Origin of the sequence: Geojedonia litorea (genome assembly GCF_042654525.1) — a bacterium.
GTDB lineage: Bacteria > Bacteroidota > Bacteroidia > Flavobacteriales > Flavobacteriaceae > Geojedonia > Geojedonia litorea.
Genome location: NZ_JBHSGP010000013.1, coordinates 115,344 through 167,580, shown reverse-complemented (window position 1 = coordinate 167,580; position 52,237 = coordinate 115,344). Strand labels below are relative to the sequence as shown.

The 52,237-nt window shown below is 35.7% G+C and carries 28 protein-coding genes and 1 pseudogene (1 of these 29 running past the window's edge); 26 read left to right on the top strand and 3 right to left on the bottom strand.

Going from position 1 to position 52,237, the window contains the following annotated elements; all coding sequences use genetic code 11:
- Window positions 1–345 precede the first annotated feature (345 nt).
- Window positions 346–681: a glycosyl hydrolase gene (locus tag ACFO5O_RS08115; RefSeq protein WP_387962662.1), complete on the top strand. Its 336-nt coding sequence runs from the start codon at window positions 346–348 to the stop codon at window positions 679–681.
- Window positions 682–1,027: 346 nt separating this feature from the next.
- Here ACFO5O_RS08115 and ACFO5O_RS08110 read toward each other — a convergent pair whose 3' ends face one another.
- Window positions 1,028–1,975, bottom strand: a complete 948-nt coding sequence (locus ACFO5O_RS08110; RefSeq protein ID WP_387962658.1) for a hypothetical protein — start codon at window positions 1,973–1,975, stop codon at window positions 1,028–1,030.
- Window positions 1,976–2,307: 332 nt separating this feature from the next.
- Between ACFO5O_RS08110 and ACFO5O_RS08105 the strand changes: the two genes are divergently transcribed.
- The 12 genes and pseudogenes from ACFO5O_RS08105 to ACFO5O_RS08050 all read left to right on the top strand — a co-directional run bounded on the left by ACFO5O_RS08105 (window position 2,308) and on the right by ACFO5O_RS08050 (window position 23,725).
- Window positions 2,308–2,682 carry an aldose epimerase family protein gene (locus ACFO5O_RS08105; protein WP_387962656.1) on the top strand — a complete coding sequence of 125 codons (375 nt, stop codon included), beginning with the start codon at window positions 2,308–2,310 and terminating at the stop codon, window positions 2,680–2,682.
- Window positions 2,683–2,795: 113 nt separating this feature from the next.
- Window positions 2,796–3,376 (top strand): annotated as a pseudogene (locus ACFO5O_RS08100) (aldose epimerase family protein).
- Between the two features lie 136 nt (window positions 3,377–3,512).
- Window positions 3,513–6,965: a glycosyl hydrolase gene (locus ACFO5O_RS08095; protein WP_387962654.1), complete on the top strand. Its 3,453-nt coding sequence runs from the start codon at window positions 3,513–3,515 to the stop codon at window positions 6,963–6,965.
- 161 nt (window positions 6,966–7,126) lie between these two features.
- The gene (locus ACFO5O_RS08090) at window positions 7,127–8,692 is read left to right on the top strand and encodes a T9SS type A sorting domain-containing protein (RefSeq protein ID WP_387962653.1); all 1,566 of its coding nucleotides are present in this window, start codon (window positions 7,127–7,129) and stop codon (window positions 8,690–8,692) included.
- 229 nt (window positions 8,693–8,921) lie between these two features.
- The gene (locus tag ACFO5O_RS08085) at window positions 8,922–10,838 is read left to right on the top strand and encodes a hypothetical protein (protein ID WP_387962651.1); all 1,917 of its coding nucleotides are present in this window, start codon (window positions 8,922–8,924) and stop codon (window positions 10,836–10,838) included.
- Window positions 10,839–10,902: 64 nt separating this feature from the next.
- A complete protein-coding gene (locus tag ACFO5O_RS08080) occupies window positions 10,903–13,737 on the top strand; it encodes a DUF1549 domain-containing protein (RefSeq protein WP_387962649.1) in 2,835 nt (944 codons plus the stop codon).
- 16 nt (window positions 13,738–13,753) lie between these two features.
- Window positions 13,754–15,208, top strand: a complete 1,455-nt coding sequence (locus tag ACFO5O_RS08075; protein WP_387962647.1) for a DUF1501 domain-containing protein — start codon at window positions 13,754–13,756, stop codon at window positions 15,206–15,208.
- Between the two features lie 9 nt (window positions 15,209–15,217).
- Window positions 15,218–16,300, top strand: a complete 1,083-nt coding sequence (locus ACFO5O_RS08070) for a 6-bladed beta-propeller (RefSeq protein WP_387962645.1) — start codon at window positions 15,218–15,220, stop codon at window positions 16,298–16,300.
- 94 nt (window positions 16,301–16,394) lie between these two features.
- Window positions 16,395–19,262 carry an alpha-L-rhamnosidase gene (locus tag ACFO5O_RS08065; protein WP_387962644.1) on the top strand — a complete coding sequence of 956 codons (2,868 nt, stop codon included), beginning with the start codon at window positions 16,395–16,397 and terminating at the stop codon, window positions 19,260–19,262.
- A gap of 53 nt (window positions 19,263–19,315) precedes the next feature.
- The gene (locus ACFO5O_RS08060) at window positions 19,316–20,314 is read left to right on the top strand and encodes a T9SS type A sorting domain-containing protein (RefSeq protein WP_387962642.1); all 999 of its coding nucleotides are present in this window, start codon (window positions 19,316–19,318) and stop codon (window positions 20,312–20,314) included.
- Between the two features lie 11 nt (window positions 20,315–20,325).
- Window positions 20,326–22,116, top strand: a complete 1,791-nt coding sequence (locus tag ACFO5O_RS08055) for a glycoside hydrolase family 43 protein (protein ID WP_387962640.1) — start codon at window positions 20,326–20,328, stop codon at window positions 22,114–22,116.
- Window positions 22,117–22,162: 46 nt separating this feature from the next.
- On the top strand, window positions 22,163–23,725 hold the full coding sequence (locus ACFO5O_RS08050; protein ID WP_387962638.1) for a sulfatase: 1,563 nt from the start codon (window positions 22,163–22,165) through the stop codon (window positions 23,723–23,725).
- 233 nt (window positions 23,726–23,958) lie between these two features.
- On the opposite strand, the gene ACFO5O_RS08045 is transcribed toward ACFO5O_RS08050, so the two are convergent.
- Both ACFO5O_RS08045 and ACFO5O_RS08040 read right to left on the bottom strand, forming a co-directional pair.
- Window positions 23,959–24,828 carry a hypothetical protein gene (locus ACFO5O_RS08045; protein ID WP_387962637.1) on the bottom strand — a complete coding sequence of 290 codons (870 nt, stop codon included), beginning with the start codon at window positions 24,826–24,828 and terminating at the stop codon, window positions 23,959–23,961.
- 58 nt (window positions 24,829–24,886) lie between these two features.
- Complete coding sequence (locus ACFO5O_RS08040; protein ID WP_387962635.1) at window positions 24,887–26,128, bottom strand: hypothetical protein; 1,242 nt, start codon at window positions 26,126–26,128, stop codon at window positions 24,887–24,889.
- A gap of 319 nt (window positions 26,129–26,447) precedes the next feature.
- Between ACFO5O_RS08040 and ACFO5O_RS08035 the strand changes: the two genes are divergently transcribed.
- The 13 genes from ACFO5O_RS08035 to ACFO5O_RS07975 form a co-directional block, all read left to right on the top strand.
- The gene (locus ACFO5O_RS08035) at window positions 26,448–29,492 is read left to right on the top strand and encodes a SusC/RagA family TonB-linked outer membrane protein (RefSeq protein WP_387962633.1); all 3,045 of its coding nucleotides are present in this window, start codon (window positions 26,448–26,450) and stop codon (window positions 29,490–29,492) included.
- 10 nt (window positions 29,493–29,502) lie between these two features.
- A complete protein-coding gene (locus ACFO5O_RS08030) occupies window positions 29,503–31,077 on the top strand; it encodes a RagB/SusD family nutrient uptake outer membrane protein (RefSeq protein ID WP_387962631.1) in 1,575 nt (524 codons plus the stop codon).
- A 211-nt stretch (window positions 31,078–31,288) separates the two neighbouring features.
- Window positions 31,289–32,638, top strand: coding sequence for a cellulase family glycosylhydrolase (locus ACFO5O_RS08025; RefSeq protein ID WP_387962629.1), 1,350 nt, complete (start codon window positions 31,289–31,291; stop codon window positions 32,636–32,638).
- A gap of 17 nt (window positions 32,639–32,655) precedes the next feature.
- The gene (locus ACFO5O_RS08020) at window positions 32,656–34,812 is read left to right on the top strand and encodes a beta-xylosidase (protein WP_387962627.1); all 2,157 of its coding nucleotides are present in this window, start codon (window positions 32,656–32,658) and stop codon (window positions 34,810–34,812) included.
- 164 nt (window positions 34,813–34,976) lie between these two features.
- Entirely contained in the window at window positions 34,977–35,837 is an 861-nt protein-coding gene (locus tag ACFO5O_RS08015) for a T9SS type A sorting domain-containing protein (protein ID WP_387962625.1), read from the top strand.
- 92 nt (window positions 35,838–35,929) lie between these two features.
- On the top strand, window positions 35,930–36,274 hold the full coding sequence (rhaM, locus tag ACFO5O_RS08010) for an L-rhamnose mutarotase (RefSeq protein ID WP_387962623.1): 345 nt from the start codon (window positions 35,930–35,932) through the stop codon (window positions 36,272–36,274).
- A 120-nt stretch (window positions 36,275–36,394) separates the two neighbouring features.
- Window positions 36,395–38,869, top strand: coding sequence for a T9SS type A sorting domain-containing protein (locus tag ACFO5O_RS08005; protein ID WP_387962621.1), 2,475 nt, complete (start codon window positions 36,395–36,397; stop codon window positions 38,867–38,869).
- A 138-nt stretch (window positions 38,870–39,007) separates the two neighbouring features.
- Window positions 39,008–41,782 (top strand): family 78 glycoside hydrolase catalytic domain, encoded by a 2,775-nt coding sequence (locus ACFO5O_RS08000; RefSeq protein WP_387962619.1) that lies wholly within the window; start codon window positions 39,008–39,010, stop codon window positions 41,780–41,782.
- 14 nt (window positions 41,783–41,796) lie between these two features.
- On the top strand, window positions 41,797–43,269 hold the full coding sequence (locus tag ACFO5O_RS07995; protein ID WP_387962618.1) for a sulfatase: 1,473 nt from the start codon (window positions 41,797–41,799) through the stop codon (window positions 43,267–43,269).
- Window positions 43,270–43,280: 11 nt separating this feature from the next.
- On the top strand, window positions 43,281–46,334 hold the full coding sequence (locus ACFO5O_RS07990; RefSeq protein ID WP_387962617.1) for a glycoside hydrolase family 2 TIM barrel-domain containing protein: 3,054 nt from the start codon (window positions 43,281–43,283) through the stop codon (window positions 46,332–46,334).
- Window positions 46,335–46,514: 180 nt separating this feature from the next.
- Window positions 46,515–50,006 carry a glycosyl hydrolase gene (locus ACFO5O_RS07985; RefSeq protein WP_387962615.1) on the top strand — a complete coding sequence of 1,164 codons (3,492 nt, stop codon included), beginning with the start codon at window positions 46,515–46,517 and terminating at the stop codon, window positions 50,004–50,006.
- 2 nt (window positions 50,007–50,008) lie between these two features.
- Entirely contained in the window at window positions 50,009–51,436 is a 1,428-nt protein-coding gene (locus ACFO5O_RS07980; RefSeq protein WP_387962614.1) for a BNR-4 repeat-containing protein, read from the top strand.
- A gap of 39 nt (window positions 51,437–51,475) precedes the next feature.
- On the top strand, window positions 51,476–52,237 hold the 5' portion of the coding sequence (locus tag ACFO5O_RS07975) for a sulfatase-like hydrolase/transferase (RefSeq protein WP_387962612.1). The gene runs 576 nt beyond the window's last position; the window shows 762 of its 1,338 coding nt (coding positions 1–762); it begins with the start codon at window positions 51,476–51,478; its stop codon lies beyond the right edge, outside the window.

The window sequence follows — 52,237 nt, the reverse complement described above, 5'->3', positions numbered from 1 at the left end:
TGGTGAAGGTATAACAATAAATATATCAGGTTTTTCTAAAGGGATGTATATTTTAAAAACAGATTTAGGGATAACCAAAAGGTTATTGTATAAGTAGTAAGAACTTGTTTGTTTAATATTATGGTATCAGTATCAGTTACTGGCTATTTATAGGATTGAACAGCATACTTTATTCATTTGATTATTGTTATTATAGTAAAGATTTCTAATTAATGCGACGTATAGTTCCGCTAATTCTTGCTATAAACTTATTTTTAGGATGCCAGCCCAAAAACAACAAGTAGTCATATGGTTCAGATTCTTTGACTTTAAATGAACTAAGTAAAAATTTAAAAAACCCTTCATCTGTATCGTCTGGTAACCTGGTTTCATAGGATTGGAAACAACATTAGCAAAGAAGGCTTAACCCCAGATTTAGAATCCATAAAACAAGCAGGTTTACAAGACATTCATTTGTGCAATAAATCAGGTCAACCTTATCCCAAGGCAGAACAAGTGACTATTTTATTACCAAAATGGGAGGATATAATTCGTCATGTGGCAGATGAATGCATGATTTTAGGCTTGAAATTTAATATGCAAAATTGCCCAGGGTGGTCAATGACTGGTGGCCCTTGGGTTCCTGTAGTAGAAGCACATCGTATAGGGTTTATACCAAGTAAAACAGTTGAGTTTGATTAATAATCTGTGAGTTATATGTATTAAAAAAACTATATACACTAACTAATTACTTATAATTTTTATTCAAATCTTTTTTCATAAAAAATAAAACTATTCATTCAAGATTTTAACTCACCGACTAAAATGGGTTAGATTATATAAGTTCTACTTCAGTTGTAGATTTCTGCTTAAATAAAGGCAGAATTTAATCAAAAAACCCCGATGCTCAAGCATCAGGGTTTTCATTAAAATTGTTTTTTTGCCAAACGTATGAATCTAAATAAAGAATTTTGATTTTTTCCAAAATGAAGTCACAAAATAGCATTAAAATTCTACCTCAAGGGTAGTTGGCCTAAAAGTATTTTGTTTAATTTTCTACTTTTTCATAAATAGTATTCGCCCATCTAGTTTGTGCTCTACCTCCTTTTACTCGGTATGCACCATATCTAATACCAGATTCTGTTCCTCTATCCGGTTCAGGGATATTCCAGTTAAAGGATTCACCACCAATTACAGCATTGCAATAATGTATTTTTTTTGTTGCATCATTTGGATCTTGAGCAAAACCTACCTCTAGAACAAAGTCAACTTTCTCATTTTTATCAACTTGCTTTAGGAAAGCTATTTCTCTACCATCACTTCCTTCTCCACCACGAGTTAAAATACGCTCAGCATAAATATCGAATGCTATTTGTTTGTCTGCATTAACACCTGTGCCATAAACTGGCTTAGCTAAATATAGGCAAATAGCAGGATCTGGAGAACCACCACCACCTGTGTGTTTTCCTTTGGCTTGTGCTATGTATGTTCCATCTTGATTTGTTCCGTCTGTGTCACCTACTTCTAGAATTCTAAATGTTCCTGAAAATTTTGCATAACTTCCTACTACTGTGCTTCCAGATCTGCTTAATGATCTTTCTATTCTGGGTTGTAAGGTGTTTGGTGCATCCCAGTGGTTGGACCCATCAGTAATATTATATATTCCCCAAGTAGTACCATCAATAATACTTTCTGAGTAATCGGAGTAGCAACTTCTATCATCAACTTCACCTACATTAGCAGGGTTTGGCACATCTACATTTCTGGTACTGTTGTTTTGGAATTCAGGAGAACAGCTTAAGTCTGAACCCGTATCTTCATCCTGAGCTATAACTACAGGATCTGGGTCCGGTTCTGGGTCAGGATCTGGGACGTATTCAAATACGATAACGTCTTCAGAGAACCCAAGCCCATCTTTTGTACATGAAAAGAATGCTGTAAAAACAAATAATGCAGTAATTGGTATGAGTCTGTAAATGAATTTTGATTTTTTCATAATATTTAACAATTTTATTCAAAGATAATAAGATAACAGAATCTAGTTATCCTGTGGTATCCTGATTGAAAATAATTATTAACTTAAAGGAGCCTTATTTTTTAGTTTTCACAAACAAATTTAAATCAATTAGAATTGATGTTAGGATTGCTTTTTCTGCTTTATTTTATATGAATGTGCAGGATAATCTTAAACTTAAAAGACTATTTTTTTTGTTAATAAGGCTCATTAAATGAAAAGTAAATTTTTTAGCATTTTTATGTTAGTCGCAATTTTAAATTGCCAACAAAAAAAGTCGGAAACTTTAGATGCCATAACTTTTATAATATAGAATGCTACGTCAAAAACGAAACTGTTGTAGTTTAAAACCCGAGAATTTTCAATCCATCATAGATGGTAAAACGGTTCGCATTTATTTTCTAAAAAATGCTAATATCACAATGGCCGTGACCAATTATGGCGGACGTATGGTTAGTTTATGTACACCCGATAAAAATGGGAAAATAGGAGACATCGTACTAGGCTTTAAAAGTATTAAGGAATATATTGAAGCCAAAGAACCTTATCATGGAACAATAATCGGACGTGTTGCAAATCGGATTGCAAAGGGACAGTTTAGTTTAGAAAGTAATACATATGAATTACCTATAAATAATGATACCTTCATGGAGGTCCTAAAGGATTTCATAACCAAGTTTGGAGCGTGAAATTTATGAGTGATTTTTCAATTGTTCTAACGTATATGTCGAAAGATGGAGAAATGGGGTATCCCGGGAATTTAAATGTATAGGTACAATATGAATTAACCGATAGAAATGAAGTGATAATAACTTATAAAGCTAGCACGGATAAAAAAACGCCTGTAAATCTTACAAATCACGCTTATTTTAACCTTGGCGGTGAGGGAAGTGGTACAATAAACAATCATATTTTAACAATTAATACCGACAAATTTACAGCGATAGATGAGACATTAATCCCTTTAGGAGATAACCTGAATGTTGAAAAACTCCTTTCGATTTTAGAAAACCGAAAAAAATTGGTCATGACTTAAACCAACAAAAAAGTAATCAACAACTTAAAAATGGTTTAGGTTATGATCATAATTTTGTTCTGAATAAAAAAAATAATAAGATTATTCCAGCAGCGACAGTTATAGACCCTCAAAGTGGACGTCAAATGGAAATATTTACCGAAGAACCAGGAATTCAGTTTTACGGAGGGATTTTTTTTGATGGCTCCGATATCGGAAAATCGGAAAAAACACTTAGATATCGCGAAGCATTTGCTATGGAAACTCAACATTTTCCTGATGCACCAAATCAGAAATTATGCTCTTCAATTATTTTGAGTCCAAGCGAAACTTATAGAACAAAAACCATTTTTAGGTTTTCGGTTTAATGAACAAGTAGTTGCTATTGGTAATTAAACCTATATAAAAATCTAGCGCGGTGGTTGACTGTTTTTCGTGCAGGATACTACAGGTTACATTGATGAAATATTATCTCTTTATTTATAATAATAAAAAGTTGCTTTCATGAAATATATTTATTTTCTATTGTTGTCATTTTTATGTTTGGCTTGTAAATCGCAAGTAGAAACCACAAATATTACACCTTTAATGACTTTTGAAGAATTAAGCCAAAATTTTAAAAACCCTGCTTGTAACTTTCGTCCGGAAACCTGGTTTCACATCATTGGAAACAATATTAGCAAAGAAGGCTTAACCTTAGATCTAGAAGCTATAAAAGAAGCAGGTCTGCAAGGCATCCACTTATTTAATAAAGACGGAAGACCATTCCCTAATGTAAAACCAATAAAAATTTTATCTCCTGAATGGGAAGACATGATTCGTCATGCCGCAGATGAAAGCAAACGATTAGGATTAAAATTTACCATGCAAAATTGCCCTGGTTGGTCAATGACTGGAGGGCCTTGGGTGCCAGTTGAAGAAGCACAACGCGAAGTGGTAGAAACTATATATCATATTACAGGAAACAAAAAATTTAATGAAGTTTTAGAATTAGATTCCTTATATCATACTCCAGATTATAATTATAAGGACATTCAACTATTGGCATTTCCAACACCTGAAGGGGATGATATAGAGCCTTTAAATCCTTCAAAGATTGAAACAAATAATACCCTAGTGCCTTGGAAAGACATCTTCAATCCCAGTTCAAAACTTACGGTGACACGAACCACAACCCGATTGAGCAAACCTTTAGAAGACTATAGAGCCATAGGCATATCAAAGGTAAACGAACATCATACTTGGGTGAAAGCAACATTTAATAACCCTGTCACAATACGCTCAATTACTTTTCCTCAAACAAGGCATATGATAGTGGGTACAGAATACCCACAAATAAAGGTGAACATTAAAGTTGAGGCGTTAGTAAATAACGAATTAAAAGCTATAACAACAATTAAAGTTCCAGATGCCAATTGGAACGACAGGCGCAAGCACTTAACGCTCAGTATCCCAGAAACGAAATCTAAAGAATTTATATTTACGTTTGAAGGCGAACATAGTATAGCACCAGAGTTTATTAGGTTAAGTTCAAAACCCTTACTGCACAACCATGAAGCGAAAGCAGCAAAAGTTTTGCGACGTTTGGAAAAAGATGTGGACATTAATTATTCAGAAAATACGATTATAAAAGCAAATTCAATTGTAAATCTTACAAACAAAATGAATGCCGCTGGCCAATTAATTTGGGATGTACCTAATGGTAATTGGACCATAGTACGTTTTGGTCACATTAATATGCGATTAACCAATAAACCAGCAGTTCCAGAAGCTACAGGTTGGGAGTCGAGCAAATTAGATAAAATGGCCATAGAAAACCATTTACGAAATGGTATGATTGGAAATTTAATTAAGCCTGGTGGCCCTATAGGCGATGGAAAATTACACGGGTTATTAATAGATAGTTGGGAAAGTCATGTGCCTACTTGGACCATAAATTCTGAGGATATGTTCAATGAATTTGAACAGCGAAGGGGTTATAGCATGAAGTTGTATTTACCTGCCACTATGGGTTATATTGTGGAAAGTCCTGAAATTACGACTAAATTCTTGAGAGATTTGAGGCATACTATGGATGAAGTGTATATCGACAATTTCTTCAAACATTTTGCAACTGTGGCACACGACATGGGCGCCGAAGTATATACCGAAGGAGCCGGAGGCGAAGTCTTGCCAATAGACCCAATGCGGTACTATGGCGTAAGCGATATTCCAATGACCGAGTTTTGGTACCCATCAGCACCATCTGCCCAAAATGAATATGCTAAACCTATATACAATGCTGCATCTGCATCACATTTGTATAATAAGCCCATACTGGCTGCAGAGGCCTGCACACAAGTTGGTGTAAAATGGAATGAGCATCCATTTAGTGTAAAATATTTAATCGATTATAATTTTACTAAAGGAGTTAATCACTTGGTGTTTCACACATTTTCGCACACACCACAAAAAGAAGTATCTCCAGGTTCAAGTTTTGGAGGAAATATTGGATTTCCGTTAGTAAGAAACCAAACATGGTGGAAATATATGTCCGATTGGACAGATTATATAACTAGAAACCAATATATGCTACAGCAAGGAGAATATGTTGCAGATGTGCTATGGTATTATGGAGATCATTTTGATCGTCCCCCTTTTGATTTAGATTATTTTCCTAAAGGCTATCGATTTGATTATTTAAATGCAGAGATTTTACAGGAAAATTTAAGCATAGTTGATAGTAAAATCCGTGTGAAAGATGGGGGAGATTATCGTGTTATCGTATTACGGGATTCTAAAGAAATGTTACTCTCTACGGCTAAAAAATTGAAAACGTTGGTTAAAGCAGGTGCTGTAATTCTTGGTGAAAAACCTGTTGATTCTCCAAGTTTAATGGACGATGATAATGATTTAAAAGAACTATCAGGGATCGCGAATCTTTTGTGGGGCAATACAGAAAGTGGTGTTAAGCAGGTTGGAAAAGGTAAGGTGTATTGGGGTAAAACGCTGGATGAGGTTTTAAAAGCGGAAGATATTGCCAAAGATGTTATTGTTCCAGAAGGTTTGGATATCAACTGGATTCATCGAAAAACAAATGATGCAGACATATATTTTGTGGCTTCAAAGATGGATAAATACGTAGATGTATCCTTAAGTTTTAGATTGAATGGAGTTTATCCACTAAAATGGAATGCTTTTACTGGAGAGCAACATAATGCCAAGGTTTGGGACACTGAAAATGATAGAACCAATGTTGCTGTTTCATTACCTCCTTATGGTAGTGCAATATTGGTTTTCCCAAAAGGCAATGAAAAACCATTTGCCACAAAAATAACTTCGAATAATGAGGTAATTCTAAACTCTAAGTCTGGATGGTATCGGGTTCATAACAACAACCTAACAACAATGGTATCATGGATAGCAGATAGTTTAATTCCTTCAATGTCCGGCAAGTATACTTTTCATCAAGATGAAAGAAAATCGACTAAAGATATCTCAGTTGAAGATTTATCGCTTCAGGCTGATTGGAAGTTATTTTTTGAAAAAGACTGGGATACACCAGATTCAATAAATATTCCTATATTAAAATCTTTAACACTTTTAGAAGATGATGCTGTAAAACATTATTCAGGAACTATGACATATACAAAAACCATTAACATAGAAGAATTAGGCAAGTTTAGCATTATTGATTTAGGTAAAGTCGCCAATATCGCAGAATTGTGGTGTAATAGTAAAAAAGTTGGTGTTAAATGGGCCCCTCCATTCGTTTTTGATATTTCTGATTTTGTAAAGATTGGAGAAAACAATCTTGAAATTAAAGTGACAAACACATGGCACAATCAATTAATTTATGATAACAGGCGCCCAAAAGACCAAAAAAAAACGTGGACTACTAATCCTCCTAAAAACAATGAAACTAAATTTGAAAATTCAGGGCTGATAGGACCGGTCGTTTTAAAGGTGATTGATTAATTATTATTAAAATAGTCTAATAATTGTTAAAGTTTTGTGCTTTGCCGAATAAATAGCCCGATTGTCTTGTAGTCAGCATAGTTCAGGATAGTAATCTTCAGGATTTTAATGAATTTTAAATAATATATAAAATTGGTTAAGGACTACAATTTATGATAGCTATGAAAAAAATTACTCTTAAAGCAATATTATTTTTAGGTTTTGCACTCGTTTCGCTTTTTTTATCGGCGCAAACGGCACCCGATGAAGACACTAATCCAAACATTACGTGTCCAGTTTCAGGTGAATTTGCAAATGCTTCTAGAACATCATCAGATTTGCCTAACCCTGTTAATGTAGGGACTATTGATGACCGTACTTGTTACTCAGACTATTCAGAAAGCAATGTTTATGGAAAAACTTGGGGGGTATACAACATAACATACAACTCTAATCATTTAGATACAAATGGTTTGCAACCTAGAATGGAACGTTCATTAAGCAGATCACAAGAAACAGGCGTTGGAAGTTATGCCAGATTCACAGGAACTGTAAGGATCCTTGAAGTAGGGGATACCACAGGAACCAATCAGGATGGTACTTATATAGCACAAGCCAAAGGAAAACACACAGGTGGCGGTGGATCTGCAGATCCGGCCATTTGTTTGTATTTGGCAAAGCCTATTTATGGTACAGGTGCTGATGCAGACAAGCAGGTAGGGTTCAAAATTTATGCCGAGCGTATCTTATATCGTGGTGGAGAAGGCAGTGGTAGAGAAATCGTTCACTTAAGGGACGTAAACAAAGATGAAGAAATCAGTTTTGAACTGGAGGTAGGTTTTAGAGAAGACCCAAACGATGCCACCAAAAAAATTCATTATTGTGACGCGGTAATTGGAGGAGACGTTTTTAATTGGAACATTCCAGAACCAGAAAGAGGGACAGAATCGGGTATTAGATATGGTGCATACCGAGTAAAAGGTGGTAGAGCTCAAATTAGATGGGCAAATACCACGTACCAAAAGGTGGAAATTGTGGATACTAACCCACCACCATCAACAGGTGACGTTTACCGGTTGAGAAATATAGCTACAGGGAAATTTTTAACAGCTGTAGGTTCCAGTGCTACACCGGTTACTATGACCGATTCTGGCGAAGATCCAAGTACACATTGGACTTTTGTGGAGAGTGGAGCATATTTTAATATTGATAATGAAGCTGATGGAATAGGAATACTTCGTGCACCAGGTTCAGGTGGTCCAGGAGGTCCTTATGTAGTTTTAAGCACTGGAAACCCTCCTCCTTCAACTGATTCAGATAAAACATGGACCATACATTATGACGATGCTCAAGATATCTATAGGTTTGAATCTCGAAGTAGTAGATTTTTGTATCATGAAGCAGATGGAAGTGTAACGCATGCTTCAGTTTCAGAGACTGATGACAGGAGTAAATGGGAGGCTATACCAACAAGCGCCACCTTAAGTGTTTCTGACACAGAGCTGCGCGCATCTTCAGTGAAAATTTATCCTAACCCTGCAAATGATACTTTTACTGTAGCATTAAATAACTTAAATAATGCTAATATTATAATTTTTGATATTTTAGGTAATACGGTTTTCCAAAGTAAATCCAAGGGTAAATATCTTAAGATAAATAATAATGGTCAATTTAAATCAGGTGTTTATCTTGTTAAAGTTATTGATGGTAGAAATTCAATTAACTTTACCAAACTTGTAATTAAATAAAATAAATTCAAGGAAATCATACAAAAGCCAGAAAGCATATTTCTGGCTTTTTAATTTCGTTGTACAGGACAAAACAGGATAGATAAGCAAATAATTTTAAATATTTTTCAAAAGCCAAAATTTATCTGGTCAATTATTTCTGAAATAACCCATAACAAAAAGTTGATAACAACTGAAATGATTATAGGCGAATTACATCTTGCCAATAAAAAACAATAAAATTTAACACATGAAAAGACGCAACTTTGTACAATTGTCAACACTAACAGGAATAGGTTTATCATTACCTATTACTGGAATTTTTAGCTCGTGCATAAATCATCCTGAGCATTCTTTAGAATTCAAAAATTTGATTTCAAGTTTGTTAAAAGATTGGTGCGATGGGATGATAAAAGTTCAAATAAACAACCCATCTAATCTTGAAGAACATGGTGCTTTGGGTTGTCCTTCTTGTTCACATATTCATGGGCGTTGTATGGATGCGGTGTATCCTTTTTTGTACATGGCGGACGTTACAGGAGACGATAAATATATGGTAGCAGCTCATATGGTGATGACTTGGGCCGAAAATAACGTATCTCAAGAAAATGGTGCTTGGACCGTTGTACCTAATCCAAAATCATGGAAAGGCATTACTATTTTTGGAGCTATTGCACTAGCCGAAGCTTTACATTATCACGGTCATGTTTTAGACGAAAAAACCCGCGAATCTTGGACCAAACGTTTAGCACGTGCTGGTCAGTATGTTCACGATACTTTTACCATCGATTTTACGAATATCAACTATGGAGCAACAGCCATTTATGGACTTAATTTAATTGGAGACTTTTTAAAAAGAGAAGATTTTAAAGAAAAAAGTAATGAACTAGCGCAAGGAGTTAAAGAATATTTTACAGAAAACGAAGGGTTTCTATTTGGTGAATGTAAAAAAAGCTCTAAAAAATTAAGTAACAAGGGATTACATGGTGTTGATTTAGGATATAATGTCGAAGAATCTTTAAACAGTATTGTAATGTATGCCTTAAAAGAGAAAGATGAAGAATTATTACAATTAGTTACCAAATCACTAAATAGCCATTTAGAATTTATGCTTCCTGATGGGGCATGGGATAATAGCTGGGGTAATCGAATGTATAAGTGGAGCTATTGGGGAAGCAGAACTTGTGACGGAAGTCAACCAGCCTTTGCGATGATGGCACATATCAATCCTGTTTTTGGTACAGCCGCAGTAAAAAATACAGAATTATTAAAACGATGTACATCAGATGGTTTAATTCACGGTGGGCCACATTATGTATCGGCAGGTATTCCACCTTGCGTGCATCATACCTTTACCCATTCAAAACCATTAGCAGCTTTACTAGATCATTGGAATCATCTGCCAGAGATAAATGCAAGCTCGCAATTACCAAGAGTAATGGCTGACGGAATTACATATTTTAAAGATTTAGATGTTACACTTTTTGCAAGAGGTAATTGGAGAGGAACAGTTAGTGCGTATGACGCAGAGTATCATTTTAAAGAAGATTTTCGTCAAGCAACGGGTGCTAGTTTAGGAGTTTTATATCACACTCAAATTGGGCTGGTATGTGCTGCAAGTATGGCAGAATATCATATGGTAGAACCATACAATCAACAACCACAACCTAATAAGGATATTGCATTAACACCAAGAATAGAAACTTTTAAGGATGACGTTTGGTATACAAATCTTTATGATTTGTCAGCAAAAACAGAATCAGAAGATAAAAACGGAGAAATCACTATTTATTCTAAAGTGTCTTTAAAAAATCAAAAAAGAGAAATTATTGCCGAAAATGCATCAGCATTTGATTTGTCCTATAAATCTACGAATGAAAGTCTTCAAATTAAGGTAAAATCAGATGGAAAGATCTCTAATCCAACCGCATTTGTTCTACCAATTGTTTCTCCAAATAATGAGACGGTTACTAAAATTAGTGATAAAGAAATAACCATTCAAAAGCCTGAAGGTTTGGTGACAATTAAGGCAAGTGCACCTATAACTATGAAAGATATAGAAGGTCAAAGAACTTTTAACATGGTTCCGGGTGTTGAGGCATTACCATTAGAAATATATTTTGAAGAGGATAAAAAAGAATTACTTATAACAATAATTGTAAGTTAAAAATTAGTTGAAGAGCAGGATTGTACAGGATATGAATTACTCATGAGTTAAATATTATTGATTTATGGAAAATATAGAGTGGATATTACAATTTTTAGGGCGTTTACATCCATTATTAGTTCATTTTCCAATTGGACTTTTGCTAATTGGTTTTATTTTAGAATTACTGACTATAAACGGAAGGCGGAAAGGATTAAGGGATGGTATAAATCATATGGTTTATATTGGAGCCGGTTTTGCTGTTTTTTCTGCACTATTTGGCTGGTTTTTAAAAAATCAAGAAGACTATTCAGGGAATTTGGCAGATAATCATCAATACATAGGAATAGCAACCGCAGTTTTGGCTGTAACTACTGCTTTAGTTTTAAAATATAGTTTAAAAAATTCACCAGTCAATTTAAAAGCCTATCGCATTGTATTTTTTGTAACTGTAATAGTATTGACAATAACTGGGCATTTAGGTGCAAACTTAACGCATGGAGAAGGTTACCTTTCTTCAATTTTACCAGGAAATAAAGGCTATTATACGAGTAAGGTATCTGGGACTTTACTTGCTGAATTCAAGACGACAGACTCATTATCAGAATTACAAAAAGATAAATTGAACCTAGAAGTAAGGGCAATATTTGCACACAAATGTTATCAGTGTCATAGCGATAACAAGCAAAAGGGAGGATTGAGCCTCGACACAAAAGCAGGTGTATTTAAAGGAGGGGAATCAGGGTTAGCAATTGTTACAGGAAAATCTGAAGAAAGTGAGATTTATAAACGCATTTCATTACCAGCAGGTCATAAAGACGTCATGCCTACAAAAGGTAAATTGCTAACCTCAAATGAAATTGCACTTGTGAAACTTTGGATAGACGAGGGGGCACATTGGTCGGATCAAGCGGTTAAAGTTTTCCCTGAAGCAGAACTAGCTCTGGTTAAACCAAATCTTCCAAATGCAAATGATTTAGATCATCCAGTAGATAAATTAATTAATAATTATTTTGATAAAAATAATCTTGACTGGCCAGAATTGGTAGATGATAGAACTTTTATTAGACGAGCATATATGGACATTGTTGGATTGCTTCCAGAACCCGAAGCAATTCAAAAATTTAGAGAAGACATAACTCCTAATAAACGCGAAGCATTAATTGAATCTTTATTAAATGACAATAAAAACTATACAGAGCATTGGTTAAGTTTTTGGAATGATTTGTTACGAAACGACTATTACAGTGTAGGAGGTAAAAAACCAATTACAAATTGGTTGTTCGCATCTTTAATGAATAATAAGTCCTACGATCAAGTGGTAACTGAATTGGTAAACCCTGTCAGGGGTTCAGAAGGTTTTATTCAAGGGATTCAATGGCGGGGTGTTGTTAATGCTAGCCAGAGAACAGAGATGCAAGCAGCTCAAAATATTGGGCAGTCTCTAATGGGGGTTAATGTAAAATGTGCGTCATGCCATAATAGTTTTGTGAGTAATTTAACCTTGGATCAAGCCTACAGTTTTGCAACTGTTTTTTCAGATACTATTCTTGAATTGAATCGTTGTGATAAACCAATAGGAATAATGGCGAAACCTAATTTTTTATATCCTGAACTTGGGAGCGTAGAAGGTGAAACTGTTAAAGATAGGTTGTTAAGGCTAGCAGAGGTTATGGTACAAAGAGATAACGGAAGGTTGTACCGTACCATTACCAATCGGATTTGGGACCGATTAATGGGGCGTGGTATAATTGAACCTTTAGACGAAATGGATAATGCACCATGGGATGCAAATGTCCTTGATTGGTTATCAGTAGATTTTATTGATTCGGGTTCAGATTTAAAACATTTGATTAAACGGATAATGACCTCAAAAGTGTATCAATTACCAATGGTTAATTATAAAAAAGAAGAGGATTTAAAAATAAAGTATGTCTTTAAAGGCCCTGTAACGCGCCGATTAAGTGCAGAACAATTTTCAGATGCCGTTAGTCAAATTATTGCGCCTATGTATTCACAGGTGGCATTCAATCCTAATGGCGATGATATTGAAGCTAAACGTATTTGGCATTTAGAAGAAGAGTTAGGAAGGGTAGTATTACCCGAACCTGGTAAAAGATATTTTAGAAAATCATTTAATGTCTCAAAAGAAGCTATAAAGAAAGGGGAGGTATTGATTTCAGTTGATAATTCTTATGTTCTTTATCTTAATGGTAAAAAAATAGCACAGAATAAAAATTGGAAAGTAGTTGATAAAATTGATGTTACCGAGCATTTAAATGCTGGAAAAAATACCTTAGCAATTATTGGAAAAAATGGAGGTGCTATTGCAAATCCTGCAGGTATTTTATTTGCATTAAAATTAGATTATAAATCGGGCAAGTCACTATTACTAAAATCAGATACTTCATGGTTAAGTTCACGAGAACTTCCACAGGGCAATTGGGTTGCTGTTAATTATGACGATCGTTCATGGCAAGAAGTTAGAAATTATAGTACAGGAAATTTCAAAAATTGGGGACAGCTTCTTGATTTTACTTTTAAACCGCACAACGAAAAATATGCACGTGCTAGTTTGGTAAAGCAACATCCATTTATGAAAGCTTTAGGAAGACCCAGTAGAGAAATTGTTACTACATCAAGGGAAGATCAAGCCACATTACTCCAAGCTTTAGAATTGACTAACGGTGCCTTTTTTAATGAGATTTTGGAAGAAGGGGCACAAGTATGGCTAAAAAATTATGGCGAAGATCCAAATGTAATTGTCAATAACTTGTATAACAAAGCGCTTGGAAGGCAACCTTCTAAACTAGAAAAAGCAGCAATGCTTGATGTTTTAGGGTCAAAACCAAAAAAAGAACAATTGCAAGATGTGTTTTGGGCGGTTTTGATGTCGCCAGAATTTCAGTTCATTAATTAAAAAAAGCTTATAAAACATGGATAAATATAGTTCACGTAGAGATTTTCTAAAAAAGATGAGTGCCGCTAGCTTATCAGCAGCCGCAACTACCATTCCTGGTTTTAGTTTTTTAAGTTCTTGTGCGCCCGAAGTTCAAAAAATGGCATCTACTGCAGATACTGTTATTCTACTATGGATGGCTGGTGGTATGGCACATACCGAAACCTTCGATCCTAAAGCCTATGTGCCTTATGAAAAAGGCGTGGAAAGCAAGCGTGTGTTAAGTACGTTCCCAAAAAAGCCAACTATTGTGGACGATTTATATTTTTCAGAAGGGTTAGAGTCCATAGGCAGTGTCATGGATAAAGGCGCCATAATTCGTTCATACAAATCGGCCGATTTGGGGCATATTTTACACACCCGTCATCAATACCATTGGCATACCTGTTACGAACCGCCACAGTCTGTACAGGCACCTCATATTGGGGCATGGATAGCGAAAGAATTAGGACCTGCCAATCCGGTAATCCCTCCGTTTATTGCCATGGGGCAACGCTTCACTATGGGAGAGTCGGAAGAATTAAAAGCGTTTCATTCTGCAGGTTTTTTAGGTACTGAATTTGGTCCGTTTTTAATTCCAGACCCATCTAGTGGTTTGGAAAGCGTTCGCCCTCCAAAAGGCATGTCTTTAAAACGTTTTGAGGCACGTTATAAATTGTACAAAGAACTCGCTAATAAAAGTGAGGTGATGCAGCAAGCAAGTGATTATCAGCGCGAGTCGTTAATGCGTTCCATGGAACGATCGTACCGTTTATTGAATTCGCCAGAAGCTAAAGTTTTCGATTTGTCCGAAGAACCTAAAGAAGTTTACGATACCTACAATACAGGACGTTTTGGTTTAGGTTGTTTATTGGCAAAACGATTAGCTATGAATGGCGGGCGTTTTATTAGTGTTTCTACCGAATATGAACCTTTTTTAGGCTGGGATACACATGAAAATGGACATACAAGACTAAAAAAAATGAAAGCGCTTATCGATAGACCTGTGGCGCAATTAATTAAAGATTTAGATGAAAGTGGGCACCTCGATAGAACCTTGATAATTTTAGCAAGCGAGTTTAGTCGCGATGCCATCATGGAAGGTAGACCGGGTAAAAAAGTAAAAGATCAAGTAAACCAGCCCGATATTATTGAACACGAAAAACATTACGGTATGCATCGCCATTTCACCGATGGAAGTTCTATATTAATGTGGGGTGGTGGTACAAAGAAAGGATTGGTTTATGGGAAAACTGCCGATGAACGCCCGTGTTCTTCCATAGAAAATCCCGTAGTGATAGACCAAGTACATCAGTCTATTTATCACGCTTTAGGTATGCATCCAGAAACCCATTACGAAATAGAAAGTAGGCCATTTTACACAACTCCTGATGGAAAAGGGAAACCCATTTTAGATTTGTTTGGAAAGCCTATGACATCAAAAAAAGCATAAATTAAGATCATGAAGCGAAGAACGTTCATTAACAACATATCAAAAGCCTCGTTAGGTATGGTAGCTGTACCGCATTTTAATATTTTAAAATCTAAACCTAAAATGTATGATGATATCATTGGTCATGGCGATTTCAAATACAGAGTACATAAATCATGGGGAGAGCTGGATAGAACAGTAACACCCGTAAAAAACTGTCATGAAATGGTAATGGATTCTAAAGGAAGGCTTATTATGGTTGGAGATGACGTTCATAATAATGTATTGATTTATGATAAATCTGGAAAGTTGTTGGACTCTTGGGGAATTCGTTACAGAGGAGGACACGGTCTTTCGTTATGGAATGATGGCTCTGAAGATTTTCTGTTTATATGTGATACCAATGGAAGTGTGATAAAAACCACTACGGATGGCAGGGAGTTGATGCTGATTGGTCATCCATCAGAATATGGCGCTTATGAAAAAGATGCTTTTTTTAAACCCACAGAATCCGCTATTGGACCTAATGGCGATATTTATATAGCAGACGGTTATGGATCCAATTATATATTGCAATTCACAAAAGATGGCGAGTTTATAAGGAAAATAGGCGAAGGCAGAGGAACTGGAGAAAATCAATTTCAAACCGCACATGGGGTTTGCATTGATTACAGGGGTAAAGGCGATCCAACATTATTAATTACTTCAAGAGCAGCCAATTGTTTTAAACGCTTCACTTTAGATGGTCAATATTTAGAATCCATTGTGCTTCCCGGAGCATTCGTTTGTCGCCCTGTGATTCATAATGATAATTTGTATTCAGGGGTTTGTTGGTCTTCAAAGATAGATTATGTTGAGGGTGATAAGAATACACATCCTTACAATATAAATCCTCATTCTGGTTTTGTCACCATTTTAGATAAACATGGTAAAGCACTGTCAAATCCTGGAGGTACGGAGCCAACATACCAAAAAGGAAAATTACAGCGAATGGTTCAAGATCAGCCCATATTTAATCATTGCCATGATGTATGTGTTGATAATGATGAAAACCTATATGTGTGCCAATGGAATGCGAATAAAGCGTATCCCATAAAACTAGAACGGGTATAAATCATAAATATAATTTACCATAACAGTACAGTATAATACTTAAGACTATTAATGTTAGCTTTGAATATTTACCCTAATAATTTAAATTTCTATAATGTTTAAAAACAAAATACTTTTAACACTTTGGTGCGTTGCATTACTAGGCACTTCATGCAATCAAAAAGAATCAAGTACAATGTATTCAAAATTGACTTTTGAAAAGTTATTACTTAATTCAAAAATAAACCCCTCCGCAATTGAAAGTGAAGCACCACTTTTTTCATGGATTGTCAATACAGAAGGGTTTAATAAATCGCAATCGGCATATCACATTTTAGTAGCATCTTCACCAGAAAAACTGAATGAATCAGAAGCTGATGTGTGGAACTCACAAAAGATAGAAAGCGACAAATCCACTTTTATAAAGTTTGAAGGCGAACCTTTAGAAGCTTTAAAAACCTATTATTGGCAAGTAAAAATTTGGGATGAAAGTAGTAATGCATCAATATGGTCTGAAGTTCAAAAGTTTGAAATGGGTCTGATGAATGAAGCTAATTGGGGAACATCAAAATGGATAACGCTTAACAAAGATACACGAACTTCCGCGTATCGTTTTAGAGATTACATAACCGGTAATATGAAAAAAGGGAAGCCAGTTGAGGGTTTTGCTGCTGGTTATTTTAGAAAAGGGATAAACCTTAGTAAAGAAGTGGAAAATGCCCAAGTTTATATTTGCGGATTAGGCTATTATGAATTGTATTTAAACGGTGAAAAAGTGGGCGATCATGTGCTGGATCCTGCACCATCTAATTATGATAAGCAAGCGTATTATGTAAATTATGACATTACAGAACAATTGAAATCTGGTAAAAATACCTTCGGAATTATACTGGGAAATGGGTTTTATGGACAAAATATTTCTTGGAACGGCGATCCAGAATCTAACAAAAAAGGGGTGTCCTATGGTCCACCAACTGTACGATGTTTGGTAAAATTAAACTATACAGATGGTACATCATCAGATTTTTATACTGATGAAACATGGAAAGAATCTACGGGTCCCATTGTTTTTAATAACATTTATGGCGGTGATACCTATGATGCACGTTACGAATTAGGTAATTGGACAAGTGATGATTATGATGATAGCTCTTGGGGACATGCCAAAGAAGCTGCTCCCAAAGTAAATAAAATAAGTGCACAACAAATCCCTGCAATTAAAAAGTTAAAAGAATTTGAACCGCAACATGTATTTAAAGGTGCCGATGGTGAGTGGATTGTCGATTTCGGACAAAATATTGCAGGTTGGGTAAAACTGAATGTTAAGGAGAAAGAAGGCCAGTTAATTGAAATCATCACCACCGAAGCACTATTAACCAACGGAAAAGATATTTTTCAAGGGTCTACAGGCGGTGGTGCCAACGGTATGCCTCAAATTTATCAGTACATCTGTAAAAGTGATGGCCTTGAATCTTGGGAGCCTAAATTCAGTTATCATGGTTTCAGGTATGCTAAAGTTAAAGGCGTTTCTAGAAAACCGGATGCCGATATGATTAAAGCGGTTTTAGTAGCTACCGATATCCAGGAAACAGGTAGTTTTGAATGTTCTGATGATTTGTTCAATAAAATGCACAGCATTAGTAAATGGACTATTGTTGATAATATCCACGGTATTCCAGAAGATTGCCCGCATCGCGAAAAATGTGGTTGGTTGGGTGATGCCCACGCTTTTTGTGAGTATGCCTTGTATAATTACGACATGTACGATTTTTATAAAAAGTATATGGAAGATATCCGCACGCAAATGCGTCCTACCAAAGGGCATAATAATCCAGATATCAAATTTCAAGTGCCTACCATGATCGCCCCTGGAAAGCGTACCTCTACGTATGCAAAAATCGATTGGGGTGTGGCCACCATGTATTTACCTTGGTACAACTATTTATATTATGGCGATGATGCCATTGTGAAGGAGTATTATCCTGAAATGAAAGATTTAACCAATTTTTACCTCGATTTTAAAGGTGAAAACGGCATTATGCAAGACGGTATGGGCGATTGGTGTCCGCCACGTTGGGATAGAAGATTGAATCCTGAAGCCATGGAATGCGACCCTATCATTTCAGCGAACGCCTATTTTTATGATGTTTTGGGTATTATGGAACGATTTGCCAAAATGAATAATGACGTTTCGTATGAGGCAAAAATCAAGGCAGAAAAAGATGCTTTAAAAGATGCCTTTAATAAAGCATATTTGGTTACTATACCAAATACAAATCATAAATGGTACCAAAGCCAAACGGCTACGGTGCAAGCACTTCAATTTGATATGGTTCCTGAAGCCGAAATAAATAATGTGGTTAATGGTCTAGAATATGATATTGTTAAAGTAAAAGGAGGGCACCATTCTACAGGAATTCATGGTAACCGTTATATTTATACCGTGCTATCTAAATACGGAAAAGCAGATTTGGCCTATAATATTTTAACAACGCCAGAATTTCCAAGTCAAACCTATGTGATGAATTCAGGTTTTACCACATGGCCAGAGCGCCAGTTTGAATGGGAGAAAATGGAAGGTCCAACAAACTCATTAAATCACCCAATGCACAGTGGTTTTGCAGCTTATTTTTACGAATCTTTTGGAGGCATTAAATCAAGCCAAAAACAGACTGGATATAAACAATTTACTGTCAATCCAGAATTTCCAAGCCAAATTACCCAAACAAAAGTTAGTGTGCCCACCCCTTATGGGAACATTAAAAACGATTGGACGTTTGAAACAGGGATATTATCTATGACGTTTGAAGTGCCTTTCAACACTGAAGCTAAATTGGTTTTAAATGAGAGTGAAAAGGAATCCCTTATAATAAACGGTTTGTCATTTTATGATTTTCAGAAGGAATATAAATCCGAACTAATTGAAAATACAAATGTAGTTTTAGGTTCGGGCAGTTATAAAATTGAATACAAGAAAAACTAGAAAAACCGTAGAACTCATTTGCTTTCTATACGGGTAATATAGAATCTTTAAAAATGAAAAATAAAATAATCCCTATATTTATTACTCTGTTTACAATTTCAGTATGTTCCTTTTCACAAACAGCATGTGATGGTACCCTGCCTTTTGAGGAACAAAATGGTCTGTTAACAATAGAGATGGAATCGGGTATCTTACCTTCTGGGTCAAATTGGCAAACAGGAAGCGAATCAGACCCTAATTTATCTGGATCAACTATCAATTATATATTTTGGAATGGCATAGAGTCTTTCAATGCACTTTCTGGTGCACCAATAACATATAACATAAAAATTAATAATCCAGGCACCTATAGGTTTGCTTGGCGTGGTCGTATAGGAGCAGGTTCATCAGGAGGCGAGCACAATGATGCTTGGCTTCGTATAGTGGCTGATGACTTTTATGCTACAAAAGAGAGTAGTTCAACTTCTACTCAAGCGTTAGAACCAAAACCTAATTGCAATAGTAATCCAAATAGAGATTGTCCAGTAGGCTCTAGTGTTGATGGTTATTTCAAGGCTTTTATGAATAGACATCCTATAAATTCCACTCCTGAACAACGCTGGGGTTTTGTAACAAACACCAACGATGGGGATTCTTTTAGATTTATATGGGCAACTTTTAATACTGCGGGAAATTACTCAGTAATTGTTGATGCAAGGTCAAATTTCTTTTTTATGGATAAAATGGTGTTAAGAAGAAGTGATGTTTCAGATAGTGTTGCTTTTAATTTAAATAATCCAGAATCTTCCTGTTATGAGGTGCTATCTATAAATGAGGTAAACAGAAGAGAAATAAAAATTTATCCAAACCCAACAAATGGTATAATAAATATTGATAATCTGCTTATTAAATCAGAGCTTATAATTTCTAATATGCAAGGCGCAATTATAAAAACACTGCAAAGTACTTCAAGCGAGCAATCCGTCGATATAAGTAATTTACAATCCGGAATATATTTTTTTACCATTAAGAATAATACAACCCGTTTGACAAAAAAAATTATTAAAATTTAAATAATCGTCTCATGAAAATATCTTATTTAAGTACTTTTAAAGCATTCATTTTGGTATCAATCCTCATTCTTTCAAACTGCAAATCAAATTCAGAAAATAAAGTTAATGAATCAAAAGAATCCGAAAACCTACAACAAGCTAAAATAGGGAGTTTTGGAGATCAAGGAGACGGTACATACATCAATCCAATATTAAATGCCGATTATCCAGATTCTGATATTGAGCAAGTTGGTGACACCTATTACATGATAACCTCTAAACAGCACATGTCTCCAGGAATGCCGATTTTGGAATCGAAAGATATGGTAAACTGGACCAACGTTGGACACGTATTTGATAGTCTTTCATGGGCACCAGAATACAATTGGGATAGAATGAATGGTTATTCTTTCGGCACTTGGGCAGGCGATTTGGCCTATCATGAAGGTACTTGGTATTGTTACCAAATAGATTATCAACATGGTTTAATGGTGGCAACAGCAAAAGATATCAAAGGCCCATGGAGCAAGCCTATTATGATGCTTCCAAAATCAAAAGTATTAGATGATCCTGCAGTATTTTGGGATGAAGAAACGCATAAAGCTTACGTGATTATAAATACAGCAGGAAAGCAAAAAAGTCCAGAAAACAACATTGAAGGCAATGAAAATAGAATTTACGAAATGAGTTGGGACGGAACAAAAATCCTAGACGAAGGTAAATTGGTGTATACAGGCATGGGTGCAGAGGCGGCTAAAATTTATAAAATTAATGGCACTTGGTATATTTTTTTAGCACAATGGACAATGGGTGATAGGTCAACCAAACCAGGGGTTAAAAACCCGAAGAATGATAGAAAACAAATTGTGTTGCGTTCAATAGAAAGCATTTATGGCCCTTATGAGGTAAAAACTGTTTTAGAAAAAGGTAAGGCATTTAACAATCGTAGTGCAAGTCAAGGTGCTTTAATGCAAGCTCCAGATAAATCATGGTGGTATATACATCAACTCATTCAAAACGATACGATTCCGTTTCAGGGGCGTCCACAATGTTTAGAGCCTGTAAATTGGGTTGACGGATGGCCAATTATAGGTGTAGATGAAGATAACGATGGCATTGGCGAACCTGTAAAACAATACAAAAAACCTATAAACGGTTACCCAATTGCTGCGCCTAGTTCAGACGACTATTTTTCATCGCCTAAATTAGGTTTCCAATGGGAGTGGAACCACAATCCAAGAAACACACATTGGTCTTTAACCGAGCGTCCAGGTTGGTTACGCATTAAAGCAAGTAAAATATTACCAAACGAAAAAGGTTATGGCCCTAACATCAATGAATGGACTAACAACGATGGCTCCGATTCCGATTTTTGGAGGGCCTGTAATACATTGAGTCAACGAATTATGGGAACCACTACAGGAACTGCAGTGGCAAAATTTGATATTTCAGGTATGCAACCACACCAATTAGCTGGCTTTGTACGCTATGGTGGTGTGTTTAATTTATTAGGTGTTGAAGTAAACGAAAACGGAAAAAAACAGCTGTTTTACATGGATCCTATGGCTCAAAAAAACCTAGGGCCAGAACTAACTGGAAACAATTTATATGTTAGAACATCAAATAACAGCAACCAAGCTACTTATGAATATAGTCTAGATGGTGAAAGCTATAAAAATTTTGGGCCAACGTTTACCATCGCATTTGGAAAATGGACGGGTGACCGTTTAGGGTTCTTTTCATGGAACACTAAAGAAGATGCTGGATACATCGATGTCGATTGGTTTACCTATGATTATGATGGTCCTAAAGCTGTTAAGTAAGAATAAGCTTACTATGCAAATCCTAAATAAATTATTTTATTGTTTTATGGTCTTGTGGTTATTAGGATGTGAAAACAATAAAGCTGAAGTATTCAATCAAAAAAACAAGCCAAATATTCTATTTATATTGGTTGATGATTTAGGGTATCATGATTTAGGAGTTACAGGCAGCACTTTTTACGAAACGCCTAACGTAGATAAATTAGCAAACGAAGGTATGATGTTTACAAATGGCTATGCAGCTAGTAGAGTATGCAGTCCGTCGCGCGCGAGTATAATGACAGGAAAATTTACAGCTCGTCATGGCATTACCGATTGGATTGGAGCAAAATCAGGCATGGAGTGGCGCACAACAAAACACCATGATAAATTATTACCTGCAGATTACGTTCAATCCTTGCCACATGAAGATATTACCATTGCCGAAGCTTTAAAAAATAATGGTTACAAAACTTTTTTTGCCGGGAAATGGCATTTAGGAGGCAAGGGCTCATATCCTGAAAATCATGGATTCGATATTAATCTTGCTGGAACAGAAGCAGGTTCACCTAAAGGCGGGTACTTTGCGCCTTGGCAAAATCCTAAATTAAAAAATAAACAAAATGGTGAAAATTTAACCTTGCGTTTAGCTAATGAAACAGCCGAATTTATTTCAAAACATAGAGACACTGCTTTTTTTGCGTTTTTATCCTTTTACGCAGTTCATGCACCAATTCAAACCACAGAAAAAAAATGGCGAAAATACCGTGATAAGGCCGATAGTTTAGGTATTACAGATTCAGGTTATAAGATGGAGCGTGTGCTACCTATCCGTCAAGTGCAAGATAATCCAATTTACGCTGGATTAGTTGAAACTATGGATGACGCCGTGGGTATAGTTTTAAAAGCTTTAAAAGACAATGGTCTCGAAGAGAATACCATTGTAGTATTTACTTCTGATAATGGTGGCGTAGCATCAGGAGATCATTATGCTACTAGTAACCTGCCGTTAAGAGGCGGAAAAGGCTACCAATGGGAAGGTGGTATTCGCGAACCCTATTTTATAAAAGTACCTTGGTTAAAAAATACTGGTGTCACAACTGAATTTCCAGTAATCAATACTGATTTTTATCCAACACTTTTAGATTTTGCAAATGTACCATTAAATCCAAAACAACATAAAGACGGTATAAGCCTTAAACCATTATTAGAAGGAATGCCATTGGAGGTAAATAGACCATTATATTGGCATTATCCACATTACGGAAATCAAGGTGGAGAGCCAGCCTCTATGATACAACAAGAAGGCTGGAAGTTAATTCATTATTGGGAAGATAATCATAAGGAATTGTATAAACTGCCTTCACAAGAAAACGACGATTTAAATGTGATTGTTCAGTATCCTGAAATAGCTAAAACACTCAATGATAATTTAATGTCGTGGTTAAAAAACGTAGGCGCTAAATTCCCAGTTGAAGACACAAAATACAACAAAAGCAAAGCTGAAGCACGTTATTTAAATACTGTAAATAACAAGTGGCCATTAATAGAAAAAAAACGTTTAGAAGTTTTATCAAAAGATTTTAAACCCAATGAAAACTGGTGGAAGAGTAAGGTAACTGTTGATTAAGATAAACGATGTGAAAAGAGCTAAAAACTAATTCAACTCTAAAAAGAATTCAAATATTTTATATAATTAAGTAAGTGTTTTTATAACTTAAAAGTACAGGATAGATTTATGCCTAAAAGCTTGTGTTTTTGAGAATACTAAAACATCTAAGTTTTTTTCTTGAGTAAATGAAACACTTGTATTTAAAAATGCTAATAATAATATAAAAGAAAGTTTAAAGTTCAAGTTGAAGATTATTTTTTGCGTTTAATTTCTGGATTTTTATTAATATATTTTAAAAGCATGTTTTTTACATCTTCAATACCTCCTTGTTTTAATCCATCATTTACATTCGCACCAGTAATCCAATATAAAATCATACCGGCATCAGAGCAATCCCATTTCCCTTTTTGGAAGTTAACGATGTTATCTAGTTCTGCTATGTTTCCTATCGTCCAAATTAGTCTTATTCGCGAGTCTTCATGGTTTTTTGCCCAATCCCATTGTTCAATATCTACTTTTAGCTTAATATTTTGGTCTGGAATACGAACTTCCTCAATGCCAAAGTCTAATATTTGTTGCCAAGTATAAAAATCGCCTGCGTTATCATTGGCGGGGTGATGCGTCACAACTTTTACATATTGGTGTTTTTCATTAGGTGTTTTTTTTAAGGCCATACCAATAATATCAGGTTCACCTGCTTCAATAATCCACAGAGGATCTTCTGCAGATGATGCATTTATAGCCCAAGCTAAATCGTTAATGGTTTCGTCTTTTTGCCATATGGCATCGTAAAACGTAAGCTGTTCAAATCCGCCCCAGCGACGTGCCGTCATGTCGCAAGCTACTTGCATCAAGTGGTGTCTTTCTTTTTCAGCTTTTTCAGAAATTCTATCGTCTCTTACTAAATCACAACTATGTGAGTAGTGTACTAGTCGATTTTCTAAACCTGCAGCTCTAAGTAATGCAATAGATATGGCAGTTCCTCCAAGATCATCAGGATCGGGTGAGTTTCCATCGGCTACAATGGCAATACGACCTATGGGTGGTTTAACTATTTGAGCAGTAACAGATATCGAAATCATTGAAAAAACGAATAGAAATAATGAAATTTTGTGATGCATTTTAAAATTATGTTTAACGCTTTTATTTAAAGATTGTAAAGGCTATGGTTAAATGTTTTTAGTTTTGATAATATGTAGATGAAGCATTTTGTAAAGATTCGCCTTTACCAACAGGCGAAAAAACAATACCTGCCCATCGTCCTCGAGTCCATTCTATACCATCGCTACCTATTTTAGCTGTTACCGTAATCTTATCTCCTTTTTGTATCGAAATATTTTTCCAAAGGGCATTAAATTTTTTGCCTTCTTCAAAGAGTCGTTGAGTTAATTCAGGTGAATAACTTCCAATTTTTTTATTATTTATTGAAATAGTGAAGGTAGATTTACCATCATTTTCTCCAACACCAACAAAAACAATATCATAAATTCCAGATTCAAAATTAAAGAGGGTGCTTGTTTTGGCTTCTTCATATTTTTTCGGGTTAATTGCTAACCAATTTTTTCCATTTTTGTAAAAGTTTGTTCCTTTTATGGGGAAGTCTTGGGCGGCAATACATCTGATGTCTTTTGAAAAACTACATATTGTTTGAAAATACGACGGAACCTTAACTTCAGTAAACGTATCTGGAAGTACTCCATCTGTAACAGTGACTTCCGGACCTTTTTCAATTGGAACGTAGTCGATATCTTTAGTTAAAATAAATTTATCAAACTCAAATCCATCTTCACGCATACTAAATTGAATATCATGAATTCTAGCATCAGGTATGTCTAAATATATTTCGTGAGCTACACCACAATGAATTTCTTTTGTTCGTTGTTTACTTTCCCAAGTCCATTGGTTTTTTCCTTGACACCATTGCATACGTTGGCCATGTTCCGGCCATGTGCCATTTAAGCCAACATGTATGCCATTATCCTCTCCACCAGTGCTAAATGCGCGTACCCAGACATAATAAAGACCCGGAGTATTAAACTTAATTTTATAATTTAACACAGCCATCTTTCCCGGTTCATTGCTGAAATTTTCACCATGTATTAATTGGTCGTCGTGCGTAACGCGTTCATCTGGTAAAATTTCAAGATATGCATTGTTGCTAGCATCATAACTGTGCTGAGCATCATCATCCCGCCCTATTTTTGGTGCTTCATTTTTTGATGTTATATACCATCGCCTTTTCTCTGTTAAGTACTGTTTATGAAAAAACTCTGCTTCTACTGCTACAATGCCATCTTGCTCTTCAAAAATTACACTATCATCAATTATAGGTAAATGGAGATTGTTTTTTTGCGCGTTTAAATCAATATTTGTTATTAATAGAATAATAAGAATCTTAAAAAACAGGCTCTTTTTTATCATAGATTTTATAAATTATTCACAGTTTAAATTGTCTTGAAGCAACAATTATAATCCTTTAAAAATAATACATAAAGTTTGTTCAACTAACCTGCTCCATCCTGTGCAAGTCATAAATAAGAAAAAATAAAAATTTATTTTTTTTGATATAAATTGAAATTATGCTTTTCAATAAAATGAATAAAATAAGTCTATTTAACGGTTTTTAAATACTAAAGTTTTAAAGAGAATTTAAATCCTGATTTAATCAGGATTGTGCAGGATGGTTCAACAAAATCAAGTGAATATATTTGATAATTAACAAACAATTAACTAAATATTTATGAATTTAAAAATTAGATGCAAAACTCTGTCAAGTTTTAATAAAACTTGGATGTGTGTAGTTTTGGCCTTGTCTAGTATGGCAATAACCAACTCACAAACGGTTTCGGGTACCGTTAAAGCTGATGGAGAACCACTACCTGGTGCAACGATTATTGTTAAAGGTACCAGCAGAGGAACGACTTCAGATTTTGATGGAAACTTCACAATTGAAGCAGACGCTCAAAGTACACTATCAATTTCGTATGTTGGTTACGCTACACAAGAAATTCTAGTGGGTAATCAAACTCAAATTAACGTTAATTTAGTAGCAGATAATAAATTAGATGAAGTTGTTATTATTGGATATGGACAACAACGCAAATCAGACTTAACAGGTTCTGTATCTACGGTTAGTGCTGAAGATATCGCTAACATACCAAGTTCTAGGGTAGATCAAGTTTTACAAGGCAGGGCTGCGGGTGTTCAGGTAACCCAGGTAAGTGGTGCACCAGGAGCTGGGACTTCTATCAGGGTAAGAGGTGGTAACTCTATAACAGGCAGTAACGAACCACTTTGGGTTATTGACGGTATTGTTGTTGGGACAAATTTTAATTTAAACAATATCAATGCCAATGATATTAAATCGATTGAAGTTTTAAAAGATGCTTCATCCATTGCTATATATGGTTCTAGGGGTGCCAATGGTGTTATTTTAGTAACTACCAAAAGCGGCGCTAATATAGGTGGTGGTAAACCGCAAGTTAGTGCAGGTATTTATACGAGCACACAATTAGTACCAGAAATGCCTAATTACTTAAGTCAAGTACAGCAAATAGAATACACCAACGCAGATGCCATGGCTAGGGGTGTGGCCGTACCATTTCCAGGAAATCCTTCTGATTATCCAGATAATGACTATTTTGACTTATTGTTAGATCCATCTCCTATTTATAGTGCTAATGTATCAATTGCAGGATCTTCTGAAAACGGAAATGTAAGTTATTATAATTCTTTAAATTTCTTTGATCAAGATGGCCTGATTAAAAATTCTGGCATCGAAAAATACATTTTTAGATCCAATATAGATTTTAAATTAAGTGATAAATTTAAAGCGGGATTTAGGGTCAATTATTCGAGAATTAAACAGGACAATGGTGTAGTTGGGTATGGAAGCCTCTTAGCTATTTTACCAACCCAGCCCATATTTAATGATGATGGTTCTTATAATGGCTCCAATGAAGTTACTGGTAATCCATTTAACAACCCTGTTGCCACTGCGAAACTTGACATAGATGAAACCACTACTAGCAATCTGTTAGGAACTTTATATTTAGAATATAGTCCTATTGAAAATTTAATTATTCGTTCTACTTTTAATCCAGATATTACAAATTCTAAAAGGAACGAATTTACGTCTAGCCAAAGACCAGATTTGCCAACGACTGATAGTAATGCCAGGGTAAGAACTACCTCTTCTATTGGATGGAATAATGAAAATACTGTGCAATATTCTGGAAACATTGAAGAGAATCACAGCTATACGGTTTTAGGTGGTGCCTCTTTCCAAAAAACTTCTACTGAAACACTTCTCGCTCAATCTTTTGGATTTACTACTGATGCCACTACATTCAATAACTTGGGTTTGGGGACGGATCCGTTACGAAATGTAGTAGGCTCTGGTTACAGTGGAATTCAAATAGCTTCCTTTTTTGGAAGGGTTAATTATGCCTATAAAGATAAATATCTTTTAACCATAGTTGGCAGAACAGATGGAAGTTCTGTTTTTGCTCCTGGCAATAAGTATGAATTTTATCCTTCAATTGCAGGGGCTTGGAAGATTACAGAGGAGCCTTTTATGCAAAATCAAAACACCTTTCAAAATTTAAAATTAAGAGCTAGTTATGGTAAATCTGGGAATCAGGCTATCTCTCCCTATAACACATTAGGTGTTTTAGTTGAGGGAAATACTACCTTTAACGGTACTGAAGTTCCTGGAGCTGTCTTGGGAAGACCAGCAAATCCAGATTTAAAATGGGAAACAACAACGTCTTTCGATATTGCTTTAGAAGCTTCTTTATTTGGAGGAAGGATATTTACAGAATTTAACTATTATTCTAAAAAAACAGAAGATTTATTACTAGATGTGACCATACCAAGGCAAACAGGTTATACGAGTCAATTACAAAATGTAGGTTCTTTGGAGAATAAAGGCTGGGAATTTTTATTAAATTCTACCAATATTAGAAATGATAATTTTAATTGGAATTCCACCTTAACACTTTCATCAAATAAAAATAAGGTATTGGATCTTGGTGGTCAAGAATTTATAGATGTGATTACTGATCCAATTTTAGGGGCAGGAAACTTAAGAATAATTGTTGGTGAAACGGTGCCAGTATTTACCGGAGCACAGTATTTAGGGACCTGGAAAAGTCAACAAGAAATTGATGCCTCAGGTTTTAATCCTGGAACGCAATCTGTTGGAGGTCCTAGATATGCCGATTTAGATGGAAGCGGTGATATTACCCCCGAGGATTATGTGGTACTAGGTAGTCCGTTCCCAGATTTAATTTATGGATTTGAAAACAATTTTTCTTATAAAAACTTTGACTTAAGTATTTATATACAAGGAACCGTAGGTAATGAGGTTTTTAATACGAGAACGCGCAATAGTTATTTCATTCGAGGGGAACTTCCAAAATATGCCGAAGTTGCTAATTATTGGTCACCTCAGAACCCAACTTCTGACATTCCTCGACCAGGGTTTGTTGAAGGTGCATATGTTCCCAATTCTGTTGATGTAGAAGATGGTTCACATTTACGGTTAAAAAATGTAAGATTTACTTATAATTTACCAGTTGATAAAATGGGATGGAAGGGAGTAAAGGACATGTCAATTTACGCCTCTGGAACTAATTTGCTAATACTATCGGATTTTAGATTAATTGATCCTGAAACAAGCCAATACGGGAGAACAGGTTTAGGAAATATAGCTCAAGGATTTGCAGGAGGAGAGTATCCCAACGCCAGTGTTTTAAGTTTGGGACTTAATGTAACTTTTTAAAAATATTACTATGAAAACAAATAAATTATTTTTTTGTATCTCCTTAATTATAATCACATGTTTTGGTTGTGATTCATTTTTAGAGGAAGAACCACGAGATATTATCGCTCCAGAAAATTTCTTTTCTACTGATGCGGATGCAAGACAAGCTATTACAGGCTTATATGCAATAATTAAAAATAACTCCATCTACGGCCAAGCTGGGTTGGATAATTGGTATGACAACGGGGTTGATATTATTGAGCCAAATCGTCCACATCCAATTTTTGAGGTGATGGGAAATTACACTTTAAGTGAGTTCACTGCCGACGCCTCAAACCAACTAATGAGTGTATCAGATACATGGCAGAATCTGTATAGAGTTATCTTAAATGCCAATGTCATTATTGATAGGGTTTCTGGAAATGGAGCCATCTCTGAAGATGTACAGACCAATGTTATTGCAGAGGCTAGATTTATGCGTGCATTGGCTTATTGGCATATTACCAACCTTTGGGGTGACGCACCGTTTTATACTGAAAATATAAGTTTAAATGAAATCAGACAACTAGGGAGAACCGATAAGGATGTTATATTAGCTTCTGTATTGGATGATTTAGAGTTTGCTCAAAATAACCTACAATCTGTTTATCCAATTGAAGAAAGGGGTAGAGCTTCTAAATGGGCAGCAGCTGTTATAGAAGCAAAAATACATATGAAAGCTAAAAACTGGCAAGCTGGATTGGATAAATGTTTGGAGATTATAAACCAATCACCTCATGTGATACTACCAACCTATGCTGAAGTGTTTGATCCTGGAAACGAATATAATGCTGAAATTATTTGGTCTTTAGATTTTGCCAAGGATATTACAGGTCAATTTGAAGAGGCATTTCCAGGCGCAGCCTTTGCAGGAAATAATTATTGGAGACCAAGTCTTTTTAATCCTCGCATTAGAGATGAACCGGCTAATGCCGCAGATAATCAACCTTTAAGAGCGGCATTGAAAGCTAATGGACAAGAATTTAATGGTACTGGACTTCAAATAGCATCGAAAGACTTTGTCAATAAGTTTCCTTTGAATGATTTGCGACGACCATTAAATATTATGGAATCTTACGAGGGCTTTCAATTGAATCATACATACATGCCAAAGTTTATGAATTTAAATTTTGAGACTTCTCCAAGATTTAATCACGGTGATAATAGGTTGGTATTTAGGTTGGCTGATGTGGCATTAATGGCTGCTGAATGTGAAAATGAGTTAAATGGCCCAGGGAATGCTTACCAATATATTAGGAAAATAAGAGAAAGAGCTTATGCCACCATTGCTGAAGCGGAAGCAATAAAGGGATTGTCTCAAGCACAATTTAGACAAGCCATTTACGATGAGCGTAAGTGGGAATTGGCTGGTGAGTGTACAAGGCGATACGATTTAATAAGATGGGGTATTTATTTAGATGTTGTTCGTAATGCAGAATTCAAAACGTATACTCCGAATTTAAATATACAGGATCATCATGTATTGTTACCTATTCCTTTAAATGAAATACTATTAAATCCAAATTTATTGGAGTCCGATCCAACAAATAATGGGTATAGATAAAAATTTGAGTTAGAGTTAGTTTTTTAAATAAGAGACCGGAATAAGAAATTGTTTCGGTTTTTTGGTGTTTGGTGATAACATAGGTTTCGTTAGTTTTTAATCAGTATAGTACAGGGTACTTTTTAACTCTATTAAAATTATCTTGCAGCAATTATTATTTATTTGTATGAAAATTCTATTTGTTTTTTGGGTTTGTTTTTCGACCTCAATTATGGCTTTTTCCCAGATTAAACATGGTTTGAGAGATGAAGTAGGTCGCCATGTCATACCCCGTGGATTTGTTATTAATACAAATGATCATGGTGGTGAAGTCTTTTTCAATAGTGATGATTATGTTCGTATGGTTAGAATGGGAGCGAATACACAAGTTATTCGTTTGGAATTAGGTAAATTAAGTGATTTTCCAGGAGGAAAACTAGAACCTAATTATCTTTTGAAATTAGACTCTTTGATTGCTATGGGCAAACATGTAGGAATAAAGACCGTTTTTAAAATGACGGTTTATGGGGTAGATAAATTTGTTTGGGAAGAATTCTGGCAAAATAAAAAGAACGAGTACGAAACCTATTTGGATGCCTGGAAAGTTATTTGGAACCGATATGCTGATGAAACATCTGTTTTGGGGTACGATGTAGTTAACGAACCCAGGAAATTAACTATGAAAATATCGTATAAAGACCTTACGGATAAATATCTTATTCCTCTTTATCAAAAAATTATAGATGAAAGCCATAAAATAAATGCTAATAAAATGATTCTTCTTCAGTCTATTTTCATGAACAAGGGAGAAGGTATTGATAACAACCAATATGCTGAAATTACAGCACCAATAAACCGAAAGAATATCATTTTTGCACCTCATATTTATCAAAATAAAATTGATTTTATTAAACCGGTTATGGATCGTTTCGATAGAGAATCTGAAATGCTGGAGGCACCCATTTTAATTGGGGAATGGGGTTTTCCAACCTTTGCAACCACTGATACCATTATTGAAGGGAATTTAGGGCAACTCAAGTACAGAGAACTGTATATAAGAACAGCTGAAGTTTTTGATAGCATGGGCGTGGGCTCTATAAAAGCATGGTTTTTGGGAAATAGAAGTATGCAAAATTTTCTTCCCGGAGGGCCTTCAACATGGTCCATTTTTAGCGATAAAACCGATGCCGGAACTGTAGAACGAAAATATATTACAGATGTTATAGCACGACCTTTTCCTCAAACCATAGCAGGAGATATCCAATCATTTTTATTTAATCATGCGACCAGAACTTTAGATGTTAATTTAAAAACAGATAATAGTAAAGGGGCTTCCAAAATTTTTATTGGCGCCAATAGGCATTATCCGGATGGTTTTTCGGTTTTAATTGGAGATGATTTAGTAATGTACTACAACCCATTAAAAAATGTAGGACTGGAAATATACAAAAGCCCAAAAGAGGTGGATCCATCAAATTTCATTTGGGATATGCACAGCCAAAAACTTATTGTTTTAAAATGGCCAAAGGACAAACAAATTATAGATTTAAAAATTGTTCCTGGAATTAGGAATTTTAATTAATTGTAAAGAATTAAATAATGAGAAAAATAGTATTAATAAGTTTTTTTGCTACCCTAATATTTGGTTGTAACTCATCACAAACTGTTGCACAAACCAAACCCTTAAGTGATTCTGAAATAAAAAAGAACGTTGATCTTCTTTTAAGTAAAATGACTTTAGAAGAAAAAATAGAAGAAATGACCCAAGATGCACCTGCCAATGATAGGCTAGGAATTCCTTTTATGAAGTTTGGCGAGGGATTACATGGATTGTGGTACGATGGTGTAACAGTTTATCCTCAAGCCATAGCTTGTGGCTCTACTTGGGATCCCGAATTAATTAAAAAAATGGCTTCGCAAACAGCATTAGAGGCTCGCGCATTAAATATTACACATATATATTCCCCAAATTTGGATGTGATATCTGGCGATCCTAGATATGGTAGAGTAGAAGAATCGTATGGGGAAGATCCGTATTTGGTTTCTCGTATGGGAGTTGCTTTTATTCAAGGTATGCAAGGTATGGGAAGTGAACGCTTTGATAAAAACCATGTAATTACTACAGCGAAACATTTTGTGGGCTATCCTGAAAACCGTCGTGGTATTAATGGAGGTTTTAGTGATATGTCCGAGCGTCGTTTACGTGAAATATATTTACCTCCTTTTGAAGCCGCGGTAAAAGAAGCGCAAGTGGCCTGTGTTATGCCAGGGCATCAAGATTATAATGGGGTACCATGCCATATGAATACTTGGTTGTTGAACGATGTGTTACGTGGTGAGTTAGGTTTTGATGGCTTTATCGTATCCGATAATAATGATGTTGGCAGGTTGCAAACCATGCATTACATTACAGAAACAAGAGCTGAAGCAGCAATATTAGGTTTAAAAGCAGGGGTGGATATGGATTTGGTTTTAGGAAAACCATTGGATTTATACACATACCATACTACCGTTTTAAAAGATACACTTACCAAAAATCCTGAATTGGTAGAATTTATTGATGCCTCTACTTCCAGAATCCTTACGGCAAAATATAAATTGGGATTATTTGGTTCAAAATTGAAAGAAGCCAAAACAGATACTATTGTAAGTAAAAAAGAACACCAAGAATACGCTTATGAAATGGCTAAAAAAGCAATCATTTTATTGAAAAATGATAATAACGTATTACCACTTGATATATCAAAAATTAAATCGTTGGCAGTTATAGGTCCCAATGCCCATGAAGAAAAGCCTGCAAAAGGAACTTATTCTTTATTAGGTGGATATTCTGGGTTGCCTCCATATTATGTTTCAGTTTTGGACGGATTGAAAAGCAAAGTTGGAAACAAAGTAAAAATCAATTACGCACAAGGTTGTGAATTAATGAGCGATTCCAAAGCAGGTTTCCCAGAAGCTGTAGCTGCAGCTAAAAATTCAGATGCTGTTATTTTGGTTGTTGGCGGTTCGCGTAGAACTGGTGGCGAAGGAGTAGATCGCGCTGATATTGATTTATTTGGTGTTCAAAACGAATTGGTTGAAGCCATACATAAAACAGGTAAGCCGGTTATTGTGGTTTTAATAAATGGGCGTCCATTATCCATTAACTACATTGCTGAAAATATACCTTCAGTTTTAGAAACCTGGTATTTAGGTATGCGTTCGGGCGATGCTATTTCAGATGCTATTTTTGGTGATGTAAACCCTGGAGGCAAACTAACCGTTTCATTTCCGCGTTCTGCTAATCAAATTCCGGTTACGTATCTAGAGCGTCCAGATTTTATTGGTTCGGGTAAAGGTGCGTATAAAGATGCCGATAAATCACCGTTATTTCCGTTTGGTTATGGCTTAAGCTATACTACATTTAAGTACAGTGATCCAAAATTGGCAAACGATGCTATTAATCCAGATGGAACTACAACCGTGTCAGTTGAAGTTACTAATACGGGTGATAAAACAGGAGACGAAGTGGTACAAATGTATGTACGAGACGATTTTGCTTCGGTAGGACGTTATCTTAAAATGTTAAAAGGATTTAAGCGTTTGACCTTAAAACCAGGTGAAACTAAAACCGTAACGTTTAAATTAGGTTTTGATGAATTAAATATCCTTAATCAAGACATGAAAAAAGTGGTGGAACCTGGAACATTTACAATATCGGTAGGAACTTCTTCTTTAGATAAGGATTTAAAAAAAACGACACTGACAGTCAAATAAAATCCAGCTTATAATAGCCTAAACAAGGGGGGCGATTTGCTCTCCTTTTTTGTTATAAATATTTCTTACAGGATACCACAGGATACTAATTAAAGTAATACAAATTAAATTGTAGCATTATTAATCCAGTTAGTTTCCACTAACAAGCTAAAAATTAATCTATTATGAAAAATATTACTTTAAAAATTTCTGCATTTTTATGCTTAACCATGTTTGTACTTCAGGTGCACGCTCAAGAATGTCCTGATCTATGGCTTGCGCCCGGTGTTTATAAGATTGCAACATGTAATTTGGCCGGAGGTGAACTTTATATGACCATTAATGGCGGTACAGGTCAGTTAGAGTGGGCTGCAGAAATAACAACAGCACCCGCTGATGCTACACAACTTTGGACTGTAACAGACCATAGAATGCCAGCTTCTGCAGGGTATGTGGAAATTACAGCAGATCTTACTTCTCTTGGTGCTGGACCCTGGACAATGATTGTAGATCAATCAACTTATGATGGGACCGGATTAGATCCTGAAGTAAGAATTAATGCTAGACCTGGTGATCCGATAAGTGATACCATGGATCCAAACTACGAATATGACCAGTTTCAAAGAAGAAAAGCGAGCGGTTGGACCGGCACTGGAAACAATGCATTGTTCGCTAAACCTCCAGGGCAAGGAAACTTAAGATATAGTGTAGTACCAACGGCAGCAGGTGATCAAGTACTGTTTCAAAATTCAGGTACAATTAGCAATCTTCGTTACATTCTTGTATCTACATTAAGTACTGCAGACTTTGATAAAAGCTCAATTTTTGTATCAAATCCGGTAAATGATGAGTTGACTATTAAAGGTTTAACTCCTAATGTTAAAGATGTGAACATTTATAGTATACTTGGTAAACAAATTATGTCAATTAAAGTAGATGGATCGTCAACTTTAAATATGGACGTTAGTACCCTTACAAGTGGCTTATACATTGTAAAAATGGTAGGTGATAACGGAAGTTATAGCAAAAAAATTATTAAAGAATAAACTTTTAGGTTTATTAAAATAATGAGATAAAATCATTCTGCCTTCAAAAGAGGCAGGATGATTTTTTTATGCATTATAAACAAACAAGCAATATGAAAAAGGCTATAAATACAAAACCATTGCAAAAAAGATTAGCTTTTAAAATGAAGCTAAATCCAGGTCAAAAAGCTATTTATAAAAAACGCCACGATGAACTATGGCCTGACCTTAAAAAACTATTAAAGGATAGTGGCATAAGTGAGTACTCCATTTTTTTAGATGAAGAAACAAGTATCTTATTCGCATTTCAAAAAGTGTCAGGTAAAGGAGGTTCACAAGATCTAGCCAACAACGATATCGTAAAAAAATGGTGGGATTTTATGGCGGATATCATGGAGGTAAACCCCGATAACTCACCTGTTTCTATACCTTTAGAAGAGGTATTTCACATGGCTTAAACATATAAACTATTAACAAAAGCTAGCCGTATAGTGCAGGATACTTTTTTTATCTAAAAAAGAGAACTTTGTTTGCTTTATTGTTTCTGAATTTAGGATTTAAGTCAAAAAATTATAGCTATGAAAAAAAAGTACTTAGAATTATTACGAGTAAAACACGTCTGTTTTTTATTTGCCCTGTGTTTTGTTCAACTTCACTATGCACAAGTAGTTTTAGAAAGTGAAATTAAAATCACTGATTTTGGTTTGCATTTTGATGGCACTCAAGTGTCAAGTAATGCAGCAAATACTGGTGAAAATGCACCTTATGATTATTTTTTTGGTAGAAATATTTCAGCCCATGGCGACTGTATAGCAACTTACAATGAATATGTTTTTATGACGTGGTACAAAGGGGGTAAAGCAGAGCGCAATGTGATGCTCACACGTTACAATACCATTACAGGAACCATGGCAACTATCGAGTTCCCGCATAGGCATACTGGTTATCAAAACAAATGGTGGATAGGCGAATCACACAACACAATTGCCGTAGGTGTAAGCCCATTAAATGGAACTATCCATTTATTGTATGATATGCATTCCTACAGCAATACAAGACCTTCTGATGGTAGTTTGAGTGATGATTATTTTAGGTATTCCTTTTCTGTAGCAAATGCTGCAGCACTCCCTGATGTTGACTTCACGCTGGATAAGTTTGTGCAAAATTCTACTGGAGGATATAAGCACTTAAGTCTTAACGGTGGAGAAGATTATAATAATTTTTCGGCCTTAACTTACCCCAAATTTTTCTTGAACTCTTCTGGAGATTTATTTATGTACATGCGAGAAGGTGGCAATAATAATGGTGCCTATAAATTTTCTAAATATGAAGCCAGTACGTCCATATGGTCTAGTTTTACACACTTTAATGTTTTAAATGCCAAGAATCAATCAGGGATAACTTATAATTGGGGGCTTTATGGAGATATTAAATACGTTAATGGAAAAATGCGTATTGGTTTTCAGAAAAGATCTTCCAACAATAGCGATAAGTACGAATATCAAAACGGGGTGTATTACGCTTACTCCGATGATCAAAACGGATTTACAGGCTGGAAGAACCATCAGGGACAAGGATTTAGTTTACCCTTATATGATGCCGAATTTATAAAAGTGATGGAACCAGGAGATTATGTTCAAGGTACAGATGTAAATTCGATAAATATTGTTCAAGATTTTGATTGGACGGTTACTGAAAATGAGGATGTTCACATTATAAGTAGGGTAAAAGACAATCAATTTAACGTTACCAAGTATTTGCATACTTATAAACCTGCGGGCGCACCAGATTTTATTACTTCAGAAGATTTTGCTGGAGCAGAAGCTATCTATACTGCCGGAGATGATGTATTTATTATTGGATTAGTAAATGGAAGAGTCAAAGTTCAAAAAACTGAAGGAGGCACCAATAATTTTACAACAGTATATCAGGCTACTTCTGGAAGAACTTTTGACCACGGTCAGGTATATATAGATAATGGTAAATTGTATTATTATTTGATGGAAAATGGCTCTGGTAATGCCCTGCCTCTGTATCTTCAAGTGATCGATTTAGGCATCATTTTAGATCCGTTTAGAGTGTCCTTGTCCTCACCATTTGATGGTGAAACTTATAATGTTGGTGATACAGTATCAATTTCTGCCGATGCCGTAGATGAAAATGGCAGTATCTCTAAAGTTGAGTTTTTGGTTAATGGATCCTATTTTGGTGAAGATAGTACAGAGCCTTATTCGGTAGATTGGACGCCTACTTCGGAAGGAGCCTACACCATTCAGGCGGTAGCATATAATGTCAGCAACGAAACCGTAAATTCAACGGAAATAACAGTTAATGCTACAATTTTTGATCCAAACGATTTAACAGGGGAGGTGTATAGATTGAAAAATGTGGCTACTGGAAAATATTTAAAATCATCAACAACAAACACTGATGTATATGAGAGCGATTATGTTCAAGGTGATAATGCTTTAAACTGGACGTTTGTAAATACTACTTTTGAAGGTACCGAATATTATAATATTGACAGTGAAGTAAGAGGGATATTAAGAGGTGCAGGATCAGGCGCGGGTAATGCCATATTTAGCACCACTAAAGTCTCTCCATCAAACGATGTTGATAAAATATGGACTGCCTACTATACTGCCACTGACCAAACATTTAGGTTTGGGGTTAAAGATAGTAATTCATACCTATATCATCAAGATGACGGACAGTTTTATAACCTACCTGCTGATATTACCGATGCCCGTAGTAAATGGAAAGTGGAATTAGCCAGTAGCGCACCGCTTAGCATTGACGATAAGGAGTTAGCATCCTATGCTGTAAAAGTATATCCAAACCCTGCTAACGGGAATTTTAATATTGTACTAGATGGTTTTTATAAAGCTGAAATTGTTATTAACGATATGTTAGGTAAAGTAATTTATAAAAACACTATGTACTCCAATAGAATGGAAGTGCAAAACAACAATCGTTTTAAATCAGGAATATACCTTATAAAAGTAGTTGATGAATATCAACGCGTGTATCATAAAAAACTTGTAATTCGCTGATGTAAAGCAAAAAATTATAAATAAAGGTCAGGAGTAATGCAACTTCTGGCCTTTTTTTCTGGACAGTACAGGATAGTTTTATCTAAAAAAAGCAACATATTGTTGTTTAAATTTTTATAATCTAATAATCATATAGAAATGAACTTTACCATGGGATTTAAAAACAATTTTTATTTGTTTGTAAGTGTTTTTGCAGGCATTTTGTATTTTTCTTGTAATGATGAATTAATTGAACAACCTAAATCTTTAAAAGTTTCCGAAGGTTTTGTAAATCCAATAGGATTTTATGACAGTATACCTACCTTTTCATGGCAATTACCTGTTTCTGAAAACATTATTAGTCAATCGGCGTATCGAATTGTAGTCGCTAGTAGTCCAGAAATGTTGTCTCATAATGCCGACTTATGGGATACTCAAAAACAAATTTCAGGGCAATCTGCATGGGTAAAATATGAAGGAGAAGCTTTAAAATCGCGTCAAAAAGTTTTTTGGCAAGTTAAATATTATAATCAAAATGATGAGGCCTCAAATTGGAGTGCAGTTCAAAACTTCGAATTGGGTTTATTGAATAATAGCGATTGGCAGGCGCAATGGATAGGTTTGCCTACAAAAGAAGAAGGTGTTTTAGGTAGTCAAGACAACATTATCCACAGACCACAATATTTAAGAAAAGGTTTTGAGTTATCTAACGATGTGGCTTCAGCAAGATTATACATAACGGCAAAAGGCGTTTTTGATGTCGCCATAAATGGAGAAGATCTTAGTGACGATGTAATGCCTCCAGGATGGACACCGTACCAAAAAAGAATCGAAACATTAACTTATGACGTTACTGATCTCATAGAATCAGGACAAAACACAATTGGAGTAGAGTTGGCTGCTGGATGGCATTCAGGTAGGTTAGGATGGCAAAAATCCTACTGGAATAATACAGAGTCTCCTAAACTTTTATTACAATTAGAAATAACAATGAAAGATGGTTCGAAAGAAGTGATTATATCTGATGAAACATGGAAAGGAACCACAAAAGGTCCTATAAGATTTGCAGATATCTATGATGGAGAAATCTATGATGCTAATTTTGAAATGCCCAATTGGACAACTAATAACTTTGATGATAAAAACTGGACGAAAGTTGATGTAACATCAATGGATGACAATGTTAAGTTAGAACCAAAAAGACATAGTACAGTCAAGGCGAAAATTACTTTAGAAACTAAAGAAATTATTAAAAAGAATGAAGCAATAATTTTCGATTTAAAACAAAATATGGTGGGCGTTCCTTTCATAAAAGTGCCAATAATAAAAGGCGATACGCTAAAAGTTAGGTTTGCAGAAATGTTATCCCCAGACGGTTCGTTTTACACTAAAAACTACCGTTCGGCACAGTCTACAGATTATTATATTGCCTCAAAAGATGGAATGATAGAATACACTCCAAAATTTACATTTCACGGTTTTCGATATGTGGAGTTAAGTGGCTTTGATACTTCAAAAGAGCCTTCAAAAGACTGGGTAACTGGGATTGTACAATATTCGGATTTTGATGAAAATGGTACGTTTACATCTTCACATGAAAAATTAAATCAGTTACAAAGTAATATTGTTTGGGGTTTAAGAGGAAACTTTTTCGATATCCCAACTGATTGTCCGCAACGTGATGAACGAATGGGGTGGACAGGCGATGCTCAAGTTTTTGGACCAACATCGCTTTTTAATGCCGATGTGCATAAATTTTGGGCAAGTTGGTTGCAAAGTGTACGCGAGTCTCAATACGAAAATGGAGGTATCCCGTTTGTGGTGCCAGATGTTTTAAATAACGGTAAAGTAAGTTCAGGTTGGGGAGATGTATGTACGATTATTCCTTGGAAAATATATTATAGAACAGGCGATATAAGCATTTTGGAAGAGAATTATGAGATGATGAAAAAATGGGTACGGCACCATCAAGAAACTTCCAAAAACTATATTTCGTACATGAATTCTTTTGCAGATTGGTTACAACCTTATCCAGCAAACGGTGATAATAAGGGAGATACGTCCCACGCATTAATAGGAACTGCCTTTTTTGCGCATTCAGCAAAACTTACAGCAAAAACTGCTAAAGTATTAGGCAAAACAGAAGAATTTGAAAAGTATAACGCTTTATATAAAACGGTTGCAAATGCATTCGAAAAAGAGTTTTTTAATAATGGAGAAGTTAAAGAGGTTACTGCTACCCAAACCTCATATTTACTGGCTTTAGCATTCGGTTTATTATCTGAAGAAAATAGGGAAAATGCCAAAAAGCACTTGCTAGAAAAAATAGCTGACGTAGATAATCATTTACGTACAGGTTTTTTAGGAACACCTCTATTATCTGAAGTTTTAGATGCTACGGGAGAAATAGATTTAATGTATAAGTTGTTATTTAATGAAACATATCCTTCTTGGTTCTATTCTATTAATCAAGGTGCTACCACCATTTGGGAACGTTGGAATAGTTATAGCAAAGCAGAAGGTTTCAATCCTCAAAGAATGAACAGTTTAAACCATTATGCTTATGGCGCTATTGGCGAATGGATATACGAGCGTGTTGCAGGAATTGCACCTTTAGAAGTGGGATATAAAACCATTAGAATAGCACCAGTTCCAGGTGGACCATTAACAAACGCATCAGCAACATTAAACACGCCTTATGGAAAAGTGTCTTCTTCTTGGGAAATTAAAGGCAACTCATTTTTCTTAGACGTTACTGTTCCTCCAAATACTTCAGCCATAATTGAAATTCCAGCAAATACTTCAGAACAATTCTTTGTTAATGGTAAGGCATTTAAAGAAAATGAGAACCTAAAGCTAAAGGAAAAAGGAAAAGCTTTTTATAAGCTATTTGCTCAACCTGGGTCATATAAATTTCAAACCATAATTAAATAAAGCAATAATAGTAAATGAGAAATAGCATAATTATCATACTAGTAATATTTAGTTTTTTATATGGTAACGCTCAACAATTAAAGGCAAACAGCCCTATAGGACAGCCGAATGTGTTAGTGTTTTATGTTGATGACTTAAGAGTAGAATTAGGTTGTTACGGAAGTGAAACAGCAATTACACCAAATATTGATAAGCTAGCAAATGAAGGTGTTTTGTTTAATAAGGCTTACGCTCAACAAGCTATTTGTGCACCATCCCGAATGAGTGTAATGACAGGATTGCGCCCAGAAACGCTTGGTATTTATAGCATATTCACACCGCTGCGTAAAGTGCATAAAGATGTGGTTACTATGCCACAACTTTTTAAAGAAAACGGATACAAAACGATAAGTTTAGGTAAAGTTTACCACCATTCATTTGATGATAAAGAAAGCTGGACAACCCAATTTGAAAAAGATAATAATAGCTATTTAAAACCAGAAAACATGGCGTTACTGGAAAGACTTAAAAAAGAAGGCAATAAAAATCTTAATGGTCCTGCTTTTGAAGATGCCGATGTAGAAGATGAAGCGTATAAAGATGGTCGTGTTGCAAAAAATGCTATCGAAACCTTGCATAAAGTTAAGGATGATAAATTTTTAATGTTTGTAGGTTTAAGCAAACCACACCTGCCTTTTAACGCGCCTAAAAAATACTGGGATTTGTATGATAAAAATAAGTTTGCAATCCCTTCCAGGGAAAAACCACAAGACGCGTATCGATTGGCATTAACCAATTGGGGTGAACTAAAAGGCTATCATGGCATTCCTCAAGAAGGCGATTTAGATGATGATTTAACACGTACTTTAATCCATGGTTATCACGCTTCTGTTAGTTATATAGATGCGCAAGTTGGAAAAGTAATGAAGACTTTGGAGGATTTAGATTTACGCAAAAATACCATCATTGTTTTTATGAGCGACCATGGTTATAAAATCGGCGAGTATGGAGCTTGGTGTAAACATTCTAATGTAGAGATTGATGTTCGCGTACCTTTAATAATAAGTAGGGAAACGAGTCATAAAGGAAGAAAGGCGGGTGTTACCTCTGATGCTTTGGTAGAAAACGTGGATATATTTTCAACATTGGTAGAGATTTGTGGTTTAGACGGTCCACCTTCCGATGGGAAAAGTCTAGTGCCCGTAATTGATAACCCCAATATGGCTTGGGATGCTGTTGCTACAAGTGTATATCCTAGAGGAACTAACATTATGGGTTGTACCGCCACAGATGGCCAATGGCGTTACACCGAATGGCGAGATGCTAAAACACATGAGGTGTTAGCGGCAGAATTATACGAACATAAAAACAGCCTGTTGTCATTTGAAAACGTTTCTGGAAATCCAGAATACAAAAAGGAAGAAGCCCATATGAAAAAACTATTAGAATCGCAGTTTCCTAGAAATACCAAGCCTTTTTTACAAAATGACGAACCAAGAAAAAATTGAACTGATTAATTATGCTGAATAAAACATATCACTTTCATTTTAAAATAGTAAAAAGTATTGCTTTTTTGTTGATTTCTGTATCCTGTTTTTCACAACGAATTTCAACGAATTTCAACAATAATTGGCGCTTTATATTAGATGATAAAGCAGCATATTCCAATGAAATTTTTAATGATAATTCATGGGATAACTTAAACATTCCACACGATTGGTCTTTTGAAAAAGGCGTTCGAAAAGGTGGCGACCAAGGTCAGGGTGGTGGCTATCATGATGGTGGTATTGGCTGGTATCGAAAATCGTTCAACGTAAATAAAAATAGTCTTTCAAAAACAACCTATATCAATTTTGATGGCGTTTATATGAATAGCGAAGTTTGGGTAAATGGCCAGTATTTAGGTAAACGACCTTATGGTTATATTAGCTTTCGTTACGATATTTCAAAATTTTTAAAAGAAGGTACAAATACGATAGCAGTTCGGGTTGATAATAGTTTAGAACCTTCTGCACGTTGGTACCATCCGTGTGGCATTTATGCGCCCGTTAGCTTGATTGAAGTAAGCAAATCGCATATTGCGCCCAATGGAGTGTTTATCACAACGCCAGAATTTGACGCGTCCCAAGCTACTGTAAAAGTCAATGTTGATTATGTAAATATTTCTGAAAATCTGGAATGTAAAGTCAGTGTATTATCTCCTGAAGGAAAGGTTTTAAAAACAACCTCTCAAAACATAAACGAAACTAAAAGTATCATAAGTCTTCAAGTAGAAAAACCCAAATTATGGAGTCCAGAAACACCTGTGTTGTACCAATTACGCACTCAAATTATAAAAAATAAGCAGGTATTAGACGAAGTAGAAACCACCTTTGGTTTTAGAACCGTAGCATGGAAAACCGAAACAGGCTTTTGGTTGAATGGCGAAAATGTAAAATTAAAGGGCGTTTGTGAACATTGGGAAGGCGGCCCTGTTGGAGGCGCATGGACAAAACCTATGTTACGTTGGAAATTGCAATTGTTAAAAGATATGGGTATCAATGCCATTCGTCCGTCGCACAATCCAACACCACCTATGTTTTATGATATCTGTGATGAAATTGGGTTGTTGGTGATGGATGAAATTTTTGATGGTTGGCACAAAAAAGCACCCGAAGATTACGGAAAACAAGCTTTTGATGCTTGGTGGCAACGCGATATGCAAGAATGGATTACCAGAGACCGCAACCATCCAAGTGTTTTTGTTTGGAGTTTGGGTAATGAAACACACAGCGACATTGCACCCGAATTGGTAAAATTTGGTAAAAGTTTAGACCCAACACGATTATTTTCTTCAGGGGCAGGAAATCCTGATGATATGGAAATTACAGGCATTAATGGCGGTTCAGAAACCCAATCGTTTTTAGAATCGGCTCGTTTTGACAAGCCTTTTGTTTCAACCGAAGCACCACATACTTGGCAAACAAGGGGTTATTACAGAACTCATACTTGGTGGCGCGATAACGAATTACAGGGTACTTATGAATTACCCAATTTAACCGAAAAAGAAATCTTTTTTTATGAAGGTTTAGATCCTAAAAAATGGAACAATAGAAAACAGCGTTTTAATTCATCGTATGATAATGCCACGGTAAGAATTTCAGCTAGAAAAAATTGGGAAGTGATGCGCGATACGCCTTGGCATAGCGGGCATTTTCGTTGGACAGGTTTCGATTATTATGGCGAAGCCAGATTGGTTCACGGCGGACTTCCATTTAACTTGTTTATGGGTGGTGCGCTAGATGTGGCGGGTTTTGAAAAAGATTTGTACTACTTCTATCAAAGTCAATGGACTAATGAACCCATGGTTCACATCTTACCACATTGGACGCATCCTCGAATGAAAAAAGGAACCGTTATTCCGGTGTGGGTCTATTCAAATGCCGATGAAGTAGAATTGTTTTTAAACGGAAAATCCTTAGGGAAAGACAAACCCGGTACCGTTTGGAACGAGATGCAATGCGAATGGATGGTGCCTTACGAAGAAGGGAAATTAGAGGCCGTAGCATATAAAAACGGAATAGAAGTAAAACGAACTGCTATGGTAACTAGCAAAGCACCTTCACAATTAAAAAATAGTCTTACAAAGTTGGATGCTGAAGATGCGTTTAGTGCCAGTTACATTTTAACTTCTGAAGCCTTGGATGCCAACAACTCGCCTTATCCTTATGGAGAGAACAGAGTCTATTATGCTATTAATGGTGATGTGGAAAAAGTTTCTATGGAAAACGGAAATCCAATCGATTCAATCAGTCGCACAAAATCTGATTTTAGAACCTTGTTTTTTGGAAAAGGGCGCCTATTCTTGAGAGATAAGGACAATGCCAAAAAAGCATCGGTTATCACAGCTTCTATTATTGGAGACAAAGCCTTATTTCTTTCGAATAAAATTACTATTGATGTACAAGAAGTAGCTGTAATTGGGAAAACTTCACAATCAAATTTCGAAATATTATACACAACTAATGGTGCAGATCCTTTAAAAGAAGGTGTAATTTATACGAAACCTTTCGAAGTAAAAGACCATACCACAATCAAAGCCATAGTAAAACACAATGGGAAATTGGTATTGAACATGGAAGAAACTTTTGGTCCTAGCGAAGGTCTTTTTTGGGGCGATGAACATTCAGCAGATATGTGGAAAGGCCGCGGGGTTAACATTTCCGCAGAAGATGCTATTCTTGAAGGTGGAGCAATAACAAGTGTGGATGCATATCGGTATAAAGGCACTGGTTTTGTAAAATTTGATGGTAAAGAAGGTGCTATAACATTCTTTCAAGAAAATGATGGTGAAGGAGGCGATTATAGTATACGGTTTAGATATATGCATAATAATAAGGGGGAATTGCACCCAATGAAATTATATGTAAATGATGAGTTTGTGACAATACTCGAATTTCCATCAACAGGAGGTTGGGAAAAGGAATGGAAATTCGTGCCTACAATAATAAGACTTAAAGCAGGAGCAAATAATATTAAGATAGAGACCACTGGTAAAAGTGGTTCTTTTATTGATGAAATGTTTGTGGATTAATTAATAAGAAATAGAATTAGTTGATATGATTACCATAGTTATTACAATAGGCGTTTTACTAGTAATAAATATTTTGTTAATAATGTTTAGTTGTAACAAAGATTAACCGATATCATTTAGAAGTGTTAAGGAACTGTATAAAAACCAGAATAGACTTTGAATAAACCACCGAATAAAAAAATGAGTAAATTATTAAAATATATAGTAGGTTTATACCTTATCACTATTTCAACTTTTGCTCAAAATCAAGCAGTGGTTAAAAATACGTTGGAATCTGGTTTCAATACACCACCAAACGAAGCCAAAGCAAGAACTTGGTGGCATTGGATTAGTGGAAACGTTACTAGGACTGGAATTACCAAAGATTTAGAAGCCATGAAACAAGTGGGCATTCAAGAGGCGCAATTGTTTAATGTCGATTTAGGTTTTCCGGCTGGCCCAGTAGAATATTTAAGTGAAGAATGGTTGGATTTATTTTACTTCTCTGCGCAGGAAGCGGAGCGTTTAGGTTTAGAGCTTACATTCCATAACACAGCCGGTTGGTCCTCGTCTGGAGGGCCTTGGATAAGCCCTGAATATGCGATGCAAACCGTTGTGTTTAGCGAAACCATAGTTGAAGGTGGTAAAACTATTAAAAAACAGTTGCCACAACCCGAATCCAAATTAAACTATTACAAAGATATCGCAGTTGTGGCGTTCCCCAAACCAAAGCAAATGGTAAAAGTTGACGATTTAGATTTTAAAAGTTTATCTGGTCGTATTCGTAATCATTTATTGCCAGATACAAAAAATATTCCTTCTGAAGCCGTCCTTCATAAACATGAAATTATTGACATCACATCAAATTTAAATGAAGAAGGACTACTTGAATGGAAAGCACCCAAAGGCGAATGGGTGATTCTTAGATTAGGTCATACCCCAACAGGTAAAAAAAATCATCCTTCACCGGAAGGTGGCCATGGATTGGAAGTGGATAAAATGAGTACAAAAGCTGTGGATGTATATTGGGAAGGTGGTATTCAACCCATTCTTAACAAGTTAGGTGATTTAGTCGGTACTACGGTTAATAATTGTTTAATAGATAGTTATGAAGTTGGAACAGCCAATTGGACAACAGGATTTGACACTGAATTTGAAAAATTAAGAGACTACAGTTTGTTCCCATATTTGCCAACTTTAGCGGGTTATTATGTGGAAAGTGGTGAAGTTTCAGAGCGATTCCTTTGGGATTTCCGTAGAACCATAGGCGATTTAATGGCAAAAAACTATTATGCTCATTTTAGGGATTTATGCCATAAAAACGGCTTAAAATTTTCAGTTGAACCCTATTGGGGCCCTTTTGATAATATGCAAGTAGGGGCTACAGGCGATATTGTTATGTGTGAGTTTTGGAGCGGTGGTTATCCGTTTTTCGATTCGCCTAAATTTGTGTCTTCTATCGCGCATTTAAATGGAAGTTCCATCGTAGGGGCCGAATCCTTTACGGGTATTGGCGGTTGGGATGAGCATCCTGCGCAACTTAAATCTATTGGCGATAGAGCATGGGCCGAAGGCATTACCCGATTTATTTTTCACACCTACGTGCACCAACCGTGGGATGTGGCTCCAGGTTTAGCTTTGAGCTATCATGGTACCGATTTTAATCGCCTCAATACGTGGTGGGGTCAAGGAAAAACTTTTATGGATTACATCGCACGTTCGCAGTTTATGCTTCAGCAAGGTAAGAACGTTGCCGATGTGTTGGTGTTTACTGGCGAGTCTTCACCCAATACCGCTTTTTTGTTGCCCGAAATAAAACATTTAGGATATGATTACGATTTAATTGGGTCGAATAAATTGTCAGATTTATTTGTGAAAAATGGAAAAATATGTACCCCTGTGGGCGGACAATACGAAGTGTTAATGTTACCGGAATCGGATTGGATAAAACCAGAAACACTTATTAAAATTGAAGAATTGGTAAAAGGAGGGGCTAAAGTAATTGGCGCCAAACCTAAAAAGTCGCCGAGTTTAAAACATTATCCATCTTGTGATGAGGACGTGAAAAGAATGAGTGATTCCCTTTGGAATAAAGGCTTGGTGAAGGATGTTTCGATAGTTGATTATTTAAAGGATAAAGGTATGACTGCTGATTTTAAAATTGAAAGTGAAGATGTTTCCGATATCAGCTTTATCCACAGAAAAAGCGACGAAGCCGATATTTATTTCATCGCTAATGCCAGAAAAGAAAGTCGTCAAATAAAAGTTCGTTTTAGAGTATCCGATAAGCAACCTGAAATATGGCAAGCAGAAACGGGTACTATTAAAATGCCTGCCGTTTGGGAAAATTATGCAGATGGCACCACAAGTTTACCGCTGCAATTAGGCATGGAAGAAGCCATTTTTGTAGTTTTTAAAAGGACTACCAAAGAACAAACTCAGTTGGTTTCTGCTCTAATATCGGTGGAAAACCCAAAACCAGAGCCGCTCTCAAATTTAAAAATTATTAAAGCAGAGTATGGAACTTTCCTTCAAGAAGGTTTGGTCGATATTACAGATAAAGTTGCTGCCGAGGTAAAAGATAATCAATTGTATTTTCAAGCCAGTCGACATTTTTGCGATTGCGACCCAGCCATGGGCTATGTAAAGGAATTTAGAATGGAATACCAAATTGGCGAAGAGATAAAGACACTATCTGTACAGGAAAAAGAGTTTATAAATATTAATGCAGGCGACAAAAAGTTAACAGTGTTAAAAGCGGTTTTTGGAAAATTTAAACCAGAAACCAAAGGAGTACCTAAACATTATCCCGTTCATGATGTTACCGAAAAAATCAAACAGGAAATAGCATCAGGTAATTTCGTGATTTCAGTAAACAATCAATTGATAGGAGGAAAGACTCCTGAAGGCGATAACACCACGATAAAAATAACATTTACCACCGATGGTGAAGCACAAACACTTTTTGTTCCCAATGGGAGACTGTTAAATCTTTCAAAAGATACTAGCAAACCAGAAATTGTTTTAAACGATGGAGAAGCACAGTGGGTAACCCCATATCCTGGAGAGCTTACTTATAAAAATGCATCGGGAAAAATTATGACAACCACATTCAAATCTATGCCTCAACCTATCTTGCTTTCGGGAGCTTGGGATGTAAAATTTCCGTCAGATTTAGTTGCGCAAAATAAAGTCACGTTTAATAAATTAAGTTCTTGGACAACAGTTGAAAATGAGGGTATTCGGCATTTTTCAGGAACAGCGAGCTATCATAAAACCTTTCAGTTATCCAAAAAACTATTGAAGTCTGATAACAAATTAGAACTCGATTTAGGTAGCGTAGCTGTTATCGCTGTTGTGATAATAAATGGAAAACATGTGGGTACGCTCTGGAAATCCCCTTTTAGATTGGATATTACAAAATATGTGAAATCTGGTAAAAACACCCTTGAAGTAAAAGTAACCAACCTATGGCCAAACAGATTAATAGGTGACGAACAATTGCCATTGGATTTTGAACGTACGGGCGATAAAATAAATAATCTACCTGAATGGTTGGTAAATAATACCAAGCGACCAAGCGAAAGAACTACGTTCACATCATGGAAACATTGGAACGAAGATGATGAACTCAAAACTTCCGGACTTTTGGGGCCTGTAAAGATTCAATTTTATAAAAATATCAAACTTTAAAAATGGAATTGAATAAATACTTTTTAAAAATATTTTTGATTTGTTTTTGTTTTTTAGGATGTGCATCAAAAACCAGAGATGCCAAAGCAACCTCAGAAGAAAATGAAATGGTTGACTATTTTGCCAATAATGGCTTTGGAAATGCGGTGGCAATTGTGCAACATCCATCTGGTATTTACCACAAAGGCATTACTTATGTGGCTTACCAAGGTGCTTTAGAAGACCCTTATGTAGCTTCATATAATCATAAAACTAAAGAATGGAAAGGCCCATTTAAAGCGGGTGTTAGTACAATGGGTAAAGACCCAAACCGTAAAAGACGGATAGACAATCACGGTAAGCCGGCCATTCTTATTGATGATGCTGACTATATTCATATTGCTTTTGGAGGTCATGGTGGGACACCTTTAGATGGTAATAATCCTTTGGGCAATCACCATTATGGTAAAAACTTGCATGCAGTTTCTAAAAAACCTTTAGATATTTCTGAATGGGAAACACTCGATAATATTTCAGTATTTGGCACCTACAGTCAGTTTGTAAAAATGGATAATGGCGATATGTATTTATTTTATCGTCACGGAGCACATAGAAGTAATTGGGTGTATCAAAAATCAACCGACAATGGTGTTACTTTTGGTGAGCCTATTTCATTTTTAAAACACAAACGCAGAACAGATATATTGGCTGAAGATTCTTGGTATCCTTGGATAAGCAAAGGTAATGGAGACGATATTATTGTAGCGTTCGATTACCATATCTGTAGAGACAACAAAAACGCTCAAGACGCTCGAGGTCACATACCAGAAAGACACAATGTGTATTATATGGTGTTTAATACCAAAACAAAAGTGTGGAAAAATGTTAAAAATGAACCGTTAGAAATGCCTTTAACCAAGGAATTGGCAGACGAAAAAACCTTGGTAAGCCAAATAGCTGATGATTGGACATTTCAAGCTATAGCAGATGTAAGTCCAAATGGGAATCCGCATGTTGGTGTTATGGTTGGTCCAGACGTAGGAGCAAACAGAAGTGGCCCTAAACGCTTACAGCATTTTAGTTGGAATGGGGAAGAATGGTTAAAAAGTGATACTTCTAATCTACCTAAAGGTGATGCAGATGTTGAGGTAAAATCTGATACTGAAGTAAGTTTATATTTAGAAAGTCAAACTCAAGAAGATGTAGGAGAAATAAGCCGATGGGATAGTTTTGATGGCGGAAAAACGTTTAAAAAGAACAACGTTTTTTTGAGTCGAAAAAATTCTGGATTTGTCATTTCCTCACTCATTGATATTCCGCACCCAGATGCTAGAATGATTGTGGGCGAAAAAGAAGAAGGCTCTGATTTTAGAAAAATGTATCTTTTGGGAGATAATGGTGCAGTGATGCGTAATAAAAATGAAGCACAGGTGCTAAAACATGAAGAATGATATCGAATAATAAATTATAAATCAAATAAATTAAGAGCAATGAAGAAATTAAACAAAATAAGCTATTTAATAATGCTTATAGCTATTTGCTTTTCTTGTGGAAATAAATCAAATAAAGCTCAAGCTAAAATAGAAGATGATAAGGTAGTAGAACCGCAACCAAATATTGTATTCATATTATCTGATGATCAGTCATGGACCGATTATGGTTTTATGGGAGATAAAAATATTGAAACCCCACGGTTAGACCAGTTTGCTTCAGAAAGTTTAACCTTTACCAGAGGCTATGTGCCAACTTCCTTATGCTCGCCTTCATTAGCAACCATCATTACAGGGCTGTACCCCAAAGACCATAAAGTTTTAGGGAATGATAGAGTGCTTCCCGGCGATAAAAGAGAAAATAAAAAGGAGTGGAGGGCAAAAAATTACGAGTCTGTTATCGAACATTTTAAGGGTTTAAAGACCTTACCAGACATGTTAAGAGATAAAGGCTATTTATCCTTCCAAACAGGAAAATGGTGGATAGGAAATCATGAAAATGGCGGTTTTGATTATGGAATGACACATGGAGACCCCAAACGTGGTGGTCGCCACGGCGATTATGGGTTGGAAATTGGCCGAAAAGGTATGGATACCTTATCAAGCTATGTAGATTTAGCAATTAAAGAAAAAAAACCATTCTTTTTATGGTATGCGCCGTTTTTACCACATGCACCTCATAATCCGCCACAACGTTTGTTGAATAAATATTTGCCCAAAGCACCAACAGAACATGTAGCTAAATATTGGGCGATGTGTGAA

Bases quoted from the DNA above. Each gene is read 5' to 3' on its own strand.
- ACFO5O_RS07995 (WP_387962618.1), top strand. From the start codon at position 41,797: ATGAGAAATAGCATAATTATCATACTAGTAATATTTAGTTTTTTATAT.
- ACFO5O_RS08050 (WP_387962638.1), top strand. From the start codon at position 22,163: ATGGTCTTGTGGTTATTAGGATGTGAAAACAATAAAGCTGAAGTATTC.
- ACFO5O_RS08005 (WP_387962621.1), top strand. From the start codon at position 36,395: ATGAAAAAAAAGTACTTAGAATTATTACGAGTAAAACACGTCTGTTTT.
- ACFO5O_RS07985 (WP_387962615.1), top strand. From the start codon at position 46,515: ATGAGTAAATTATTAAAATATATAGTAGGTTTATACCTTATCACTATT.
- ACFO5O_RS08000 (WP_387962619.1), top strand. From the start codon at position 39,008: ATGAACTTTACCATGGGATTTAAAAACAATTTTTATTTGTTTGTAAGT.
- ACFO5O_RS08035 (WP_387962633.1), top strand. From the start codon at position 26,448: ATGAATTTAAAAATTAGATGCAAAACTCTGTCAAGTTTTAATAAAACT.
- ACFO5O_RS08065 (WP_387962644.1), top strand. From the start codon at position 16,395: ATGTTTAAAAACAAAATACTTTTAACACTTTGGTGCGTTGCATTACTA.
- ACFO5O_RS08080 (WP_387962649.1), top strand. From the start codon at position 10,903: ATGGAAAATATAGAGTGGATATTACAATTTTTAGGGCGTTTACATCCA.
- ACFO5O_RS08040 (WP_387962635.1), bottom strand. From the start codon at position 26,128: ATGATAAAAAAGAGCCTGTTTTTTAAGATTCTTATTATTCTATTAATA.
- ACFO5O_RS08070 (WP_387962645.1), top strand. From the start codon at position 15,218: ATGAAGCGAAGAACGTTCATTAACAACATATCAAAAGCCTCGTTAGGT.
- ACFO5O_RS08045 (WP_387962637.1), bottom strand. From the start codon at position 24,828: ATGCATCACAAAATTTCATTATTTCTATTCGTTTTTTCAATGATTTCG.
- ACFO5O_RS07990 (WP_387962617.1), top strand. From the start codon at position 43,281: ATGCTGAATAAAACATATCACTTTCATTTTAAAATAGTAAAAAGTATT.
- ACFO5O_RS08075 (WP_387962647.1), top strand. From the start codon at position 13,754: ATGGATAAATATAGTTCACGTAGAGATTTTCTAAAAAAGATGAGTGCC.
- ACFO5O_RS08055 (WP_387962640.1), top strand. From the start codon at position 20,326: ATGAAAATATCTTATTTAAGTACTTTTAAAGCATTCATTTTGGTATCA.
- ACFO5O_RS08060 (WP_387962642.1), top strand. From the start codon at position 19,316: ATGAAAAATAAAATAATCCCTATATTTATTACTCTGTTTACAATTTCA.
- ACFO5O_RS08110 (WP_387962658.1), bottom strand. From the start codon at position 1,975: ATGAAAAAATCAAAATTCATTTACAGACTCATACCAATTACTGCATTA.
- ACFO5O_RS08095 (WP_387962654.1), top strand. From the start codon at position 3,513: ATGAAATATATTTATTTTCTATTGTTGTCATTTTTATGTTTGGCTTGT.
- ACFO5O_RS08015 (WP_387962625.1), top strand. From the start codon at position 34,977: ATGAAAAATATTACTTTAAAAATTTCTGCATTTTTATGCTTAACCATG.
- ACFO5O_RS07980 (WP_387962614.1), top strand. From the start codon at position 50,009: ATGGAATTGAATAAATACTTTTTAAAAATATTTTTGATTTGTTTTTGT.
- ACFO5O_RS08025 (WP_387962629.1), top strand. From the start codon at position 31,289: ATGGCTTTTTCCCAGATTAAACATGGTTTGAGAGATGAAGTAGGTCGC.
- ACFO5O_RS08020 (WP_387962627.1), top strand. From the start codon at position 32,656: ATGAGAAAAATAGTATTAATAAGTTTTTTTGCTACCCTAATATTTGGT.
- ACFO5O_RS08090 (WP_387962653.1), top strand. From the start codon at position 7,127: ATGAAAAAAATTACTCTTAAAGCAATATTATTTTTAGGTTTTGCACTC.
- ACFO5O_RS08105 (WP_387962656.1), top strand. From the start codon at position 2,308: ATGCTACGTCAAAAACGAAACTGTTGTAGTTTAAAACCCGAGAATTTT.
- ACFO5O_RS08030 (WP_387962631.1), top strand. From the start codon at position 29,503: ATGAAAACAAATAAATTATTTTTTTGTATCTCCTTAATTATAATCACA.
- ACFO5O_RS08085 (WP_387962651.1), top strand. From the start codon at position 8,922: ATGAAAAGACGCAACTTTGTACAATTGTCAACACTAACAGGAATAGGT.
- rhaM (WP_387962623.1), top strand. From the start codon at position 35,930: ATGAAAAAGGCTATAAATACAAAACCATTGCAAAAAAGATTAGCTTTT.